Origin of the sequence: Enterobacter cloacae complex sp. 382A5 (assembly GCF_050031095.1) — a bacterium.
Lineage (GTDB): Bacteria > Pseudomonadota > Gammaproteobacteria > Enterobacterales > Enterobacteriaceae > Enterobacter > Enterobacter cloacae.
The window spans coordinates 4,472,340-4,530,010 of the sequence record NZ_JBLGVK010000001.1; the positions used below are offsets into that span (position 1 = coordinate 4,472,340).

General features: G+C 55.7%; 43 protein-coding genes, 2 tRNA genes and 3 rRNA genes (2 of these 48 cut by a window edge). 15 read left to right on the forward strand and 33 right to left on the reverse strand.

Features of this window, described 5'->3' with window-relative positions:
* On the reverse strand, nt 1-556 hold the beginning of the coding sequence (gene prlC, locus ACQG2G_RS21195) for an oligopeptidase A (protein ID WP_013099196.1). Its footprint begins 1,487 nt before the window's first position; 556 of the gene's 2,043 nt are visible here — the first part of the coding sequence; the start codon lies at nt 554-556; its stop codon lies off the left edge, out of view.
* A 213-nt stretch (nt 557-769) separates the two neighbouring features.
* Here prlC and ACQG2G_RS21200 point away from each other — a divergent pair, with 213 nt between their 5' ends.
* From ACQG2G_RS21200 to ACQG2G_RS21210, 3 genes are all read left to right on the forward strand, one after another.
* A complete protein-coding gene (locus tag ACQG2G_RS21200) occupies nt 770-1,612 on the forward strand; it encodes a 23S rRNA (adenine(2030)-N(6))-methyltransferase RlmJ (protein ID WP_029883697.1) in 843 nt (280 codons plus the stop codon).
* Nucleotides 1,613-1,683: 71 nt separating this feature from the next.
* Nucleotides 1,684-3,036 carry a glutathione-disulfide reductase gene (gorA, locus tag ACQG2G_RS21205; RefSeq protein WP_020687710.1) on the forward strand — a complete coding sequence of 451 codons (1,353 nt, stop codon included), beginning with the start codon at nt 1,684-1,686 and terminating at the stop codon, nt 3,034-3,036.
* Between the two features lie 183 nt (nt 3,037-3,219).
* A complete protein-coding gene (locus ACQG2G_RS21210) occupies nt 3,220-4,869 on the forward strand; it encodes an alpha,alpha-trehalase (RefSeq protein WP_248766673.1) in 1,650 nt (549 codons plus the stop codon).
* 492 nt (nt 4,870-5,361) lie between these two features.
* Here the strand turns inward: ACQG2G_RS21210 and ACQG2G_RS21215 are convergent, their stop codons facing one another.
* Nucleotides 5,362-6,951, reverse strand: coding sequence for an STY4199 family HEPN domain-containing protein (locus tag ACQG2G_RS21215; protein WP_013099200.1), 1,590 nt, complete (start codon nt 6,949-6,951; stop codon nt 5,362-5,364).
* Nucleotides 6,952-7,099: 148 nt separating this feature from the next.
* Between ACQG2G_RS21215 and ACQG2G_RS21220 the strand changes: the two genes are divergently transcribed.
* Both ACQG2G_RS21220 and ACQG2G_RS21225 read left to right on the forward strand, forming a co-directional pair.
* Complete coding sequence (locus ACQG2G_RS21220) at nt 7,100-7,639, forward strand: GNAT family N-acetyltransferase (protein WP_248766674.1); 540 nt, start codon at nt 7,100-7,102, stop codon at nt 7,637-7,639.
* 71 nt (nt 7,640-7,710) lie between these two features.
* Nucleotides 7,711-8,037, forward strand: a complete 327-nt coding sequence (locus ACQG2G_RS21225; RefSeq protein WP_248766675.1) for a lysozyme — start codon at nt 7,711-7,713, stop codon at nt 8,035-8,037.
* On the opposite strand, the gene ACQG2G_RS21230 is transcribed toward ACQG2G_RS21225, so the two are convergent.
* Together ACQG2G_RS21230 and ACQG2G_RS21235 are read right to left on the reverse strand one after the other, a co-directional pair.
* Nucleotides 8,016-8,618, reverse strand: a complete 603-nt coding sequence (locus ACQG2G_RS21230; RefSeq protein ID WP_248766676.1) for a helix-turn-helix transcriptional regulator — start codon at nt 8,616-8,618, stop codon at nt 8,016-8,018. The two genes, ACQG2G_RS21225 and ACQG2G_RS21230, sit on opposite strands and share 22 nt — an antisense overlap.
* Before the next feature lie 173 nt (nt 8,619-8,791).
* Entirely contained in the window at nt 8,792-9,550 is a 759-nt protein-coding gene (locus tag ACQG2G_RS21235) for an SDR family NAD(P)-dependent oxidoreductase (protein WP_348595956.1), read from the reverse strand.
* A 119-nt stretch (nt 9,551-9,669) separates the two neighbouring features.
* Between ACQG2G_RS21235 and ACQG2G_RS21240 the strand changes: the two genes are divergently transcribed.
* The 3 genes from ACQG2G_RS21240 to ACQG2G_RS21250 all read left to right on the forward strand — a co-directional run bounded on the left by ACQG2G_RS21240 (nt 9,670) and on the right by ACQG2G_RS21250 (nt 13,231).
* On the forward strand, nt 9,670-10,569 hold the full coding sequence (locus ACQG2G_RS21240) for a LysR family transcriptional regulator (RefSeq protein WP_230137042.1): 900 nt from the start codon (nt 9,670-9,672) through the stop codon (nt 10,567-10,569).
* Between the two features lie 50 nt (nt 10,570-10,619).
* Nucleotides 10,620-11,645, forward strand: a complete 1,026-nt coding sequence (gene yhjD / locus ACQG2G_RS21245) for an inner membrane protein YhjD (RefSeq protein WP_013099206.1) — start codon at nt 10,620-10,622, stop codon at nt 11,643-11,645.
* A 263-nt stretch (nt 11,646-11,908) separates the two neighbouring features.
* On the forward strand, nt 11,909-13,231 hold the full coding sequence (locus tag ACQG2G_RS21250) for an MFS transporter (protein WP_058650539.1): 1,323 nt from the start codon (nt 11,909-11,911) through the stop codon (nt 13,229-13,231).
* Between the two features lie 93 nt (nt 13,232-13,324).
* Here the strand turns inward: ACQG2G_RS21250 and ACQG2G_RS21255 are convergent, their stop codons facing one another.
* Nucleotides 13,325-15,367: an AsmA family protein gene (locus ACQG2G_RS21255; RefSeq protein ID WP_310816631.1), complete on the reverse strand. Its 2,043-nt coding sequence runs from the start codon at nt 15,365-15,367 to the stop codon at nt 13,325-13,327.
* 66 nt (nt 15,368-15,433) lie between these two features.
* Nucleotides 15,434-16,207: a cyclic-guanylate-specific phosphodiesterase gene (pdeH, locus tag ACQG2G_RS21260; protein ID WP_013099209.1), complete on the reverse strand. Its 774-nt coding sequence runs from the start codon at nt 16,205-16,207 to the stop codon at nt 15,434-15,436.
* Nucleotides 16,208-16,436: 229 nt separating this feature from the next.
* Here pdeH and ACQG2G_RS21265 point away from each other — a divergent pair, with 229 nt between their 5' ends.
* Entirely contained in the window at nt 16,437-17,366 is a 930-nt protein-coding gene (locus ACQG2G_RS21265) for a sugar kinase (RefSeq protein WP_013099211.1), read from the forward strand.
* Nucleotides 17,367-17,429: 63 nt separating this feature from the next.
* On the opposite strand, the gene ACQG2G_RS21270 is transcribed toward ACQG2G_RS21265, so the two are convergent.
* The 9 genes from ACQG2G_RS21270 to bcsR all read right to left on the reverse strand — a co-directional run bounded on the left by ACQG2G_RS21270 (nt 17,430) and on the right by bcsR (nt 33,294).
* Nucleotides 17,430-18,923: a M16 family metallopeptidase gene (locus ACQG2G_RS21270; protein WP_013099212.1), complete on the reverse strand. Its 1,494-nt coding sequence runs from the start codon at nt 18,921-18,923 to the stop codon at nt 17,430-17,432.
* A gap of 226 nt (nt 18,924-19,149) precedes the next feature.
* Nucleotides 19,150-20,436 (reverse strand): dicarboxylate/amino acid:cation symporter, encoded by a 1,287-nt coding sequence (locus ACQG2G_RS21275; protein ID WP_013099213.1) that lies wholly within the window; start codon nt 20,434-20,436, stop codon nt 19,150-19,152.
* A gap of 159 nt (nt 20,437-20,595) precedes the next feature.
* The gene (gene hmsP / locus ACQG2G_RS21280) at nt 20,596-22,602 is read right to left on the reverse strand and encodes a biofilm formation regulator HmsP (RefSeq protein ID WP_048972547.1); all 2,007 of its coding nucleotides are present in this window, start codon (nt 22,600-22,602) and stop codon (nt 20,596-20,598) included.
* Between the two features lie 119 nt (nt 22,603-22,721).
* The gene (gene bcsC, locus ACQG2G_RS21285) at nt 22,722-26,204 is read right to left on the reverse strand and encodes a cellulose synthase complex outer membrane protein BcsC (protein WP_094084236.1); all 3,483 of its coding nucleotides are present in this window, start codon (nt 26,202-26,204) and stop codon (nt 22,722-22,724) included.
* Nucleotides 26,186-27,289, reverse strand: a complete 1,104-nt coding sequence (gene bcsZ, locus ACQG2G_RS21290) for a cellulose synthase complex periplasmic endoglucanase BcsZ (protein ID WP_094084235.1) — start codon at nt 27,287-27,289, stop codon at nt 26,186-26,188. Before bcsZ ends, bcsC begins: the two co-directional genes overlap by 19 nt.
* A gap of 6 nt (nt 27,290-27,295) precedes the next feature.
* Nucleotides 27,296-29,719, reverse strand: a complete 2,424-nt coding sequence (gene bcsB, locus ACQG2G_RS21295) for a cellulose biosynthesis cyclic di-GMP-binding regulatory protein BcsB (protein WP_094084234.1) — start codon at nt 29,717-29,719, stop codon at nt 27,296-27,298.
* A gap of 10 nt (nt 29,720-29,729) precedes the next feature.
* Nucleotides 29,730-32,345: a UDP-forming cellulose synthase catalytic subunit gene (gene bcsA, locus ACQG2G_RS21300; RefSeq protein ID WP_029883686.1), complete on the reverse strand. Its 2,616-nt coding sequence runs from the start codon at nt 32,343-32,345 to the stop codon at nt 29,730-29,732.
* Nucleotides 32,342-33,094 (reverse strand): cellulose biosynthesis protein BcsQ, encoded by a 753-nt coding sequence (gene bcsQ, locus ACQG2G_RS21305; protein ID WP_013099219.1) that lies wholly within the window; start codon nt 33,092-33,094, stop codon nt 32,342-32,344. The genes bcsA and bcsQ overlap by 4 nt, the downstream gene beginning before the upstream one ends.
* An 11-nt stretch (nt 33,095-33,105) precedes the next feature.
* Nucleotides 33,106-33,294 (reverse strand): cellulose biosynthesis protein BcsR, encoded by a 189-nt coding sequence (bcsR, locus tag ACQG2G_RS21310; RefSeq protein WP_013099220.1) that lies wholly within the window; start codon nt 33,292-33,294, stop codon nt 33,106-33,108.
* 173 nt (nt 33,295-33,467) lie between these two features.
* Here bcsR and bcsE point away from each other — a divergent pair, with 173 nt between their 5' ends.
* Genes bcsE through bcsG form a run of 3 tightly spaced genes read left to right on the forward strand, consistent with a single transcriptional unit; the run spans nt 33,468 to nt 36,893 of the window.
* A complete protein-coding gene (gene bcsE, locus ACQG2G_RS21315; RefSeq protein ID WP_038983944.1) occupies nt 33,468-35,030 on the forward strand; it encodes a cellulose biosynthesis c-di-GMP-binding protein BcsE in 1,563 nt (520 codons plus the stop codon).
* Complete coding sequence (bcsF, locus tag ACQG2G_RS21320) at nt 35,024-35,221, forward strand: cellulose biosynthesis protein BcsF (RefSeq protein ID WP_028027931.1); 198 nt, start codon at nt 35,024-35,026, stop codon at nt 35,219-35,221. The genes bcsE and bcsF overlap by 7 nt, the downstream gene beginning before the upstream one ends.
* Entirely contained in the window at nt 35,214-36,893 is a 1,680-nt protein-coding gene (gene bcsG, locus ACQG2G_RS21325; protein ID WP_013099223.1) for a cellulose biosynthesis protein BcsG, read from the forward strand. The genes bcsF and bcsG overlap by 8 nt, the downstream gene beginning before the upstream one ends.
* 101 nt (nt 36,894-36,994) lie before the next feature.
* On the opposite strand, the gene birA is transcribed toward bcsG, so the two are convergent.
* The 11 genes from birA to pepQ form a co-directional block, all read right to left on the reverse strand.
* Nucleotides 36,995-37,957, reverse strand: coding sequence for a bifunctional biotin--[acetyl-CoA-carboxylase] ligase/biotin operon repressor BirA (gene birA / locus ACQG2G_RS21330; protein ID WP_013099224.1), 963 nt, complete (start codon nt 37,955-37,957; stop codon nt 36,995-36,997).
* Nucleotides 37,954-38,982 (reverse strand): UDP-N-acetylmuramate dehydrogenase, encoded by a 1,029-nt coding sequence (gene murB / locus ACQG2G_RS21335; RefSeq protein WP_348595955.1) that lies wholly within the window; start codon nt 38,980-38,982, stop codon nt 37,954-37,956. The genes birA and murB overlap by 4 nt, the downstream gene beginning before the upstream one ends.
* A 126-nt stretch (nt 38,983-39,108) precedes the next feature.
* A 5S ribosomal RNA gene (gene rrf, locus ACQG2G_RS21340) occupies nt 39,109-39,224 on the reverse strand.
* 63 nt (nt 39,225-39,287) lie between these two features.
* Nucleotides 39,288-42,191 (reverse strand): 23S ribosomal RNA (locus tag ACQG2G_RS21345).
* 170 nt (nt 42,192-42,361) lie between these two features.
* Nucleotides 42,362-42,437 (reverse strand) — tRNA-Ala (locus tag ACQG2G_RS21350).
* Between the two features lie 107 nt (nt 42,438-42,544).
* Nucleotides 42,545-42,621 (reverse strand) — tRNA-Ile (locus ACQG2G_RS21355).
* Nucleotides 42,622-42,690: 69 nt separating this feature from the next.
* Nucleotides 42,691-44,230: ribosomal RNA gene (locus ACQG2G_RS21360) — 16S ribosomal RNA — on the reverse strand.
* The 16S, 23S and 5S rRNA genes sit together here with 2 tRNA genes alongside, the layout of an rRNA operon.
* 355 nt (nt 44,231-44,585) lie before the next feature.
* Nucleotides 44,586-45,131, reverse strand: a complete 546-nt coding sequence (gene hemG, locus ACQG2G_RS21365) for a menaquinone-dependent protoporphyrinogen IX dehydrogenase (RefSeq protein WP_048972348.1) — start codon at nt 45,129-45,131, stop codon at nt 44,586-44,588.
* 10 nt (nt 45,132-45,141) lie between these two features.
* Entirely contained in the window at nt 45,142-46,593 is a 1,452-nt protein-coding gene (gene trkH / locus ACQG2G_RS21370) for a Trk system potassium transporter TrkH (RefSeq protein ID WP_348596042.1), read from the reverse strand.
* Between the two features lie 40 nt (nt 46,594-46,633).
* On the reverse strand, nt 46,634-47,248 hold the full coding sequence (locus ACQG2G_RS21375) for an IMPACT family protein (RefSeq protein WP_013099228.1): 615 nt from the start codon (nt 47,246-47,248) through the stop codon (nt 46,634-46,636).
* Nucleotides 47,248-48,579 carry a Xaa-Pro dipeptidase gene (pepQ, locus tag ACQG2G_RS21380; RefSeq protein WP_013099229.1) on the reverse strand — a complete coding sequence of 444 codons (1,332 nt, stop codon included), beginning with the start codon at nt 48,577-48,579 and terminating at the stop codon, nt 47,248-47,250. The genes ACQG2G_RS21375 and pepQ overlap by 1 nt, the downstream gene beginning before the upstream one ends.
* 190 nt (nt 48,580-48,769) lie before the next feature.
* Between pepQ and fadB the strand changes: the two genes are divergently transcribed.
* Both fadB and fadA read left to right on the forward strand, forming a co-directional pair.
* The gene (gene fadB, locus ACQG2G_RS21385; RefSeq protein ID WP_013099230.1) at nt 48,770-50,959 is read left to right on the forward strand and encodes a fatty acid oxidation complex subunit alpha FadB; all 2,190 of its coding nucleotides are present in this window, start codon (nt 48,770-48,772) and stop codon (nt 50,957-50,959) included.
* A gap of 9 nt (nt 50,960-50,968) precedes the next feature.
* The gene (fadA, locus tag ACQG2G_RS21390) at nt 50,969-52,132 is read left to right on the forward strand and encodes an acetyl-CoA C-acyltransferase FadA (protein ID WP_058683730.1); all 1,164 of its coding nucleotides are present in this window, start codon (nt 50,969-50,971) and stop codon (nt 52,130-52,132) included.
* Between the two features lie 161 nt (nt 52,133-52,293).
* Here fadA and fre read toward each other — a convergent pair whose 3' ends face one another.
* Nucleotides 52,294-52,995 carry an NAD(P)H-flavin reductase gene (gene fre / locus ACQG2G_RS21395; RefSeq protein WP_013099232.1) on the reverse strand — a complete coding sequence of 234 codons (702 nt, stop codon included), beginning with the start codon at nt 52,993-52,995 and terminating at the stop codon, nt 52,294-52,296.
* 30 nt (nt 52,996-53,025) lie between these two features.
* The gene (gene ubiD / locus ACQG2G_RS21400) at nt 53,026-54,528 is read right to left on the reverse strand and encodes a 4-hydroxy-3-polyprenylbenzoate decarboxylase (RefSeq protein ID WP_248766913.1); all 1,503 of its coding nucleotides are present in this window, start codon (nt 54,526-54,528) and stop codon (nt 53,026-53,028) included.
* Between the two features lie 173 nt (nt 54,529-54,701).
* On the opposite strand from ubiD, the gene rfaH reads away from it, so the two are divergent.
* The gene (rfaH, locus tag ACQG2G_RS21405) at nt 54,702-55,193 is read left to right on the forward strand and encodes a transcription/translation regulatory transformer protein RfaH (protein ID WP_013099234.1); all 492 of its coding nucleotides are present in this window, start codon (nt 54,702-54,704) and stop codon (nt 55,191-55,193) included.
* Here the strand turns inward: rfaH and tatD are convergent.
* The 5 genes from tatD to ubiB all read right to left on the reverse strand — a co-directional run.
* Nucleotides 55,190-55,972 (reverse strand): 3'-5' ssDNA/RNA exonuclease TatD, encoded by a 783-nt coding sequence (gene tatD, locus ACQG2G_RS21410; protein ID WP_248766680.1) that lies wholly within the window; start codon nt 55,970-55,972, stop codon nt 55,190-55,192. The genes rfaH and tatD overlap by 4 nt on opposite strands.
* A gap of 41 nt (nt 55,973-56,013) precedes the next feature.
* On the reverse strand, nt 56,014-56,784 hold the full coding sequence (gene tatC / locus ACQG2G_RS21415) for a Sec-independent protein translocase subunit TatC (RefSeq protein ID WP_013099236.1): 771 nt from the start codon (nt 56,782-56,784) through the stop codon (nt 56,014-56,016).
* A 2-nt stretch (nt 56,785-56,786) separates the two neighbouring features.
* A complete protein-coding gene (gene tatB, locus ACQG2G_RS21420) occupies nt 56,787-57,329 on the reverse strand; it encodes a Sec-independent protein translocase protein TatB (protein WP_248766681.1) in 543 nt (180 codons plus the stop codon).
* 3 nt (nt 57,330-57,332) lie between these two features.
* Entirely contained in the window at nt 57,333-57,587 is a 255-nt protein-coding gene (gene tatA / locus ACQG2G_RS21425) for a Sec-independent protein translocase subunit TatA (protein WP_013099238.1), read from the reverse strand.
* A gap of 76 nt (nt 57,588-57,663) precedes the next feature.
* Nucleotides 57,664-57,671 carry the final stretch of a ubiquinone biosynthesis regulatory protein kinase UbiB gene (gene ubiB / locus ACQG2G_RS21430; protein ID WP_020688734.1) on the reverse strand. Its footprint extends 1,633 nt past the window's final position, so the window shows 8 of its 1,641 coding nt (coding positions 1,634-1,641); its start codon lies beyond the right edge, outside the window; it ends in the stop codon at nt 57,664-57,666.

Here is a 57,671-nt window from a genome sequence, read left to right on the forward strand (position 1 = left end):
CTGCTTCGTCGGTAATCAGCTTCGTCCAGCCCATGGTGGCGTCGAGCACGTTGTTGCTGTACTGGTTACCCAGCTCAGACAGGCGCGCCGCGATTTCGCCGTAGCGAACCTGCTTCTCTTTTGGCAGGCCAATCCCGGAAAGCTCGAAATCACGCAGGGCGTTATCGACGGATTTTTTCTGCGCGGTGTTCAGTTCAGCATAGTGGTCGCCGTCGCGCAGATCGCGATACGCCTTGTAGAGCCCTTCGTGCTGGCCGACCCAGGTGCTGTACTCGGAGAGCAGCGGCAGGGTTTGTTCGTAGGCTTCACGCAGCTCCGGGCTGTTTTTTACCGAGTTAAGGTGGCTTACCGGGGAGAAGATACGCCCCAGCACGTCATCCACTTCGGCCAGCGGCTGACACAGATTTTCCCAGGTGTACGGCCCGCCCTGCGCGACCACGCTTTCTACCGCCGCGCGGCAGTTGTCCAGCGCTTGCGTAACGGCTGGAACCACATGCTCAGGGAGGATTTTAGAAAACGGTGGCAACGAAAAAGGCGTCAGTAATGGATTGGTCATAAACGCTGTCCTGTTGAATTTGATGAATGAAGCGCGCATCCGGCGCTGTGCATATCGTTCAGTAATGGGGTTAAGTGTAGAGGATTTCAATGCCGGGCGTTGCGCTTTCGCGGCCGTGGAAACTTTTCTGTATACTGTGGCGATACGCTCTATTTTTGCCCGATGGCGCTACGCTTATCGGGCCTACGTTGACTACCCGGAACACATTCATCCATGCTCAGTTATCGCCACAGCTTTCACGCAGGCAACCACGCCGACGTCCTCAAACACACCGTTCAGAGCCTGATCATCGAATCACTCAAAGAGAAAGAGAAGCCGTTTCTCTATCTGGACACCCACGCGGGCGCGGGCCGCTATCAGCTGAGCGGCGAACACGCCGAGCGTACCGGTGAATATCTGGAAGGGATCGCCCGTATCTGGCAGCAGGACGATCTGCCTGCCGAACTGGAACCGTACATTGGTGTGGTGAATCATTTCAACCGCAACGGCCAGTTGCGCTACTACCCGGGCTCGCCATTGATTGCCCGTCAGCTGCTGCGTGAGCAGGACAGCCTGCAGTTGACCGAGCTGCACCCAAGCGATTTCCCGCTGCTGCGTTCTGAGTTCCAGAAAGACAGCCGCGCCCGCGTGGACAAAGCCGATGGCTACCTGCAGCTGAAAGCCAAACTGCCGCCGGTCTCCCGTCGCGGCCTGGTGCTGATCGACCCGCCATACGAAATCAAAACCGACTATCAGGCGGTGGTCACCGGCATTAACGAAGGTTACAAACGTTTTGCGACCGGCACCTACGCCCTGTGGTACCCGGTGGTCCTGCGCGCGCAGATCAAGCGCATGATCAAAGATCTGGAAGCGACCGGCATCCGCAAAATCCTGCAGATTGAGCTGGCCGTCCGTCCGGACAGCGACCAGCGCGGCATGACCGCCTCCGGCATGATTGTCATTAACCCGCCATGGAAGCTCGAAGCGCAGATGAACAACGTTCTGCCATGGCTGCATAAAACGCTGGTACCTGCCGGGACAGGTCACGCCACCGTCAGCTGGATTGTGCCAGAGTAATCGCAGCCATCGGTGGAAACTATTGATTTCAGGTATACAATCGCGGCAATTCACGATTAAGGATAAAAGCTATGACTAAGCATTATGACTACATCGCAATCGGCGGCGGGAGCGGCGGCATCGCCTCCATCAACCGTGCGGCCATGTATGGCCAGAAGTGTGCGCTGATTGAAGCCAAAGCGCTGGGCGGCACCTGCGTCAACGTGGGTTGTGTACCGAAAAAGGTGATGTGGCATGCGGCGCAAATCCGTGAAGCCATCCATATGTATGGCCCGGATTACGGCTTTGACACCACGATCAACCACTTCGACTGGGAGAAGCTGATCGCCAGCCGTACGGCCTACATCGACCGCATTCACACCTCGTACGATAACGTGCTGGGTAAGAACAACGTAGATGTGATCCACGGCTTCGCCCGCTTTGTGGACGCGAAAACGATCGAAGTGAACGGGGAGACGATCACTGCCGATCATATCCTGATCGCTACCGGCGGCCGTCCGAGCCACCCGAACATCCCGGGTGCCGAATACGGCATCGACTCCGACGGTTTCTTCGAGCTGCCAGCTCTGCCAGAGCGCGTTGCGGTGGTGGGCGCGGGTTATATCGCGGTCGAGCTGGCCGGTGTGATTAACGGTCTGGGCGCTGAAGCGCACCTGTTCGTGCGTAAACATGCGCCGCTGCGCAGCTTTGATCCGCTGATCGTCGACACCTTAGTAGAAGTGATGAACACCGAAGGTCCAACCCTGCATACCAACGCCGTGCCAAAAGCGGTGATTAAAAATGCAGACGGCAGCCTGACCCTGGAGCTGGAAGATGGTCGCAGCCAGACCGTCGACTGCCTGATCTGGGCGATTGGCCGTGAACCGGCGAATGACAACTTCAACCTGGCCGTAACCGGCGTGAAAACCGATGAAAAAGGCTATATCGTCGTCGATAAATTCCAGAACACCAGCGTGCCAGGCATTTACGCGGTGGGCGATAACACCGGTGCCGTTGAACTGACCCCGGTGGCCGTTGCGGCGGGGCGTCGCCTTTCCGAGCGTCTGTTCAACAACAAGCCGGACGAGCACCTGGATTACAGCAACATCCCGACCGTGGTCTTCAGCCACCCGCCTATCGGCACCGTCGGTTTAACCGAGCCGCAGGCGCGCGAGCAGTATGGCGACGATCAGGTGAAAGTGTATAAATCTGCGTTTACCGCAATGTATACCGCCGTCACCTCGCACCGTCAGCCGTGCCGCATGAAGCTGGTCTGCGTGGGTCCGGAAGAGAAGATTGTCGGTATCCACGGCATTGGCTTTGGCATGGACGAGATCCTGCAGGGCTTTGCGGTGGCGCTGAAGATGGGCGCGACGAAGAAAGACTTCGATAATACCGTGGCGATCCACCCGACCGCGGCCGAAGAGTTTGTGACCATGCGCTAGTCCTGATGCCCCTCCACTGAGGGGCATTCTTTTTTACATTCACAAATCGTTGCAAAACGAATGCTCCGAAAAGAGTGATCTACCGCACATATTCCTCCCCATCTACCGAAGCGAATGTCTACGCTTATAAGACGCCCGGATAAACCTGTCTTCAAGAACACCTAACCGGAGGTCCTTATCATTATGTTCAACCAGAAACTACAGGCTAACGAGAACATCGCGTTCGAGATCGCAGAAGAGCTGCGCTACGAGACCGATCCCTGCGAGTTGAAACTGGATGAGATGATTGAGGCGGAGCCGGAGCCAGAAATGATCGAGGGGCTACCCGCCTCCGATGCCCTGACCCCCGCTGACCGTTACCTTGAGCTGTTCGAACATGTGCAGTCAACAAAGCTGTTTGCGGATAGCAAAACCTTTCCCGACTGCGCGCCGAAGATGGATCCGCTGGATATTTTGATCCGCTATCGTAAGGTGCGACGCCACCGGGATTTCGACCTGCGCCAGTTCGTGGAGAATCACTTCTGGCTGCCCGAGACCTATAGCACGGAGTATGTGTCCGACCCGGGGCTGTCGCTTAAAGAGCATATCGACAGCCTGTGGCCCGTGCTGACGCGCGAGCCGCAGGATCATATCCCCTGGTCTTCCCTGCTGGCCCTGCCGCAGGCCTATATCGTCCCCGGCGGACGATTCAGTGAGACCTACTACTGGGATTCCTACTTCTCGATGCTGGGGCTGGCCGAGAGCGGCCGTAACGATCTGCTGAAGTGCATGGCGGATAACTTCGCGTGGCTGATCGAGCGTTACGGCCATATCCCGAACGGCAACCGAACCTACTACCTCAGCCGCTCCCAGCCGCCGGTCTTTGCCCTGATGGTGGAGCTGTTTGAAGAGGACGGGGTGCGCGGTGCGAAGCGCTACCTTGAGCACCTCAAAATGGAGCACGCCTTCTGGATGGACGGCGCGGAGTCGCTGCTGCTGAATCAGGCCTATCGCAGCGCGGTGCGTATGCCGGATGGCTCATTGCTGAACCGCTACTGGGATGACCGTGACACTCCGCGCGACGAATCGTGGATTGAGGACGTGGAGACGGCCCGCCATTCCGGTCGACCACCCAATGAGGTGTATCGCGATCTGCGTGCAGGGGCGGCCTCCGGCTGGGATTACTCCTCCCGCTGGCTGCGCGAACCGGGCCGACTGGCCAGTATTCGCACCACGCAGTTTATCCCTATCGACCTGAATGCCTTCCTGTTCAAGCTGGAAAGCGCTATCGCCAATATCTCGGCGTCGAAAGGAGATAAGGAGACGGCTGACCTGTTCCGCCAGAAAGCCAGCGATCGCCGGGCAGCGGTGAACCGCTACCTGTGGGATGAAGAGAATGGCTGCTACCGCGATTACGACTGGCGTCGGGAAAATATGGCGCTGTTCTCTGCGGCGAGCATTGTGCCGCTGTATGTCGGAATGGCGACCCATGAGCAGGCAGAACGCTTGTCTGATGCGGTTAAATCACGTCTGCTCACCCCGGGCGGTATCCTGGCGACCGAGTACGAAACCGGCGAGCAGTGGGATAAACCCAATGGCTGGGCACCGCTGCAATGGATGGCCATTCAGGGCTTCAAGCAGTACGGCAACGACTCGCTGGGCGATGAGATCGCCTGGAGTTGGCTGCACACGGTGAATCATTTTTATAAGACTCACCATAAGCTGATTGAGAAGTATCACATCGCCAGCAGTACCCCACGCGAAGGGGGCGGCGGTGAGTATCCATTGCAGGATGGCTTTGGCTGGACGAATGGCGTGGTGCGGCGGTTGATTGGGTTGTATGGGGAGCCTTGAGTGGGGTGCGGTCTGGTGCCCTCACCCCGCCCCTCTCCCAAAGGGCTGAGGGATCCCCATAAAATAATGCCTGCACAGACGGCCCCCTCTCGCTTGGGGAGAGGGTTGGGGTGAGGGGGAACATACGGCTGTGGAGGTCATTCCGTTCACTTTATGTTCCTTGCTACTCTGTTACGACATAACCTGTGAACGTGCCAGGGTGGCTCAGTCGCCACCACCCTGGCGACCCGGGCTCCCGGCGGTAAATCGCCGCTTCGCGGTGCCTTCGGCTTATTCCTTCCGGCTTATCGGGGACGGGCGGATGTAACGTCCCTGTAAAGCCGCCCTCTCGGCGCATCCATGCGCCTCGCCCCGGCCTGCAGGAAACGCCTCAGCGATTTACAGCCGGACCAGGGCGTCGCTGTAAGTCCTTCATTTTCCTGAAGCAACATTCATCGCTTTCGGTAAAAAATTACTGGGGATTCCTCAGCCCACAGGGAGAGGGAGAAATGGTTAGCGGATCACCTCATAAATGGCAGACTGAATAGCCTGCCATTTTTTTGTGCTGGCATTCGGCTGTGACTCGGCGCGGCGCGTCGCCATATCCAAATCGTGCTGCTGGCGTTTCACCACGGCCGGGACGGTGCAAAACGCTTTAAGGTACTGTTTACGCAGGGATGTCAGCGATTCGCCATTCGCCATGGCATGGGTGAGCGTATTGATAAACCGGCGGCACGGCTTCTCTTCCACCATGTGCTGTCGGTAGCGCAACATCAGCTCCAGCACGTCGTCATGGTTGGATGACATCGCCTCTTCGGTCCATGACAGCTTCCAGTCCATTCCACCCTGCAAAAAGAGCTGCGCGATGCGGGTGTCGTTGCGGTTGATGGCCGAGCGGAAATTATTCTCGTCCCAGGTGATGCCCATGCGCGTCAACGTCTCACGCGAGGAGGGCGTTTCCCGCATCTCCTGCGGCGCAGGCGTTTCGGTGGCGGCCACCGCGGTCTCTGCTGGCGCGCTGCTGGTCACCAGCCAGAATCCTCCCACAACAATCGCAATGACCATCACGCCCACTGCGCCCCATAACACGCCGGAGATGAGCTGCTCGCGTTGTTCTGGCGTGCGCGGGGCGCGCTGGGTCGGTTTTTCGATGGTGTCACGTACTTCAAATAGATCCCCGCCGGTGACCCGATCCCTTTTCTGTGCTTTTTCCCAGAAAGCGTGCAGTTCGCTGGCATCCACCGCCATTATCCCGGCCGGGTTGACGCGGGTTCGCCCCTCTTCAAACGCACGCTGAACGGGCCGGGTGATTTGGGTGTAGTAGTTGTCGAGTAGCTGGATTTGCGCCGAGGTTAACGCTTTCTGAACGGTAAGGTTGTTGCGGATCTGGCGGATGTCATCAAGGAAGGTTTGCAGCGTTTTGCGCGGCTCCACCAGCAGCGTCAGCATGGACGGATCGCTGAACAGCGACGCGTAGTAGCGGCTGTACTCTTTTTTATCCACCAGCATCTGGGCCAGCTCGCTGAACATCATGCCGCTTAGCACATCGTTGATGTCGCCAAGCTTCAGCCAGCGCCGCACGCGGTCAGCGTTAAACAGGGTCTTCAGGTGGTTGTTCAGACGGACCTGATCGGGCCACGCCTGCTGGATAAGCCCTTTAATCATCAGTTCAATTGCACGCACCTGCTTGTGCGCCTGCTGCTGTTCAAGATCGCTGCCCGGCGCCAGCTCGGTACTGTAGGTGAGAAGAGGCTGTTGCAGACGAAGATGTTCCAGCGCGGTGACAAACCGCATCGCCGCAATAAGCTGATTTTCACTGACATCCTGCCCACTTTCATACTGCGGTACGCGCTGCTGCAACAGGCGCAGTTGCAGGGTAAATTCTGACATCTCGGCATCGTTCAGGTTGAGCTTTTTCGCCACGGCCCCCCATCCGCCCAGGCCTAAACGGGCGCTATCCAGCTGCTCCAGAAACCAGCGTGGATCTTTTCCCTCAGAAACATGTACATTCAGGAGAAGCAATATTTCCACAGAGGCCTGACGAATGACCGCCAGACAGTGTTCAAACTGTTCGCGGTTATGGTGTGATGTGCTGAGCGTCATTGTTTTCCTTAAAAGACCACGAAGACATCCAAAAGGGGCCCGGAACGGCCGTTTTTCTTTTTATTTATACGCGCTTAACCATACCTGACTTTCTGTTGAAATAAAGTGACAGTCCTAAAATCATTTATATTGTTTCAGGAGAATCTGAATGCCTCAGCTAACCACCTCGCGTCTTATCTGCTCGCCGTTACAGGAAGATGACTGGCCCTTTTTTCTGGCGCTACAGCAAGACCCGGATGTGATGCGCTTTGTCGCGCAGGATCGCACTGTGGCGGACATTCGTGAGGCCTTCGACTCCCGACTGACGCCATGGACGCCCGGCTGCATGCACTGGCTCTGCCTCGTGGCTCGCGATAACGCCAGCCAGACTCCGCTGGGGGTGACCGGCTACAAACACCACGAAGCGGATTGCGCCGAAGTCGGTTTCCTTTTCGCCCCCGCGGCCCAGGGAAAAGGCTACGGCTTTGAATCCCTGCAGGCACTCTGTGATTATGCCTTCCGCCAGGGGGGGATCCGCCGCCTCACCGCCACCGTCACGGCAGGGAATATCGCCTCCCGGCGTCTGCTGGAAAAAGCCCGCTTCCGGCTGGAGGGTGAGCTGCGTGAGAGCTATTACCTTGGCGGCCGCTGGCATAATGACTGGCTGTTCGGTTTATTACAGCGCGACTATCTGGAAAATATCAGCTGAGCAACGGCCATTTGGCGGATATGTCTCGTGCCGTATTTCCTCTACAGTAGTGTCTGAAAGAGGAAAATACCATGTTGAAGCTATCTTCTGCTGCCGTTGAATTAATTAAAAAACAGCAAGGGCTGTCTCTGGAAAAATACCGTGATGAGCACGGTATTGAGGTTATTGGATATGGTCACGTTATTCAGCAATGGGAGAAGTTCCATGGTCTAATTACCGTTGCTGAAGCAGAGCGCTTGTTAGATAACGATATTCAGATTTATGAGACGTTAATTCAGGAAAATATCGCCCAGCCATTAACGCAACACCAGCACGATGCGCTGGTGTTGTTAATGTTCAGTTTTAGTGACACACCGTGTCCGATAAACGCCATCGCTCAGGCGGTGAGCCGGGTATAGCACATTGCCGCCTGCGTGCGATTTTTTACATCCAGCCGCCGGAAAAGTGACTCCAGATGGGCCTTTACCGTTGCCGCACTGATATTGAGCGTGCGGCCAATCTCTTTATTCGACTCCCCGGCGGCCAGTAACTTGAGCACTTCACGCTGGCGCTCGCTTAAGGATAACAACGCCTGGTGTGACGCCTGCTGCGCAAGCCATTCGCCGGGAAAACAGACCATCCCCCGGGAGACCGAATCCAGCACTGCGGCAAACCGCTCGGGACTGGCATTACGGGGAATAATCGCCTTCACGTTGCGCTGAAACATCTGTTCAGCCCATCGGGTCTCTTTTTTCGTCAGCACCATCACGACACGTATCGCAGGGAAACGCGTGATAATGTCTTTCAGAAAGCTGATGCCCTCATTCTGAATTAATGCGCCGTCAATCATGACGATAGCGGATGGCGACGCGGACAACTGCGCCCATAATTCATCTGCCTGACGGGTTCCTGTCATATTTATTTCAGGAATTAACGTCTGAAAACTGTTTATCGCTCCATGAATAAATATCGACTGCCTGTCAAACATGATTACTCGCATCGTTTTTCTCCCTCTGAGAATAGCGAGGGAGGATTGTATAGAGGCGTTATTTGAGAAAAAACTCAATGAACGGAGAGGTTACAAATTCACCGCCGTTCTTTATATCTGCCCGTATCTGGACACATCTCTTTTAAGGATTATCTTAAGAGGTTCCGTCCCCTTAAGGAGGCGTATTACAGGAACATCCCTCCAGACACTTCAATACGTTGCGCATTCATCCAGCCCAGTTTGTCGCTGAGCAGCGCGGCGATGGCATCACCAATATCATCCGGCAGGCCAACACGCCCCAGCGCGGTTTGCGAAGCCAGCAACTGATTAAGCTGCGCGTCATCGCGTACGCGTCCGCCGCCAAAATCGGTTTCAATTGCCCCCGGCGCGATGATATTGACGGAGATCCCGCGTGCGCCCAGCTCTTTGGCCTGATAGCGGGTCAGTACTTCCATCGCCCCTTTCATGGCCGCATAGGTCGCGGAGCCTGGCTGTGTAAAACGCGCCAGCCCGCTGGAGACGTTGAGGATCCGTCCGCCATCTTTCAGCAACGGCAGCAGGCGCTGGGTCAGGAAAAACGGCCCTTTTAAATGTACATTCATTACCTCATCGAACTGTGCTTCTGTCGTCTCGGTATAGGGGGCGTATAAACCCGTTCCGGCATTGTTCAATAAATAATCAAAGGTATCACGCTGCCAGACGGTTAGGAGCGTTTCCTGCAACTGTTGAGCAAAATGTTCGAAACGGGTGATATCTCCGACGTTAAGCTGTAATGCCGCCGCGTTTACCCCTTTTCCCTGAATTTCTTGCACAACATCCAGCGCATCCTGCTGATTGTGATGATAAGTCAGGACAATACCTGTTCCCTCTGCTGCCAGCTTCAGGGCTGCGTTTTTACCCAAACCACGGCTACCACCGGTCACTAAAGCGATACGTTCAGTCATAAGAAACCTCATTTCGGTTGTCAGGGAGATTGAGAAAGAGCTTATTAGCTGATAGAAGATCAATAAAGATGTGAAAGAACGCTTCACTGTTTCATTTACAACAACAATGAGCGCTACCGATGGATAAAATTAACGCAATGCAGTTGTTTGTTCGGGTCGCGGAGCTGGAGAGTTTTTCCCGCGCAGCGGAGACGTTGACCCTGCCAAGAGGCAGCGTGTCGCGGCAGATTCAGGCGCTGGAAAACCGCCTGGGCACCCAGCTGCTGCACCGCACCACGCGCCGCGTCAGCCTCACGCAGGACGGCATGGTCTATTACGAACGGGCAAAAGATCTGCTGGCGAACCTTGATGAACTGGACGGTATGTTTCAGCACGATCCCTCCAGTATCAGCGGGCGGCTACGCGTCGATATGCCGGTGGGAGTTGCACGAAATTTAGTCATCCCCAAACTGCCTGCGTTTTTGCAGCAGTATCCGGGTATTGAACTGGAGCTCAGCAGCAGCGATCGTCTGGTGGATGTGATCCGCGAGGGGTTCGACTGCGTGGTGCGCGTCGGCACCCTGAAAGATTCCGGGCTTATCGCCCGCCCGCTGGGCAAGCTTACGGTTATCAACTGCGCCAGCCCGGATTATCTGACGCGGTTTGGTTATCCGGAAACGCTGGACGATTTGGCCTCACACGCGATAATCCATTACGCCGCGATGCTGGGCACGCGCCCGCAGGGCTTTGAGTTTTATAACGGCAGTGCGACCCAGTGGGTTAAAACGGGCGGCGTCTTAACGGTCAACAGTACCGAGACGTACCATGCCGCCTGCATCGCCGGGCTGGGTATTATCCAGGTTCCCCGCGTGGGCGTTCGTGATTCTCTGCGCACGAAAAAGCTGATTGAAGTGCTGCCGCAATACCGGGCTGAACCCATGCCGGTTTCCCTGATTTACCCCCACCGCCGTAACCTCTCCCGCCGGGTACACCTGTTTATGGAGTGGCTTACGGAAATCACAAAAGCTTACGTGGATTAGTCGCAAGCTATAATTCAATGACATCCAGCTCAACGAAAAGGAAAAAACGCGTGACGCCGGAAAATAACCCGCAACGACCGACTCAACAATTAGATTATGATCCCATCAAGAAGATGGAGACCGGGCCCGAAGAGCCCAGCACACCCGGCAAAGCCAGCAAAGCGCTGGGGACGGTCACTACGCTGGCAGAGAGAGTTCAGCAGATCCCCATGATTGCGCACCTGATACGCGCCGCGGAACGTTTCAACGACCGGATGGGGAATCAGTTTGGTGCAGCGATTACCTATTTTTCCTTTTTGTCGATGATCCCGATCCTGATGGTCTCGTTCGCGGCAGCCGGTTTTGTGCTCGCGTCTCACCCGACGCTGCTGCAGGATATTTTTAATAAGATCCTGAATAACGTCAGTGACCCGACCCTCGCCACCACGCTAAAAAGCACCATCAATACTGCCGTGCAGCAGCGCACCACGGTGGGTATTGTCGGTTTGCTGATTGCGCTCTATTCCGGTGTGAACTGGATGGGTAACCTGCGCGAGGCCATTCGCGCCCAGTCGCGCGAAGTATGGGAGCGTAAGCCTCAGGATCAGGAGAAAATTTGGGTTAAGTATTTCCGCGATTTTGTTTCGCTGATTGGTCTGCTGGTGGCGCTGGTCGTCACGCTCTCCATCACCTCGGTTGCCGGTTCCGCGCAGCAGATGATTATCTCCGCGCTCTATCTGGATTACATCGACTGGCTCAAGCCTGCGTGGCGCGGCATCGGGCTGGCGATTTCCATTTTCGCCAACTACCTGCTGTTCTTCTGGATCTTCTGGCGCTTGCCGCGTCATCGTCCGCGCAAAAAAGCGCTGATCCGCGGAACACTGCTCGCGGCAATAGGCTTTGAGGTGATTAAGATCGTGATGACTTATACCCTGCCGTCACTGGTGAAATCCCCTTCTGGCGCCGCGTTTGGCTCCGTTCTGGGGCTGATGGCGTTCTTCTACTTCTTCGCCCGCCTGACGCTGTTCTGCGCGGCGTGGATTGCCACCGCCGAATACAAAGGCGACACGCGCATGCCGGGGAAAACGCACCGCTAATTCCCCCTTTCGGGCTGAAAGTTTCAGCCCGATTTATCATTTCAGCATATATATCCAGTCCGTAACTTTTATTTAACTGAAAACTAGTTATATCCACTAATATTTAAAATCTGTGAAGCATTTCATGGAAGTGTTTTGGCTGGCCTGAACATTATCCGCTTTTTGTTGCTTTTATCACCGGTTCGCGGCTTTGTTACAGATTGAAATGTCGCTTTTGCTGTGCGTAATATGGCCTTTCGTCCGACATAAAATAAGAAAATATTATGCAAGCAACCGCCACAACACTCGATTCCGGGAGCGAAAACGTTCCGGTCAACTCACGCAATAAAGTTGTCGTCGCCTCGCTGATTGGCACCGCCATCGAGTTCTTCGACTTTTACATTTATGCCACCGCAGCGGTCATCGTCTTCCCGCATATTTTCTTCCCGCAGGGCGACCCGACGGCGGCCACGCTACAGTCTCTGGCAACCTTTGCTATCGCCTTCGTCGCGCGTCCGATTGGCTCTGCGCTGTTTGGTCATTTTGGCGATCGCATCGGGCGTAAAGTGACGCTTGTGGCCTCGTTGCTGACGATGGGTATTTCTACCGTCGCCATCGGCCTGCTGCCCACCTACGAGACCATTGGCATTCTGGCACCGGTGCTGCTGGCGCTGGCGCGTTTTGGTCAGGGTCTGGGTCTGGGCGGTGAATGGGGGGGCGCGGCACTGCTGGCGACCGAGAACGCCCCGGCGCGTAAACGGGCGCTGTATGGCTCCTTCCCGCAGCTTGGCGCACCGATTGGCTTCTTCTTTGCGAACGGCACCTTCCTGCTGCTCTCCTGGTTGCTGACCGATGAACAGTTCATGAGCTGGGGCTGGCGTATTCCGTTCGTCTTCTCGGCCGTGCTGGTGCTGATTGGTCTGTATGTTCGCGTTTCTCTGCACGAAACGCCGGTGTTCGCGAAAGTGGCGGCGGCAAAAAAACAGGTAAAAGTGCCGCTGGGCACGCTGCTGACCAAACATGTCCGCGTGACCGTGCTGGGCACCTTTATCATGCTGGCTACCTATACGCTGTTCTATATCATGACCGTCTACTCCATGACGTTCAGCACCGCTGCCGCGCCGGTTGGGCTGGGTCTGCCGCGTAACGAAGTGCTGTGGATGCTGATGATGGCGGTGATTGGGTTTGGTGTCATGGTGCCGATTGCCGGCCTGCTGGCGGATAAATTTGGCCGTCGCTCCAGCATGATCACCATCACGACGCTTATCATTCTGTTCGCCCTGTTTATCTTCCCGCCGCTGTTAGGCTCGGGCAGCCCGGCGCTGGTGATGGCGTATCTGCTGATTGGTCTGAGCCTGATGGGATTAACCTTCGGCCCGATGGGCGCGCTGCTGCCGGAGCTGTTCCCGACGGAAGTGCGTTATACCGGCGCGTCGTTCTCCTATAACGTCTCGTCTATTCTGGGAGCGTCCGTTGCGCCGTACATCGCCACCTGGCTGCAGGCAAATTATGGCCTGTTCTACGTGGGCGTGTATCTGGCGGCCATGGCGGCACTGACGCTGATTGCGCTGCTGCTGACGCACGAGACTAAGCATCAGGCGCTTTAAGCTAATGCCGGGTGGCGCTGCGCTTACCCGGCCTACATTTGAATCGTAGGCCGGGTAAGGCGTAGCCGCCACCCGGCAACAACAGACCGCACCTTACCTCTTCATCTGCGACAAAATCGTCCGGCACTGATTGGCTTCCCCTTCTGATGGCGAAATCAACGCCAGCAGCGCCGCGGCTGGCGTGACCAGCGTTGCGAGCGCTGCCGCCACCGCACCGCGTGCAATCAGCGGCCCGGGTTTAACCCCCGCCTGCGGATTTTTGAAAGTGCCGCGCACGTAGAGCGGCGAGCGCAGGGTGATGATACGGATCCCTTTGCTTTCCGGGTCGATGGTTAAATCAAGCTGCTCAGAGGCCATGCTGGCGGTCCCGGTCACGTTGATTACCGCGTTTTCCGTGTCGAAGGCAAAAATCTGCGGCCGCGCCACACCGTTAACCAGATCCAGATTCGCCGCCGCGCAGTTCACCCGCACCTCATCATCACCAAAGATCTGCCCGATGATGTAGTTCCCGACGTTCAGCCCCAGGATTTCCATCAGGTTGCGGCTCACCAGCCCGTCGTTCATCAGTAGCTTGAGGTTGCCGTTACTGCTCCCGAGCAGCGCCGCCACGGAGTTCCCCACCCCGCGAATGTCCGCGTCACCGTTCATTTCACCGAGGGTCTTCTGCATCAGCTCCACGTTGGGCATAAGCTCTTTCAGCTTAAGCCTGCGCGCCTGTATATCAGCCCGACCCTGCATCGGCTTTTTATCGCCTTCCAGATGAATGTTAGAGGAGATGGTTCCGCCCGCCATGCCAAACTTCAGCGGCTGCAGACGCAGGTCGGCATTTTTAAGCAGAATATGGGTTGAGAGGTTGCTGATCGGCAGCGTGCTGCCGTGCTCGATTTTTCGCCCTTTGAAGCGCACATCCGCATCCATTACATCCCACTTGTCGGTTTCAAAGCGATCGTAGGGCAGCACTTTCCCCGCGGGCTGAAGGTCTTTTTTGACCTCTTTCGACTTCGTGCCTTTGCCGGAATCAACGCCGATCAGAGGGCCCAAATCGGCAAGCCTCAGCTGGCGGGACTCCACATCCCCTTCCAGTTTCGGACGCGGTTTGCCGGTGGTGTAGGTCAACGTACCGTGGATATCGCTGTCGCCGATACGGCCGTTGAAATCCCGATAGTCAAAGACAGACGATTTTTCCGTATCGATTTTGGCCACCAGATGCCCGTCCGTCTCAAACGGCGGCGTATCCGGCAGCAGCACGCCGGTGAGTTCGTAGAGCTCCCCCAGCGAATCTCCGGCGAATTTCAGCCGCAGATCGACCCCGCCCATGTTCATGGGATCGTTGACCGTGCCGGTAAAGGCGACTCGCGTGTTGCCGGAACGGAAGTCTGCCTGCACCGGGAACGGGGTGCCTGCGCTTCGCAGCGCCAGCATGCCGCCAATTTTACCGGTGCCGGTCAGTGGCTGTCCGTTGTAGCGCCCGGTGGCCCGCAGGCCGAAAACGTAATCGCCCGCGCTGGCGTTATCCCCTTTCGCTTTGGTGCCGGTCACTTCACTGAACGGCAGCGGCTTACCCAGCGGATCGACCAGGATCTCCACGTCGGCCTTGCTGACTTTATCGTCGATGGCGATCCGCCCGCGATCGAACAGAATGTTATCGAGACGGAATGACCACGAAGAGGGCTGGGCATTGGGATCTTTCTCGCCGCTACTGGCGAGGTTAAAGGTCCAGTTATTGTTTTTTTCCGAGAGACGGATCAGACGTGCATCGGGCTGCTGAAGCTTGATCCACGGCAGGTAGACGGTTTTTGTCAGAAGCGCTAACGGCGCCAGCGTGGCTTCAACCCGCGGAAGATGCACCATGGTGACGGCAGGAATATCCGGCGGATTGCCCAGAACGATGTCGTCGGCGTGAACGTGCGGCCAGGGGATCCAGCTTCGCCAGCCGGTCTCTTCTTTCTGACGTTCCCAGACCACGCCCAAATCACCGCGTATCGCGAAGGGGCGGTTCAGTTCAGTTGAGACTTTCTGGTTGATGGTCGGCTTAAGACGGTTCCAGTCGAATGTCGCAATAATGATGATAGCGACCACGATCAACAACAAGAAAATCCCTGCTGTCCAGGAGATTACCCTGGTTGTTTTAGTCATTTTGATCCCCTTTTCCTGATGACCTGTCCTGTAAAACTATAGTCCAGACAAAGGGAAACGGGCGGTTCAGAGGTTGGTTATCACACCGTCGAGGGTATCCATGGGCACCGGACGTGAGAGGTAATAGCCTTGCGCGGCGGCGGCGGGTGAGTTTTGCACATCGCGCCACTCTTCCAGCGTTTCCACACCTTCCACAATGACGCCTTTGCAATAGCGGTTCATCAGCTGTAATAACAGCGTAAACAGATTCCGCCCTTCCGGGGTCTGGCGCAGCATAATGAACAGATCGCGGGCCACTTTGATGTAGTCGTAACGCACTTCGCTGAGGGCGGAGAAGTTCGCCATGCCGGTGCCAAAGTCATCCAGCCACAGGGGGCCAAATTCACACATCGAGGCAAAAGAGGATTCCTGCGGCAGGCGGACATGCTCCACCAGTTCAAAGCGCATCCACGGCAGGGTGGCGATAAGCTCCTGCAACTTCGCGTTCTGGCGCAGCGCCAGCAGGGTTGGGCCATCCACGTTGACCGAGGCCAGAATATCGTGCTGTTCGAAAAAGGCCTTTTTCGTTTCCAGCATGCGCAACTGCTCTTCCAGCACGTCCAGGCGCTGGCGCACGGCGACTTCGGCAAAATAGCGGTCCGGCGCGATACGCTGTGAAGGGTTAGAGGGGTGTGTAACGACCGTCAATATTTCAATCGCCATCAGTCGACCGTCGGTACGATAGATCGGCTGGTAGGTATACACACGCTCACATTGCAGCCAGTAGCGATGCTCCTGCAAGTTCTCAATACTTGCCTCAGGCGTAGTGCTCAGCCGCTGGATAACCTGCTCTGACTTCATTTCAGATGTCCTGTTGTTGGGATGGCCTTTCTGGACTCGTCACTGGGTTATCGGCGCGATAATTGAGAACTTTATGTTCAATTCACCGGGAAAATGAAATTAAGATGACAGAAATGAACAGGAACACGCGCTGGTTCAAAAAAAATAATGGAACGATGTTTTAATATAGTTGACCTGATAATTCACACAGCGCACACTGCTTTTAAATACTCTGTTCAGGTTCATGATTATGTCCAAAAAAATTGCCGTTATTGGCGAATGCATGATTGAGCTGTCACAAAAAGGCGCGGACGTTAGCCGCGGTTTTGGTGGCGATACCTTAAACACCTCCGTGTATATTGCCCGTCAGGTGCCGCCGGAGGCCCTCACCGTGAACTACGTCACCGCACTGGGTACGGACAGTTTCAGCCAGCAAATGCTGGACGCCTGGCAGAGCGAACACATTGATACCTCGCTGATTCAGCGCATGGAAAACCGCCTGCCGGGTTTGTATTACATTGAAACCGATGATACCGGCGAGCGCACCTTCTACTACTGGCGAAACGAAGCTGCGGCCAAATACTGGCTGGAAAGCGACGACGCAGCCGCCATTTGCGAAACGCTGGCGACGTTTGATTATCTCTATCTGAGCGGGATTAGCCTCGCCATCTTAAGCCCGACCAGCCGTGAAAAGCTGCTATCGCTGCTGCGCGAATGCCGCGCCAATGGCGGGAAGGTCATTTTTGATAACAACTACCGTCCGCGCCTGTGGGCCAGTCGTGAAGAGACGCAGCAGGTTTACCAGCAGATGCTGCAGTGCACCGACATCGCGTTCCTGACGCTCGACGACGAAGATGCCCTGTGGGGCGAGAAACCTGTTGATGAGGTTATTGCGCGCACCCAGGCTGCTGGCGTGAGCGAAGTGGTGATTAAGCGCGGCGCGGCATCGTGCCTGGTGGCCGTAGCAGGTGAGGCGGTGATTGACGTCCCGGCGGTGAAACTGGCGAAGGACAAAGTGGTGGATACTACAGCAGCGGGTGATTCCTTCAGCGCGGGCTATCTGGCGGTGCGCCTGACGGGCGGCACGCCTGAAGCGGCTGCACAGCGCGGGCACCTGACGGCCAGCACGGTGATCCAGTATCGCGGGGCGATTATTCCGCGTGAGGCGATGCCTGCTTAAATAAGGTGCGGGCTGATGCCCTCACCCTGACCCTCTCCCACCGGGAGAGGGAATTTTTTTGGATTACTGCCCCTGTGGAATATCCGTCGCGTCCTGATGCAGATCATCAGACGTTGCCGCCTGTGTAGGTTGCGGCGCGGCGGTCATGATTGAATCCCATGTCGCCTGCAGCTCCTTCATGTTGTATTCCGGCTCGCCTTTCGGCTGCAGAAGGACTAATCCCATATCCTGCGACAGCTGCTGACGTAAATCCTGATTTAACATATCGACGGTCAGCCCATTCAGGAAGTCCTGACGGAGCTTCTGGTACTGTTCCGGTGCGATGTCCACCACCTGATTCTGCAAGGAGCGAATACGCTGGCTGATCAGGATATCCGTATCGGCGCGGGCATAGGTGGCAAACAGCTTCTGCAGTTCCAGCTTTTTCTGCGCGACCAGCGCGTTGAACTCTTCTTCAGACAGGCCCTCTTTGCGCACTTTTGCCAGCTCTTTCGCCACCACGCCCAGATTGGCATTCAGCTTATCGCCAGGCGATTCGATATTAATGGCGCACTGGGCGCGCTGGAACAGCACCCGGCAGTCGAAGCCCAGCGCAATGTTCTTCACGCTGTTTTTACTGAGGCTCTGCTGAACGTGCCAGAACAACGCCTCACGCGTCAGATCCGCACGCCAGTAGCGCAGCAGCGCGGCGGATTCGCGGATAGGCTGCCAGGCGGTATCCCACATCATGGAGAGCCGGTCCTGACGCACGGCATCAGTGGAAATGCTGACTGGCTCCGTCCGCAGCGGGGAGAGCGTCGGGACAGGAGCAGGCGTTTCACGCTTGCCTTTCAGCTCGCCAAAAGCTTTGTTGATCTGCTCTACCACCGCGCGGCTATCCACATTCCCGACCACGATCAGCGTCATCGCATCCGGGGTGTACCATTTCTGATAGAACGATTTTACCTGTTCGGCATCGACCGGCTGTTTCAGCGGCTCTGCCGGATCGTGCCCAAGCAGCGCTGAGCCTTTCAGGCGATAACGCCACCAGCCCTCTTTGGTATCCGCAGGCCAGGTCGCCACCATATCGCTGTTGCTCAGCGCATAGTTAACGGTTTCCGGCGTGATCGCCAGATTGCCAGTGGCATCGGAGAGATACGTAAGAGCTTCTTTGAGCAGATCGTTACGGTTATTCGGCAGGCTCAGGTTAAACATGGTGTAGTCATACGAGACGACAGCCGGCGGCAATGGGCGCTTCGGGTCAATGCCCTGCTGCCAGAGCGAACGCACCTGAACAGCCTGTAAACTGCCGCTCTGGGTGAGCGCCAGTCGGGGAATAAAATGGCTAAAGCCGGTCTGCTGGGTGCTTTCGGTGAGGGAGCCGGTATTCACAGACAGACGGATCTCAATACGATCGCTGGGACGCTGCGGCGTGGCTAACACCTGCCACTGAAAACCATTCGCCAGGGTCCCTTGTTGCCATGCCGGGTCTGGCTGGAGCGCATCTGCCTGCACATAACTGGCTGCTGCCATCATCAGCAAACCGCCGGTTAAGAGTCGAATTTTTGTGCCCTGCATGTGAACCCCTGATCAACATTCCTGGTTAAAAAGAGTGTCTCGCGACGCGCTTCACTCTAAAAGATGACGATGAAAACACGTCGATTAGACCGCGCGTTCGGCAAAACGTCACGGTGAGAAGTGCAATATACCCAAAAAAAATCTTGTCGAATTATGACAGGTACGAACAGTCATTATGCGCAGGAGCCCGCATTCCGACAAGGGAATGCGGGAATTTAGCGGAAAATCAGGAGGATAAACCCGGGTTTTTGCTATCAGAAGAGCGATTATTCAGCGTATCGTCGAGCTTTTTGTGATCCAGCTCTTTAACCCATTTTGCCACCACAACCGTAGCCACGCCGTTACCCACCAGGTTGGTTAACGCACGCGCTTCAGACATAAAGCGGTCAATACCGAGAATCAACGCCAGACCGGCCACCGGCAGATGTCCCACAGCGGAAATGGTCGCCGCCAGCACGATAAAGCCACTGCCCGTTACGCCCGCAGCCCCTTTCGACGAGAGCAGCAGCACCACCAGCAGGGTGATCTGATGGAAGATATCCATATGGCTGTTGGTTGCCTGTGCAATAAACACTGCCGCCATGGTCAGGTATATCGAGGTACCGTCGAGGTTAAAGGAGTACCCTGTCGGGATCACCAGCCCCACCACCGATTTACGACAACCCAGCTTCTCCATCTTATCGAGCATGCGCGGCAGCGCCGACTCAGAGGAGGAGGTTCCCAGCACAATCAGCAGCTCTTCGCGGATATAGCGGATAAATTTGAAGATGCTGAAACCAGCCGCGCGGGCAATCGAACCCAGCACCACCACCACAAACAGAATACAGGTGATATAGAAGCAGATAATCAGCTGGCCGAGCTGTACCAGCGTGCCGACGCCGTATTTACCGATGGTGAACGCCATTGCCCCGAAGGCACCAATCGGCGCCAGGCGCATGATCATATTGATGATGCCAAAGATGACCTGCGAGAAGCTTTCAATGACGTTAAAGATCAGCTGGCCTTTGCTGCCCAGACGATGCAGGGCAAAACCAAACATGACGGCGAACAGCAGCACCTGCAGAATGTTTCCGCTGGCAAACGCCCCGATCACACTGCCGGGAATGACGTCCAGCAGGAAGGCGACCACGCCCTGATCTTTCGCCTGCTCAGCGTAAACCGCCACCGCTTTGGCATCCAGCGTCGACGGGTCGACGTTCATGCCAGCGCCAGGCTGCACCACGTTAACAATGATCAGACCGATAATCAGTGCCAGGGTGCTGACCACTTCGAAATAAAGCAGCGCCACTGCACCGGTACGCCCTACCGCCTTCATGCTTTCCATGCCAGCGATACCGGTCACCACCGTACAGAAGATCACCGGGGCGATGACCATTTTAATGAGCTTAACGAACGCGTCGCCAAGCGGTTTCATTTGCGCACCCAGTTCCGGGTAGTAGTGACCCAGTAAAATACCGATTGCGATGGCTGTCAGGACCTGGAAATAAAGACTTTTGAAGAGTGAGGTTTTCATAGAATGTCCTTGGGAAGAAAAACCACAGGCTTTGTAAGGTTATGGTTAACCTGCGGCTCTAAAATAACACCCGCATAACAGGACAGAAATAAACTCAGTTCAAATTTGAAACACAAATGTTAAGAACTTTGAGCTGGCTCGCACAAGCCAGCAACAAAATTACACTTTTGCGTTATTGCCAGCGCCGGAAAGGTACCGTTGTTCAAAGACATCCGACGGGACGGCACGGGCAAACAGGAAGCCCTGGCCTTTCCCGACACCCGCTTCAGCCAGCCAGCGGCGCTGCGCTTCCGTCTCGATACCCTCAGCAATCAGATTCAGGTTGAGGCTACGCGCCATATGAATAATGGCCTTCACCATGCTGCTGTCTTCCGGCAGCCCATCGACAAACGCTTTGTCGATTTTCAGGACATCCACCGGCAGCGTTTTCATGTGCTGAAGCTGACGCAGTCCGGCATAGCCCATGCCAAAATCATCCAGCGCGATGCGGATACCGGCGTTGCGCAGCGGTTTGAGGATCGCGACCGCCTCATTCGGGTCGTCAATACGACGGCTTTCCGTCACTTCCAGAATCAGCGTATCCGGCTGGATCCGGTAGCGATTGATGAGCTCCAGCATCTCCGAGACCATAGTGGGATGCATCAACTGCAGGGCAGAGAGATTGACCGACAGCGGCAGGTTGACACCACGCTCCTGCCAGGCGGCAAGCTGGCGGCATGACTCCTCAAGCACCCAGTAACCCACCGTGACCATCAGACCACAGGACTCAATACGTTCGATTAACCCTTCCGGCAGCTCCCAGCTGCCATCCGGCTGCTGCACGCGCAACAGCGCTTCCGCGCTTTCCACTTCACCCGTCAGCAAATTGACCTGCGGCTGGAGCCAGAGGGCAAACTGGTGGTTATCCAGCGCGGTGAGGATGTCGCTCTCTTCCGTCAGACGCTGCTGCGCCTTTTCCATCTGATCCGGGTCGAAGAACTGGATCTGGTTTTTCCCTTTGCGACGGGCGGTGAATGCCGCCGAGAAGGCGCGACGATAGAGCTGCTCTGCGGTCAGATCGCCATAGAACATGGCAATCCCGATACTGGCGCTGGGGCGAAGCTGAATACCCTGAATGGGCAGCCGCTCATTAATGACAGTGAGTACTTGCTGACCTAACGTGATCGCATGCCACGGCTCTTTCACGCCGTTCGCAATCACCACCAGGTCATAACCGCTGACCTGGGTCAGCACCATACGCGGGGCAAGCACCGATTTAACCTTTTCGACCAGCGTCAGCAACAGCATTTCACGCTGGCTCTCCTTGAGCACCCCAGCGGTATCCTGCAGGGTTTCACAGGCGATGACCATCAGCGCCGTGGTCTGCTGGCGCGCCACGGTCTGCTCCAGCATCGCCATCAGGAACGCTTTATTAGGCAGCTCCGACACCGGAAAACGGGTGGCGCTACTGTTCAGTTCATCCTGCTGACGCTGAATGCGCTGCTGGTTGAGGTTGTAGCTGCGCACCAGCATGCCGATCTCATCGTCATGATGCAGGCGGGGGAGCTCAAGCTGATGACCCATCTGCTCCTGGGGAGAAAGCGCGTTTAGCTCCCGGGCGATACGCCGCAGCGGGTGGACAATCAGCCGGTTAATGCACCAGGTCAGCGCCACGCTCAGTATCAGCGTCATAAGTAAGCAAGTGGTCACTAACGTGATAAACCAGCTCATGACGAACTTATACATGCGGTACGAGTCCGCCTGCAGAACAAGATAGGCCAGCGGCTGCGGATTTGCAGGGCGTTCAAGCGAGTAGATGGGAAGCGAAATTTGTACCGGCAGTTCAAACAGGCGCATCACCATCATCGGGACGGGACGTTCCGGGATAAAACTCATCCGCAGCGCCTGGAACTGGTTTGGCAGCACCACGTCTGCGCGGCTGACGACGCCCGCAGGCTGAATACGTTTTAAAATGGTTTCCGCTTCGGGAATATCGCCTTTCAGAATAGAAGCCGAAAGCGGGCCACGCACCGAGCGGGCAATACTTTCTAATTGCGAAGCCGTGTTATAGCGATTCTGCTGCACGGAATGAAACAGCAAAATGACGCAAAATAGCAGTACAAACAGCAAGGTGACAGCAGAAACCATCGCCATCTGTTTGATCGTTAAGGAACGGCTGACACGCAAAATGACTCTCCACAGAACTCGAAGCGCAGGGCGCACCAGGGTGTAAACCTGGCGCGCCTGAGTATACCCGATCGCCGCACTTTTAAGAGAGACTTACAAATGGATTAAGTAAAATCCGATTACCAGTCCGCGTAGGGAATGAGCGGCTGTGGCGGTAAGTCCATATCACCCTGCCAGCCTGCGGCGGAGTAGCGTACATAGAGCAGCGCATGGCTTGGGGTATAGTCTTTCGCTTCCTGAATATCCACGCCAAGACCCACAAACCAGTTGGACGTGACCCGGCGCTCGACAATGGCCCGCGCGGTATAACCGGTGCCTGAGGAGCTGCTGCCGGTTTCCATCGCCCCCCTGTCGGTGTAGCGGCCTGGCTCATCGACGGGAATGAGTCCCTGAAGGGGATAGCGCAGCACATCGTTGGTTTTGGAGTGAGACCATGAGACAGATCCGCCCAGCTCCCAGGACCAGTTCTCCGTGCGTTTACGCCAGGTGACCGGCAGTGCAAAGGAGACATATTCCTGCGGGCTATAATAGCCGCCCTGACCCAGGGTATAGCCGCTCAGATCTTTATCGTAGTGCCAGAGCATGTTAGAGACACCGACCGTCAGGCGCTCGTTGTTTTTATTAATCAGCTTGTAGTAGTAACCGGTCATCCAGCGGACGCGCCAGTTATCCTCTACATTTTTCCCGGTCAGCGATTCCGCATTCAGGCTTGACCAGATGCCGTTCGCCTCGCCTTTATCGTAGCTGATGCTCACGCCACCGCCGGTGGCGCGCACGCCGCCCCAGGTGGTGCCGGTATTGGTGTCTTTTTGCCCGGCAAAGGCCAGCAGAGAGCTGGAGATCGGGCGACGGTGGGCGTTAATGGTGTAGCCGATAGGACCGAGATCGTTGCTATAGCTCACCCCGCCGACCACATCCACCACGTCAAAGCCCATTGGCGTGGTGCCGATATCCCATGCCCAGGTTTTATTCTGCCAGCCCACGGCCACGCTTGCGCCGTTTGACGTCTGACTGGTGTTGCCGCGACATGGCGTTTCGGCACAGGTCCCCCATTTGGGATCGTAGGTGCCGTTGTTAGTGGCAAACGAACCGGCATCCATATTGACCAGATCGCTGCGGAAGAACATCCGTCCATCAGAGAGCGGCGCATCCACCTGCAGCATGGTGGTGTGGGCTTTCAGGTCGGAGTAGCCCCCGGTACCGCTGGAGCCCCAGTAGTCGTGCTGCAGCGTAACGTTAACATCCTGCTGGCGATACAAATCACCGGCATCGCTACGCACGCCGCGCTTCAGCCAGTCATCTTTTTCGTCGTTACGCGTCAGGCGTGTAAAGGTGTCATTGTCTGCCGGACGGGTGGTGGTGATGCCAGAGGAGACCATGGCATCTTTATAGGTCTCCAGCGCCTGCTGAGGCTGGCCATTTTGCGTCTGAAAACGTGCCGCATCACGCAGCACCAGCGCGTTTTCCATGGACGCAGGCTGTGATTTTGCCTGCGGAATGATGCTGTTGAACGTCTTTTCTGCGGCAGCAGAATCACCCAGCCCCGCCTGCGCCATCGCGATGCGGCGCTGCATGTTGAGCGACAACGGCTGGCCATTTTGCGTCGCAGGCAGTTTCGCCAGTTCGGCACGCGCAGCGTCTTTGTCGCCCTGCGCACTGTAGATTTCGGTCAGGCCGAGGATCGCATCTTCGTTTTGTGGCTCGCGCTGCAACACGCCGCTGTATGCCGTTTTTGCTGCACTGAGATCGCCCCGCTGCTGCGCCCAGTCCGCCAGGGTTAAATCGATACGGGTAGAAGCAGGTTGCTGACGAAGAAGATTTTCCGCCTCCTGCTCTTTGCCACTGTCGCGCAGGCGATTGGCGGTTTCGAGCACCTGATTACTTTGCAGGCGGTCGGCAAGCTCCTGAATATTGCCGTTCCACTGGCTGCGCGGCAGCGTCTCCAGATGGGCCAGCGCGGCACGATCCTGGTCGTTACCGGAAAGATAGAGCCCGTTGGCATACACCTGATCCGGGTCGGTCGGTTTCTGGCTGGCAAGCTGACGCATCAGAGTATCTGCCTGACTGCGCTGGCCTGCGCTGTAGAGATCGCGCGACAGGCGATAGGTGATCCACACGTCGCCTGGAGAGAGCGCCAGACGACGACGCTGAACCTCGGCGGCCTGGGCGTATTTGCCCTGGTTCTCCAGCTGCTCGGCCTGGGCGGAGAGCTGTTCGTTGGTCAGGCTACGTTCAATATCATCAATGCTGCGACGCTGACTGGCGGAGAGCGACTGGATAAACTGCGAGGCTTTCTCCGGTGACTGTGCGCGATAAATATTGGCCAGTCCGCGGACCGCGTTACTGTTGCCGCTGTCCATGCGTAATGCCTGGCGATAATAGCGCTCGGCGGCGTCGTTATCTTTACGTGCCGCTGCGGCATCACCCAGCCCCAGCACCGCATAACTGTCGCTATTGTCGATAGTGCGCGCCTGTTGATAATAGCGCTCCGCCTGTGCCGGGTTATTCGCTTTCAGCGCCGCATCCCCCTGCTGGATCAGCAGCCAGTAACGGTTCACCTTCAGCAAGCTGTCCCATTTGCCGCGGTTATCGCTCTGCGGATCGAGGGCGATCGCCTTTTCAAACTGTGCCACCGCGCGAGCACGGTCGCCTTTCTGGGAGTATGCCTGGCCCAGCGCGCCAATGGCTTCGCTGTCGGCATGGTTTGTGCTGACCGCCTTTTGCAGTTCCGCCACCGCCTTATCACCCTGTCCGGCATCCACTGCCGCCAGGCCTTGCGCTTTCGCACGGAAAGTTGGATCGGCGAGCTGTTTTTGCTGCGCTTCAAGCTGTGAACGCGCGGCGGTTACGTTCTCACCGTCACTGAATACGCTCAGGTACTTTTGCAGCGCGGAGACGCTGGCATTGCTGACAGGCTGGTCTTTGATCTGCGCATACCACATATCCGACGCCTGGCTGCGGCCATTGCTGGATTTGGCCATCTCCTGCAGCACCGCGAAGCCTTCATCACGGCGCCCGGTCTGGAACAGCAGCTGGGCCAGCGTCGACTGCAGCTGCGTATTGCCAGGGCTGCTGCTGTTAATCTTTTTCAACTGGTTAATGGCCGCATTGCGGCGGGAGGGATCTTTCGCCACCACATTCCAGTATTCCGTTGCCACGTCGCCGCCCGGCGGGTTGCCGTCGAACAGCTTGTCATAGGCGGCAATCGCTTCCTGGGTATGGCCTGTCGTGGCGAGTAAGCGAGCCTGCTGTAACTGCTGGCGGCCATCCGGCGTGGAAAGCAGCATCGTGTTGCGCGAGGACTGGTACGCGCTGGAACCGGGGGCGATCCCTTTCAGTCTATCCAGCTCTTTTTGCGCGCCGGCGTTGTCGCCCTGACGAAGCAGATAGCGAAAACGTGCCGCAATAACGTCAGGGTTGTTCGGGTCGATCAGCTCAAGACGATAGAGCGACTGACGCACCAAATCTTCACGCTGCGTCGATTCCCCCAGGCGCACCTGTTCCAGCAGCTGTTGCTGCTGCGGAGAGTTGACGGCCTGAGCCAGCGGCATCAGCGCCAGGCCAAGCGATAAACTGAGTAGATTTACTGTGAACTTGCGCATTCCTGGCCCCAATCCGGTATTAATTCACCTTTTGTGGTGAAACGAAAACGATGCTGATCCCATCCTTGTCCAAAGAGAGTCAGTACATAACTGTAGTAAGCATTATTATCAGGAAAGTGGTCAGCCACGCGCTGGCGCTGGACGGCCTGCGCATCACGCTGTTGTAAAAAAGGCAGCATGGCGGCAGAGAAGCCGACCGGGCCATTGCCCGTGCGTGCTCCACTCACCACATTCACTTTTTCCGGTGGTACACCCTGTTTTGTTGTGGTGGCGGCCATCGGCCTGAAGCGCGCCAGCAGCCGGGCTTTTTGAGGATCGTCATCGTTCATCATCCCCACCCAGAGATAGACGCGGATGGCGTCATATCCCCCCACCAGCGGCGGCTCCTGCTGTAACCGCCAGCCTTTGTTTTTCTGGTATTGCACCCAGTCCGGCGAAAAACCTTTCGGCGCACTCTCCAGCAGCAAGCGCAGATTGGTCTCACGCAGGGTGGTCCACGGGGTGCCAAAACGCGTGAAGTAGCTTGCGAGCTGTGGTGGAAGATAGCTGGGATTAAAACGCCAGGCGTTCTCATCGACAAAGCCAACTTTACCGGGCAGCAGCATCAGACCGAGGCCAGGTACTTTCACCACTTCTTCGCGGGCGATACGCTCGAGTAGCGCCTTGCCCGTACGGGTATAGTCAGCGTCTTTCCATAACCGCCCCGCTTCAAGCAGGGACCAGGCGATCCAGATATCGGCATCCGAGGCGGAATTGGTATCGATAACCGCCCAGGTGTCTTTGTCTTTTTGCCCCCATAACCAGGCGGGAAGCGTGTCGTCGAGATGCCCCCCGGCAAGGTTATCCCGCGTCCATGCCAGCACCTTGTCGAACGCTTTACGGTCATTCGCGGCGAGGGCAAAGAACAGCGCGTAGCTTTGCCCTTCCGAGGTAGTGATTTTACGCGTGTCGCTGGGATCAATGACCCGCCCGCCCTCGCTGATGTAATCCTGTTTAAATTTCTCCCAGGCAGGCCAGGTACAGGCGGCGCGCAGAGGCGCCGCCGCCAGCATCAACGCAATGACACACCAGCGAAAGGCTTTCATCACATCTTACTCATGATCCGGATTCAGGCGACGACGGCTGATGATACGCAGCAGACGCCACAGCACCCAGGCCAGCAGCACCACGCTGACGGCGGCCAGGATAGCGAGCAGAATCGGATGGTTAGAGAGCGCATACCACAGACGTTCGAACCATGGCAGATGCCCCACATAGTACACATCGCCTACGCGCAGGCTGTTCACGCCCGACTCACGGATCACCGACGCAGAGCCGAACATCGCGGCACGTTTACCGCTGTCGTTCATCGCACTGTTGAGCAGTTCGTAGCCACGCGGGCTGTCTGCGAGCAGGGCAATCACGCTACGCTGATCGTTATACGGTGACTGGAAGCCGACCACGGCCGCCATCGCCCCCTGAGACGTGACAGCCGTCTGCGCGCTGGCTTTACGATCGTTGATATCCGGCATGATGCTCGGGAACTCGGTCTGACGCAGCGGCGTGTTAACCCAGGACTGGGCTGCCTGAACCAGCAGATCGATACGCTTCTCATCCTTCAGCTTATCCGGGATGGAACCGATCACCATGATGTCCGCATCTTTGTTCTGAATTTGAGTGCCATCATCCGTCAGGGTAACGTTAATCGCCGGCAGGCCCGTTTGCGCGCCTACGGTCGCCATGGTGTCCAGCAGCGTCGTCACCTGCCCTTCATTTGGCGCTTTTGGCATCACAACAATGGATTCAGACAGATCCGCCATACGGCTGAACGGGAAGCCCGCGTTAGCAAATGCCCGCAGATCCGGCATGGCGAGGAAGTGATAGTACTTCGAGAAGTCGATGGTCGATTCATCGCCAATCACGACGTGGTTCTGCACCGGCTGGAAGGTGATGCAGTTGTCCACCGAACCGCCCGGCATTGGATTCATGTACTGGAAATCAAAGCGCAGCTGGTTTACCGCCCCGAGCTTCAGCGCCGGGATGGAGACATCGGTTTTACCATCCAGCAGCCCCTGCAGTACCGGCAAACGCAGCAGCAGACGGTTCGTTTCCTGATTATTCATCAGATTAAACGACTGAAGGAACTGGTTATTCAGGCTGATATCCATGCGCGAACTGTCTTTGGTTGACGGCGCGGTGTAACGATAGTTGAGGTTCATATCGATACCGGTGGTGCGCAGCAGATACAGGTCCGGCGGCAGGTTCAGCGACAGGCTGACAGGAGACGGCTCAATCCCTGTCGACTGCAGCTGCTCTTCATAGGTTTTCAGCTCGCCGAAGGTGACGGCGCGGTCGGTACGTACCCAGTTTGGCGCGTCATAAGGTTTACGTGCCAGCAGCGGCTTGACCTCATCGACAATTACGCTGCTGCCGCGGAACAGGATATTCCCCTGCGCAATCGCTTTTGCCGCCTGCACCAGGTCTTTCTCATCACGCCCGAAAACCACCAGCAGTTTCACATACGGGTTATCCGGGTGGCTTATCATCTCAATGGTCGGCGCTTTTACGTCCGGGTGCTCACGCAGGAAAGCAGGACGCTTCGCGTTGGTCGCAAAGATGATGGCATTTCTGTCAGGGATCTTGTCATACATAACCGGGAAGTTCTGCCCGCGCCAGCCGGAACGGGAGCCGAACCAGGAGGCCACGATGGTCGCTGCCAGTTGCTCCGTGACGTCCGGTGAGGACGCAAAGACCATCGGCAGGTTTAACGGGCGATTATCACGCGGATCGAAGAACGGCACCGGGAACGCGGAGAGATCGTTTTTCAGCGCCAGCGACTGGTAGGTCATCTGCAGCGATGAGTTACGCCCGACATCCATCCACAGCGTGTTGCTGGCCGGGTTTTCGCAGACGTCACGGTAGTGGCCCACGAATTCCAGACGGATACGGTTAAAGTCGGTGATAAACAGCGGGTTGATCGGCACCTGAGCCAGGGTTTTCTTACCCAACTGCTCTTTGGTGACCGGCAGCACGTCCATCAGTTCGTCATTCAGGTAGACCTTCAGCTGAGACTGGGTCGGCAGCAGCGAAGGAGAAGGGGTATATTCCAGGTTCAGCACCGCCTTCGACACGACCTCATCGCTGCGCATACCAAACTCAACACCGCCTTTAGGATTGACGCCGCGCAGCACCATGCTGCCCGGAGGCGGCGCAATTTGCGCAAAGGTGAGCTTCACGTCCCGCGACGGGGCATTCTCCATGACAACAGGCGCATTAGCCCCCGGAACGCCCGGCATCACCTGCCCCACAACCTGCGCGTCGGCCGGCAGGGTATTTCCCGCTGTCGGCTGGTTGGGAACGAGATTTTCTGTTTGACCGGGCGCCGCAGTGACTACCGGTTCGGTCGCTTGCGACACCACAGGCACCGTAGGAGCTGGCGTGGCCGCGGCGTTATCAGGCGCTGCGTTAGCCATTGTTGCGGGGAGCGTACTCATCCCCATTGCCACTGCACATAACCAGGAAAGTTTTGTTTTCATCGCGTTATCATCATTGTTGAGCCATAACCGGGTCCGCCTGCTTCGCCTCATCCCGCTCAGGACGACGAGGAATGAACGACACGACCCAGGAAACCAGCGAAGTAAGTGACCGGAAAATTATTTTCACCGACGACGGGGCAAATTCTGCAAGGTGACGATAGCCACGGAACCCCAGCTTCAGAATATCCAGCAGGCTTTCCAGAGGCTTATCTTCCGGGAAGCTGTCCTGCCAGAGAGCCCACGTATCCGCGCGGGCAAACGTACACTGCACAAAATCAATATGTTGCTTCCTGGTCAGCGGCATCAGTTGCAGACCCACTTCATTGCCTGCCACACGCACAACCTGTGTCGGGAAGACATACTCCTGCTGGCCACGCTTAAGCAACAGGTTAACCTTCTGCCCTTCCAGCACCTTCGCCTGTCCGTTGATTTTGATACCCAGACCACCGTCGGAGAAGTCATGAACGGTACAGGAGAAGAGATGACCATCTTCACGGGCTATCGCCGCAGGCATGCTGATTTCAACACGATGCGCGCGACGTACCTGCTTGCTTTCCACCGACACCGCCACCGCGCCGCCAAGGATAATCAGGTTGTAAAATACCCATGCCATACTGACGAACACCGTCAGGATTTCGTTTTCCGGACCGTAGAAGTAGCGCCAGATACCGGCAATCACCCCCACAATGTTCAGCAGCACCAGGAAGATGTACGGACGGGAGATCACCCAGTCGACATACTCCTCTTCCACCAGGCCACCCTTCGCGGTGACGTTAAACTTGCCTTTATGCGGGTTAATCAGCGCCACCATCGTTGGCGGCGCGATGTACCAGGCCAGCACCGTTTCGTAGATTTCACTCCAGAATGAGTGGCGATACTTGCCCTGAATCTTCGAGTTGGTCAGGCTCGCGTGGATCATGTGCGGCAGAACAAACAGCGCAATCATCAGCGCGGGCGCGTAGATGATATAGGCGTGAAGAAGCAGGAACGCCAGCGGCGCGGTCAGGAAGATCAGCCGCGGAATACCGGATAAGAAGTGGAACATGGCGTTGACGTAGCACAGACGTTGCGCCAGCTTGAGGCCTTTACCCAACAGCGGGTTATCAAGACGGAAAATCTGTACCATCCCGCGCGCCCAGCGAATACGCTGGCCGATATGCGCCGACAGGGATTCCGTCGCCAGACCGGCCGCCTGAGGGATACGCATATAGGCAGAGGTATAGCCGCGACGGTGCAGGCGTAGCGAGGTATGGGCATCTTCGGTAACCGTTTCAACCGCGATGCCGCCAATTTCATCCAGTGGTTTACGGCGGATAACCGCACAGGAACCGCAGAAGAAGGTCGCATCCCACATGTCGTTGCCGTCCTGCACCAGGCCATAGAACAGCGTGCCTTCGTTCGGGGTCTTACGGAAACGGCCGAGGTTACGTTCAAACGGATCCGGCGAGAAGAAATGGTGCGGCGTCTGCATCATCGCCAGCGCTTTCTCTTTCAGGAACCAGCCCATCGTCATCTGCAGGAACGAGCGCGTCGGCACGTGGTCGCAGTCAAAGATGGAGACAAACTCCCCTGTCGCATACTTCAGCGCGTTGTTGATGTTCCCGGCTTTGGCATGTTCGTGAGAGGTACGGGCGATATACTCAACGCCCACCTCCTGCGCGAACTCACGGAACGCGGCCCGACCGCCGTCATCCAGGATCCAGATTTTGAGCTTATCTTTGGGCCAGTCGATACCCAGCGCGGCGTAAATGGTATTTTTCACCACGCTCAGATCTTCGTTATAGGTCGGCACAAAGAGATCGACAGTCGGCCACTGCGACGTATCTTTTGGCAGCGGAACCGGCTGGCGGTTGAGCGGCCAGATCACCTGGAAATAGCCCAACACCAGCACGATCCAGGCGTACGTTTCAGCAAACAGCAGCACCAGACCGCATACCAGACTGACCGGGTCATCCCAGTTCAGCGTTGAGGTATAACGCCACCAGATATAGCGGCAGGAGACGGTCAGTGATAACACAATCAGCATCAGGGCGGAGAAGCGCCCCGGTATACGCCGCACCAGCAGCGCCACGCCCCACAGCAGGATCAGGAAAGTGAACTGCGCCAGCGGGTTAAAGGGTTGCGTGATACAGACCAGCGCCAGAATGAGCGAGAAGACAACAATCACGCCCAGAATAAAACGCCGTAAACCCGGGTGCAAATGCCCGAGTTCTTTATGGTTATCCAGATGGCTGGTCTTATCGCCCACGCGGTCAGGCAGCCTGTCCAGCCACTGATGATAGCGTTCGCGTAAAAGCTGGACCCGGCTGAAGCTGCGCCAGTGCGGCGTCTTTTTCTCCTGCCGCGGCGACGTGACCACCAGCCAGATGGCCTGAATGATGTACCGCGCCGGATCTAACGGCCGTGGACGGTCAGGATTAATGTGCGGATACAATTCACTGTGTCGCGCACGAATGCGCTGCCAGCGGGGGTGCTCGAGGGGGATGAACATCCAGGCCAGAATCATCCAGAAACAGCCGAACGCGGCGCTAAATGCCGAGGCACCATGCCGGCGATAATGCCGGTAATGGTCGCTTAAACGCGAACTGACCGGCGGGATGAGTAACCAGCTGGCGAGTCGACTCATACCGTACCCCTGGCAGGATCCGCCTCTTGGGCGAAGTGCAGAAGACACCAGTTCGCCAGCGTCAGGATCTCTTCTGCCGCCAGCGAATCGCTACGATACTCGCCAAGTGGCTGTTTGGAGGCGAGGCATTCCGCCATCCCCTCATCACGATGGATCACAATCGGCAGCAAACGACGCTGGCTTTGCAGCCAGACCTGATACAGATCGTCCTGGATCTGGCTGCCAATGCGTAAATCGTTAATCAGGATATGGCTGTTCTGGGGCAACCCCTGCTGATGTAAACGGATATGGCAATTGGCATCGACGTTCACAATGGAGAGCACGTGGTCGCACTGTGCAATCAGCTGTCGGGTCAGCGTGCCGGCACCGTGCGGCAGATCCAGCAGGATCCACTGATAATGGCCTTTTTCTTTGAGGCTCTGCAGCGCGAGTGTGAATTGCGAAAATAAACGCTGATAGGCGGCTTCATTCTCACGCTCTGTCGTGGTCAGTTGACCAAACGGCAGGAGATCGAGCTGGGAGGTGTAACGCAGACCCGCATCACGCCAGTCTTTATCATCAAGCAACGCGCGGGCCCAACCCTCTGTACGGGTAAAGTCGACGTTAAATGACATACGCAGCAAATTGTCGGCGCAGGCGTCAATCACCAGCACCGATTCACCTAAAAGCTGTAATGACCACGCCAGCGCCGCGGTAACGGATGTTGTACCCACTCCACCACGGACGCCCTGTAATCCGAGTATGGCCATCAATGGCTCCCTTATTGTTGTTGGGTAAATTCAGCTAATAACGGCCAACGTTTAATAGCCGCAGCCAACTGTTCCCGCTGGGAAATATCGGTGTAATCTATTTCAGGTAAAGAAAAGGCCTGCGTCAGCGCCAGAAAATCGTTTTGGAATGTGTAACCCAGGGTCGAATCGACTGGGGTTCCGGGTTCGTTATTATCCATTTTTTTCCATCCCTTTGAGTATCGTTTTACTCTCTGAAGTCGCGAGGCTTCCTGCCCTGTGAAATTTCATTTACATGCTAAATCTGATGCTCTTTAATTTCAATGTTAGGTTTATTTCTACGCTTTCGCTAGTAAACTGATATACAGATAAATTAGACGAAAAGAGGGACACCGTGGACTCCATATTTTCTATTGGCATCCAGTCATTATGGGACGAATTGCGCCACATGCCAGTCGGAGGAGTCTGGTGGGTTAATTCGGATCGTAATGAAGATGCTATCAGTCTGGTAAACCAGACAATTGCCGCGCAGGGTAAGGACTCCCGGGTCGCTGTTATTAGTATGGGCGAAGACCCGAAGCAAATTATTACGCTTGAGCGAGACCGCGGTCCACAGACGGTACGCTTGTTTTCCATGCCGTCGGAAGCAGATAGTCTATACTATTTGTCCCGCGACATTCAGTGTTCCATCAATCCAGACCGCTTTTTATTGATTCTTAAATGTTCACATAACGCCCTGCAAAATATCCCGACGGAGAAACTGCTGCAGTGGCTGGAAAAAATCAATAAATGGGCAAAATTTCAAAATTGTACGCTGTTGATAATCAATCCCGGCAGTAATAACGACAAGCTGTTCTCACTTTTAATGGCGGAGTATCGCTCGCTATTCGGCCTGGCGAGTCTGCGCGACCAGGCGGGCAGCTATCTCTACGATATTGCATTCTGGTGTAATGAAAAAGGCGTGAGCGCCAGACAGCAGCTTACGCTTAAACATATTGACGGCGAGTGGCACCTTGCCCAGCAAGAAGAAACCGTGGTGCAACCGCGCAGCGATGAAAAACGGATCCTGAGCCATATTGCGGTACTGGAGGGGGCGCCCGCGCTGTCTGAAAACTGGTCCCTGTTTGAGTCCAATGAAGCGCTTTTTCATGAAGCCCGCACGACGCAGGCGGCAACCCTTGTTTTCTCGCTGATGCAGAACAATCAGATTGAAACGCTGGCACGACAAATTCATACCTTACGTCGTCAACGCGGCAGCGCGTTAAAAATTGTGGTACGCGAAAACAATACCAGCCTGCGTGCCACGGATGAGCGTCTGCTTTTGGGCTGTGGCGCAAACATGGTTATCCCGTGGAATGCCCCTCTGTCACGCTGCCTGACGCTTATCGAAAGTGTCCAGGGGCAGCAGTTCAACCGCCACGTACCGGAAGATATTTCCACGCTGCTTTCCATGACGCAGCCGATGAAACTGCGTGGTTATCAGAAATGGGATACCTTCTGCGATGCCGTTGGCAACATGATGAACAACACGCTGCTTCCTGCAGACGGGAAAGGGGTAATGGTTGCCCTGCGACCTGTACCGGGGATCCGCGTGGAACAGGCGCTCACCTTATGCCGCCCGAACCGTACCGGGGACATCATGACGATTGGCGACAACCGCCTGGTTCTGTTTTTGTCTTTTTGTCGGGTAAACGATCTCGATACCGCGCTGAACCATATCTTCCCGCTGCCTACCGGGGATATTTTCTCAAACCGTATGATTTGGTTCGAAGACAATCTGATCAGCGCTGAGCTGGTGCAGATGCGTGCCCTCGCGCCTGAAAACTGGGTGAAACCGCTACCTGTCACGAGCGATGTCAAACCGATCCTCAATGCACGGCATGACGGCCATGTCTGGCGTCGGGTTCCGGAACCCCTTCGCTTATTAACTGAGAATGGGGAGAACGCACCATCATGAATATCAGCGATATCATTCAACTGGTTGTATTCTGTGCGCTGATCTTTTTCCCGCTTGGTTATTATGCACGCCATTCACTGCGCCGTATTCGCGATACGGCCAGAATGGCGTTTGGCAAACCTCGCTATGTCAAACCAGCCGGAACACTGACACGGGCAACACACGTCAAGGCAGACCGAAAACATGACTAACTCAACTTATACCGCTTCGTCACCATCGCCTCTGTGGCAATACTGGCGCGGCCTTTCCGGCTGGAACTTCTACTTTCTGGTGAAGTTTGGTCTGCTGTGGGCTGGCTATCTGAACTTCCATCCTCTGCTGAACCTGGTGTTTATGGCCTTCCTGCTGATGCCGCTGCCCAATATCAGGCTGCATCGCTTGCGTCACTGGGTTGCCATCCCGCTGGGTTTTGCGCTGTTCTGGCATGATACCTGGCTGCCGGGGCCGGACAGCATCATGAGCCAGGGGTCGCAGGTCGCCGGGTTTAGCGCCAGCTATATCCTCGACCTGACCGAGCGCTTTATTAACTGGCAGATGATTGGCGCGGTCTTTGTGCTGCTGGTTGCCTGGCTGTTTCTGTCACAGTGGATCCGCGTCACGGTGTTTGTCGTTGCCATTATGATTTGGCTGAACGTTCTGACGCTGGCTGGGCCAAGTTTTTCCCTGTGGCCTGCCGGTCAACCGACCAGCACGGTGACCACCACCGGAGGAAGCGCGGCAGCAACCGTTGCCACGGCTGGCGACACGCCGGTGGTGGGCGATATTCCAGCGCAGACCGCACCGCCGACCTCAACCAACCTGAATGCCTGGCTTTCCAGCTTCTACACCGCGGAAGATAAGCGTCAGACTAAATTCCCGGATGCACTCCCGGCGGATGCTCAGCCGTTTGAACTGCTGGTAATTAACATCTGCTCCCTCTCCTGGGCTGACGTTGATGCGGCTGGTTTAATGTCGCACCCGCTGTGGTCGCATTTCGATATCCAGTTTAAAGACTTTAACTCTGCCACCTCGTACAGCGGCCCGGCGGCCATCCGCCTGCTGCGAGCAAGCTGCGGCCAGCCATCGCACAAGAATTTGTATCAGCCCGCTGGCAACCAGTGTTATCTGTTCGATAACCTGGCGAAACTGGGCTTTACGCAGCATCTGATGCTGGGGCATAACGGTCAGTTCGGTAACTTCCTGAAAGAGGTACGTGAAGAAGGGGGTATGCAGGCACCGCTGATGGATCAAACCGGGCTGCCGGTCACGCTGCTGGGCTTCGACGGCTCGCCAGTCTATGACGATACCGCCGTGCTACAGCGCTGGCTGCAGACCATTGAAAAAGACAGCAATCCGCGCAGCGCCACGTTCTATAACACCCTGCCCCTTCACGACGGTAACCATTTCCCGGGCGTGAGCAAAACGGCGGATTACAAAGTGCGTGCGCAGAAGTTCTTTGATGAGCTGGATGCGTTCTTCACTGAGCTGGAAAAATCTGGCCGTAAAGTGATGGTGGTTGTCGTTCCGGAGCACGGTGGGGCGCTGAAAGGCGACAGAATGCAGGTGTCCGGCCTGCGCGATATCCCCAGCCCGTCCATTACCAACGTGCCTGCCGGGATTAAATTCTTTGGTATGAAGGCACCGCATCAGGGCGCACCGATTGAGATCACTCAACCAGTCAGCTATCTGGCCATCTCTGAGCTCGTGGCCCGCGCGGTCGATGGCAAGCTGTTTGTGGAAGATAGCGTGAACTGGGATCAGCTCACCAGCAATCTGCCGCAAACCGCGGAAGTGTCAGAGAATGCGAATGCGGTTGTCATTCAATACCAGAACAAACCGTACGTTCGCCTGAACGGCGGAGACTGGGTACCTTATCCGCAGTAAGTTCTCCAGACCCTCTTCCCCTCGGGGAGAGGGAATGATTGTTCCGCGAGCCAGACGAGCATTTTCAGGCTCGCGGAATATCCTGTAGTGCGCATACTCATTTATTCAGCGCTGCGCAGGGATATCTCACCGCCCACCCAGGGCTTGATGACGCCATCCTGCTCCAGGAGCAGGGCACCCTGTGCATCAATGCCGCGAGAGATACCGTAGATCTCCTTATCACCAATCAGCAGTTTCACCGGTCGGTTGATAAAGTTATCGAGTTTTTCCCAGCGAGACAGGAACGATGCCAGCCCTTCCTGTTCAAAGAGAGACAGGGAGGTACGCAGCTCTTTAATCATACGCACGGCAAGCGTGTTGCGATCGATGGTGATCCCCGCTTCCTGCAGGTTGGTCCACGCCTGATTCACCACATCGCTTTGCACATTTCTCATTACCATATTGAGACCGGCACCAATGACAATTTGCGCCGCATCGCCAGTTTTTCCCGTCAGTTCGACCAGAATACCGGCAAGCTTACGATCGTTCAGGTAAAGGTCATTTGGCCATTTTACCCGTACTTTATCCGCACCAAGTTCATGCAGAACTTCCGCCATAACGATACCAATCACCAGACTCAGACCCACTGCGGCGGCAGGCCCCTGCTCAAGACGCCAGTACATGGAAAGATAGAGGTTTGCGCCAAACGGCGAGAACCACTTACGCCCGCGACGGCCGCGCCCGGCCTGCTGGTACTCTGCAACGCAGGCATCCCCTGATTCCAGCTCGCCTATCCGCTCCAGCAGGTACTGGTTTGTCGAATCGATGACCGGCAATACGGCCACGTTACCCTGCCCTATCTGGCTGCGGATGAGTTCTTCGTTCAGGAGCTGAATGGGTTCCGGCAAGCTGTAGCCTTTTCCGGGCACGGTGAAGACATCAACCCCCCAGTCGCGGAGGGTCTGAATATGTTTATTAATGGCAGCACGGCTCATGCCCAGCTGCTCACCTAATTGCTCGCCAGAATGAAACTCACCGTCGGCCAGGATGCCAATCAGGGTTAACGGGATGGTATTGTCCTTCACGCGATAGTCTCCACAGCATTCACTTCACCCTTACGACCAATGAAGCGGACTTCCGGCTCCAGCCAGACGTTAAATTTCTCACCCACTTGCTGACGCACATGGTGCGCCAGTTGCACCACGTCGTCGCTGGTCGCATCGTGTTGATTGATCAGCACCAGTGCCTGCTGACGGTGAACCGCTGCGCCGCCCACGGTAGTACCTTTTAACTGGCACTGATCGATAAGCCAACCTGCAGCCAGCTTCACGCTGCCATCCGCCTGCGGGTAATGCGGGGCAGTAGGCCATTTAGCCAGCAATGCTTTCGCGTTTTCGCTGCTTATGACGGGGTTTTTGAAGAAACTGCCGGCATTTCCGTTTATTTTGGGATCGGGCAGTTTGGTCATGCGCATATGGCAAACCGAGTCAAACACATCGCGAGGGGAGACGGTTGCCGGATCGAGGCGCGTTAAATCACCATAGGTCAGCACCGGCTGCCAGGTTTTGGACAGACGCAGGCCCACAGCGACAATGACGTAGCGATCCTGATATTCATGTTTGAAGATGCTGTCACGGTAGCCAAAACGGCACTGCTCTGCCGTTAAACGCTGAGCCGTACCGGTCGCCAGCTCAATGCAGTCGACATAGTCGCACACGTGTTTGAGTTCGATGCCATACGCACCGATATTTTGAATGGGCGATGATCCCGCGCAGCCCGGGATGAGAGCCAGGTTTTCCAGTCCCGGCATCCCTTTTTCGAGGGTATATTGCACCAGTTGATGCCAGTTTTCGCCGGCACCTACGCGCAAACGCCAGCTATCGGCGCACTCTTCGACCTCAATTCCCATGATGCGGTTAATAATGACCGTCCCGGCAAAATCATCGAGAAACAGGACATTGCTGCCTTCGCCCAGAATCAGTACGGGTTCGTTGTTTTCTGTTGCGCGTTGCCATGCATCCAGCAGTTGCTGGGCCGTATCGGCGCGTACAATGTGATTAGCATTCCGTTGAATACCAAAGGTATTCCAGGGCTTAAGGGAGTGGTTCATAGGCGCTATCCTGATGCAAAAACGCAGGTAGTTTACCGTATAAGCAGTACGTTGTGGGGGATTAGTTTGTGCAACGCAGAAACGCAAAAAGGCCATCCTTTCGGATGGCCTCTTCACTTATTTGATGCCTGGCAGTTCCCTACTCTCACATGGGGAGACCCCACACTACCATCGGCGCTACGGCGTTTCACTTCTGAGTTCGGCATGGGGTCAGGTGGGACCACCGCGCTAAAGCCGCCAGGCAAATTCTGTTAATCTGTATCAGGCTGAAAATCGTCTCTTCGCCAAAACACCTTCGGCGTTGTAAGGTTAAGCCTCACGGTTCATTAGTATCGGTTAGCTCAACGCATCGCTGCGCTTACACACCCGACCTATCAACGTCGTCGTCTTCAACGTTCCTTCAGGAGACTTTAAGTCTCAGGGAGAACTCATCTCGGGGCAAGTTTCGTGCTTAGATGCTTTCAGCACTTATCTCTTCCGCATTTAGCTACCGGGCAGTGCCATTGGCATGACAACCCGAACACCAGTGATGCGTCCACTCCGGTCCTCTCGTACTAGGAGCAGCCCCCCTCAATTCTCCAGCGCCCACGGCAGATAGGGACCGAACTGTCTCACGACGTTCTAAACCCAGCTCGCGTACCACTTTAAATGGCGAACAGCCATACCCTTGGGACCTACTTCAGCCCCAGGATGTGATGAGCCGACATCGAGGTGCCAAACACCGCCGTCGATATGAACTCTTGGGCGGTATCAGCCTGTTATCCCCGGAGTACCTTTTATCCGTTGAGCGATGGCCCTTCCATTCAGAACCACCGGATCACTATGACCTGCTTTCGCACCTGCTCGAGCCGTCACTCTCGCAGTCAAGCTAGCTTATGCCATTGCACTAACCTCCTGATGTCCGACCAGGATTAGCTAACCTTCGTGCTCCTCCGTTACTCTTTGGGAGGAGACCGCCCCAGTCAAACTACCCACCAGACACTGTCCGCAACCCGGGTAACGGGTCTACGTTAGAACACCAGCCATTAAAGGGTGGTATTTCAAGGATGGCTCCACGCAGACTGGCGTCCACGCTTCAAAGCCTCCCACCTATCCTACACATCAAGGACCAGTGTTCAGTGTCAAGCTATAGTAAAGGTTCACGGGGTCTTTCCGTCTTGCCGCGGGTACACTGCATCTTCACAGCGAGTTCAATTTCACTGAGTCTCGGGTGGAGACAGCCTGGCCATCATTACGCCATTCGTGCAGGTCGGAACTTACCCGACAAGGAATTTCGCTACCTTAGGACCGTTATAGTTACGGCCGCCGTTTACCGGGGCTTCGATCAAGAGCTTCGCGTTGCCGCTAACCCCATCAATTAACCTTCCGGCACCGGGCAGGCGTCACACCGTATACGTCCACTTTCGTGTTTGCACAGTGCTGTGTTTTTAATAAACAGTTGCAGCCAGCTGGTATCTTCGACTGATTTCAGCTCCACCCGCAGGGGCTTCACCTACATATCAGCGTGCCTTCTCCCGAAGTTACGGCACCATTTTGCCTAGTTCCTTCACCCGAGTTCTCTCAAGCGCCTTGGTATTCTCTACCTGACCACCTGTGTCGGTTTGGGGTACGATTTCGTGTTACCTGATGCTTAGAGGCTTTTCCTGGAAGCAGGGCATTTGTTACTTCAGCACCGTAGTGCCTCGTCATCACACCTCAGCGTTAAAAGGTACCGGATTTACCTGGAACCTCCGCCTACATGCTTAAACCGGGACAACCGTCGCCCGGCTAACATAGCCTTCTCCGTCCCCCCTTCGCAGTAACACCAAGTACAGGAATATTAACCTGTTTCCCATCGACTACGCCTTTCGGCCTCGCCTTAGGGGTCGACTCACCCTGCCCCGATTAACGTTGGACAGGAACCCTTGGTCTTCCGGCGAGCGGGCTTTTCACCCGCTTTATCGTTACTTATGTCAGCATTCGCACTTCTGATACCTCCAGCAACCCTCACAGGCCACCTTCAACGGCTTACAGAACGCTCCCCTACCCAACAACGCATAAGCGTCGCTGCCGCAGCTTCGGTGCATGGTTTAGCCCCGTTACATCTTCCGCGCAGGCCGACTCGACCAGTGAGCTATTACGCTTTCTTTAAATGATGGCTGCTTCTAAGCCAACATCCTGGCTGTCTGTGCCTTCCCACATCGTTTCCCACTTAACCATGACTTTGGGACCTTAGCTGGCGGTCTGGGTTGTTTCCCTCTTCACGACGGACGTTAGCACCCGCCGTGTGTCTCCCGTGATAACATTCTTCGGTATTCGTAGTTTGCATCGGGTTGGTAAGCCGGGATGGCCCCCTAGCCGAAACAGTGCTCTACCCCCGAAGATGAGTTCACGAGGCGCTACCTAAATAGCTTTCGGGGAGAACCAGCTATCTCCCGGTTTGATTGGCCTTTCACCCCCAGCCACAGGTCATCCGCTAATTTTTCAACATTAGTCGGTTCGGTCCTCCAGTTAGTGTTACCCAACCTTCAACCTGCCCATGGCTAGATCACCGGGTTTCGGGTCTATACCCTGCAACTTAACGCCCAGTTAAGACTCGGTTTCCCTTCGGCTCCCCTATACGGTTAACCTTGCTACAGAATATAAGTCGCTGACCCATTATACAAAAGGTACGCAGTCACACCCGAAGGTGCTCCCACTGCTTGTACGTACACGGTTTCAGGTTCTTTTTCACTCCCCTCGCCGGGGTTCTTTTCGCCTTTCCCTCACGGTACTGGTTCACTATCGGTCAGTCAGGAGTATTTAGCCTTGGAGGATGGTCCCCCCATATTCAGACAGGATACCACGTGTCCCGCCCTACTCTTCGAGTTCACAGCCTGTGCATTTTCGTGTACGGGACTATCACCCTGTACCGTGCGACTTTCCAGACGCTTCCACTAACACACAAGCTGATTCAGACTCTGGGCTGCTCCCCGTTCGCTCGCCGCTACTGGGGGAATCTCGGTTGATTTCTTTTCCTCGGGGTACTTAGATGTTTCAGTTCCCCCGGTTCGCCTCGTTAACCTATGTATTCAGTTAACGATAGTGCAACGGATTGCACTGGGTTTCCCCATTCGGACATCGCCGGGTCAAGGGTTCATATCACCTCGCCGGCGCTTTTCGCAGATTAGCACGTCCTTCATCGCCTCTGACTGCCAGGGCATCCACCGTGTACGCTTAGTCGCTTAACCTCACAACCCGAAGATGTTTCACTTCTGATTGCGAAAATTTGAGAGACTCGAACACACATTAACTGTGTGTCGTTTCAATTTTCAGCTTGATCCAGATTTTTAAAGAGCAAAACTTCGCAGTGCACCTTTTCAGGTTCACTCTGAAGTTTTCTTGTGTTCGCAGTAAAAGATGGTGGAGCTATGCGGGATCGAACCGCAGACCTCCTGCGTGCAAAGCAGGCGCTCTCCCAGCTGAGCTATAGCCCCATCGTTTGCAAACCTCTGTACCGGTAATTTTTCCTGAGACAAGGCGTGGTAACGCGACGCATACATCAGTATGTGAGCGTTGCCGCAACGCAGTATCAGGGAAAATTTGGTAGGCCTGAGTGGACTTGAACCACCGACCTCACCCTTATCAGGGGTGCGCTCTAACCACCTGAGCTACAAGCCTGTAGAGGTTTTTACTGCTGTTTTTCATCAGACAATCTGTGTGAGCACTACAAAGGCAGGTTCTTTAAGGTAAGGAGGTGATCCAACCGCAGGTTCCCCTACGGTTACCTTGTTACGACTTCACCCCAGTCATGAATCACAAAGTGGTAAGCGCCCTCCCGAAGGTTAAGCTACCTACTTCTTTTGCAACCCACTCCCATGGTGTGACGGGCGGTGTGTACAAGGCCCGGGAACGTATTCACCGTAGCATTCTGATCTACGATTACTAGCGATTCCGACTTCATGGAGTCGAGTTGCAGACTCCAATCCGGACTACGACGCACTTTATGAGGTCCGCTTGCTCTCGCGAGGTCGCTTCTCTTTGTATGCGCCATTGTAGCACGTGTGTAGCCCTGGTCGTAAGGGCCATGATGACTTGACGTCATCCCCACCTTCCTCCAGTTTATCACTGGCAGTCTCCTTTGAGTTCCCGGCCTAACCGCTGGCAACAAAGGATAAGGGTTGCGCTCGTTGCGGGACTTAACCCAACATTTCACAACACGAGCTGACGACAGCCATGCAGCACCTGTCTCACAGTTCCCGAAGGCACCAATCCATCTCTGGAAAGTTCTGTGGATGTCAAGACCAGGTAAGGTTCTTCGCGTTGCATCGAATTAAACCACATGCTCCACCGCTTGTGCGGGCCCCCGTCAATTCATTTGAGTTTTAACCTTGCGGCCGTACTCCCCAGGCGGTCGATTTAACGCGTTAGCTCCGGAAGCCACGCCTCAAGGGCACAACCTCCAAATCGACATCGTTTACGGCGTGGACTACCAGGGTATCTAATCCTGTTTGCTCCCCACGCTTTCGCACCTGAGCGTCAGTCTTTGTCCAGGGGGCCGCCTTCGCCACCGGTATTCCTCCAGATCTCTACGCATTTCACCGCTACACCTGGAATTCTACCCCCCTCTACAAGACTCCAGCCTGCCAGTTTCGAATGCAGTTCCCAGGTTGAGCCCGGGGATTTCACATCCGACTTGACAGACCGCCTGCGTGCGCTTTACGCCCAGTAATTCCGATTAACGCTTGCACCCTCCGTATTACCGCGGCTGCTGGCACGGAGTTAGCCGGTGCTTCTTCTGCGGGTAACGTCAATTGCTGTGGTTATTAACCACAACACCTTCCTCCCCGCTGAAAGTACTTTACAACCCGAAGGCCTTCTTCATACACGCGGCATGGCTGCATCAGGCTTGCGCCCATTGTGCAATATTCCCCACTGCTGCCTCCCGTAGGAGTCTGGACCGTGTCTCAGTTCCAGTGTGGCTGGTCATCCTCTCAGACCAGCTAGGGATCGTCGCCTAGGTGAGCCGTTACCCCACCTACTAGCTAATCCCATCTGGGCACATCTGATGGCAAGAGGCCCGAAGGTCCCCCTCTTTGGTCTTGCGACGTTATGCGGTATTAGCTACCGTTTCCAGTAGTTATCCCCCTCCATCAGGCAGTTTCCCAGACATTACTCACCCGTCCGCCACTCGTCACCCGAGAGCAAGCTCTCTGTGCTACCGTTCGACTTGCATGTGTTAGGCCTGCCGCCAGCGTTCAATCTGAGCCATGATCAAACTCTTCAATTTAAAAGTTTGATGCTCAATGAATTAAACTTCGTAATGAATTACGTGTTCACTCGTTGAGACTTGGTATTCATTTTTCGTCTTGCGACGTTAAGAATCCATGTCACTTTGAGTGCCCACACAGATTGTCTGATAAATTGTTAAAGAGCAGTGCCGCTTCGTTTTCGCTGCGGCGCGGGGTGTGCATATTACGCTTTCCCGCTTCAGAGTCAAGCGTTTAATTTGCTTTTCTCTGCTGACCCGGCGGCGTGTGTGCCGTTGTTCCGTGTCAGTGGAGGCGCATTATAGGGAGTTATTCTGAAGTGACAAGCACAAAATACAAAAAACTTTTCGTTCGCTCACTTTTCAAACTCCACGCTTAAATACGCCGCGATTCGGGTGATAAATGCGCGATTTCCCGGGCAAAACTGCTCACCTGCGTCCAGTCGGTATAAACCACTTCTTTACGCGTATCGGTTTCACCGCCGGTCATTTTCATAATCAGCCGAATCATAAAGCGGTCATACCAGCGATAGCGGGGGTAACGCAGCGCCCCTGCAAAGACGGCACACACGTCTGGCTGCCACGGCGAATTCAGCAAAAACTTACGCGTGTAGCTGTTGGTCTGCGGTGTACGCTTTTCAGGTTTGCGGGCCACCAGATTGACCGAGTAGAACGCCCCGGGCAGCTTATTGAGCGCTGCCGTATGCTTTTTCACAAAGCGATCCAGCGCAGGATGGAAATGCCCGTAACGGATAGACGCCCCAATCACCACGCGGTCGTAATCCTGCCAGGCGATTTGCTCCGTACGGTTCAGGTTCACCACATCAGAGTAAATGCCCAGCTCTTGTAGTTCAGAAGCCAGATAAGAGGCAATCTCACGCGTTTGCCCGTCTCGCGTAGAGAATAGAATAAGTGTTTTCACCGACGACTCCTTACTCGCGCCAGAATGTTGGGGTGAACAGCACCAGCAGCGTAAAGACCTCAAGACGCCCAAACAGCATATTGGCGATTAGGATCCATTTCGCGACCGGGTTCATACTGGCAAAGTTATCCGCCACGACCCCCAGGCCAGGCCCGAGGTTATTAAGTGTTGCCACAACGGACGCAAAGGCAGAGAAATCATCCACCCCCGTCGCGATGATTGCCAGCATACTGACGATAAAGACCAGGGCATACGCCGAGAAGAATCCCCACACCGCTTCGAGAATACGTTCCGGCAGGGCACGGTTGCCCAGCTTGATGCTATAGACTGCATTTGGGTGAACCAGGCGTTTTAATTCACGGTTCCCCTGCTTGAAGAGCAGCAGAATACGAATCACCTTCAGGCCACCGCCCGTCGACCCGGCGCAACCACCAATAAATGCCGAGCACAGCAGCAGCACAGGCAGGAACAGCGGCCAGCGTGCAATGCTGTCCGTGGTAAAACCTGCGGTTGTCGCCATCGACACCACCTGGAAGAACGCCTGGTTTAGCGTGGTCAGCGCCGAGTTATAGACATCGTGGAACCAGAGCACCAGCGTACAGATGACCACCAGCGTGAGCTGGACGCCAATAAACATACGGAACTCCGGGTCGCGCCAGTACACCTTCAGGCTACGTCCGCTGAGTAATGAGAAGTGTAGACCGTAGTTACAGCCGGAGATCAGCAGGAAAACAGCAATAATGGTGTTGATCGTTGGACTATCAAAGTAGCCCACACTGGCATCGTGGGTAGAGAACCCGCCGATGGCGATTGTCGCGAAGCTGTGCCCGATGGCATCGAACGCGGGCATACCGGCAAACCACAGCGCCAGCGCACAGGCAACGGTCAGTAAAACATAAATCAGCCACAGGGTCTTCGCCGTCTCGGCAATACGCGGGCGCATCTTGTTATCTTTCAGTGGCCCCGGCATTTCTGCCCTGTACAACTGCATGCCCCCGACGCCCAGGATAGGAAGGATGGCCACCGCCAGAACAATGATCCCCATACCACCGAACCATTGCAGCATCTGGCGATAAAAGAGAATGGCGTGGGGTAATGAATCCAGCCCAACCAACGTAGTCGCGCCGGTAGTCGTTAAGCCGGAGAAGGATTCAAAAAAGGCATCCGTGATGCTCAGATTGGGCTGTTCAGAGAAGATAAAGGGCAGCGAACCGACGCTTCCCAGCACCGTCCAGAACAGCACCACAATCAGAAACCCTTCACGTGATTTCAGCTCACCTTTCTGACGACGGTTTGGCCACCACAGCAGCGAGCCAATCGCCAGCGCAACAAAGAAGGTCTGGGTAAATGCCCGCCCCGCGCCGTCCCGGTAGATAAGCGCCACCAGTCCTGGGAGAATCATTGTCCCGGAAAAAAGTATGACCAGCAGTCCAACGATTCGGGTTATGGCACGAAAATGCATCTCTGCCGCTTCCTTTGGTATTCAAAAAGTGAGGTGGGGATTATTCTTCAATCGGCAGCAATTGCAACGAACCGCGACTAAAATCCGCCAGTTTTGCCGAAAAAGCAGCCTGTTCAGCCTGAGGAAGCGCCACGCGCAATTGCACCATTGCCTGGTAATCACTGTGTGCAATCACACCGTTAAACTGTTTAAGCAGCGCTTCGACACCCGATAGCTGGGCGTAGTCGCACAACAAAGTATATTCGGTGAGTGGCGTTTTGCGGGTGGTGACCAACATATTAAGCGCCTGCTGTACGCCCCCGCCATACGCTTTCACCAGCCCACCGGTACCTAATAAAATGCCGCCGTAGTAGCGAACAACCACGGCGGTGATTTCACCCACGCCACTGCCCATGAGCTGGGAAAGCATAGGTTTACCGGCAGTACCCGCCGGTTCACCGTCATCAGAAAAACCCAGCTGCTGCGAATCGTCTGGCGGCCCGGCGACCCACGCCACGCAGTGGTGACGGGCGTCGGGATGCGCAGCGCGGACAGACTCAACAAACGCCTTTGCCGCCTCTACGCCATCGGTGTGTGCCAGCAGCGTAATAAAGCGGCTTTTCTTGATTTCTTCAACAAAGGTGACCGGCTCAGCCGGTATCAGCCAGCTTTCCATCAGGCCAGCTTCAGGTCTCGCGTCATATTCTCGATACCGTTCTCATGAATCACGACGTTATCTTCGATACGAATACCGCCAAACGGCTTCAGCGCGTCAATTTTTTCCCAGTTGAAGTGCTTGCTGAACTGACCTTCGCGCCATGGCGCTAACAGCGATTCGATAAAGTAGATCCCCGGCTCGATGGTCAGCACCATGCGCGGCTCAAGGATACGCGTGCAGCGCAGGTAAGGATATTTAGACGGCGCGGCGAGGTGCGTGCCGGTATCATCCTGCATAAAGCCCGCAACATCATGAACCTGCAGACCCAGCGGGTGGCCGATACCGTGCGGCATAAAGGGTCCGGTCAGATCGTTTTCGACCATCGCCTCTTCGCTCATGTCTTTCACGATCTGGTGTTTACGCAGCAGTTTAGCGATGCGCTGATGGAACTGGATATGGTAATCCACATAGCTGGTTCCGGCTTTCATGGTGCTGATAAGCGCCAGTTGCTCATCGTTAACGTCTTTAATCAGATGCGCAAAATCGGTATCAGCATTGGCCGCCCAGGTACGGGTCAGGTCAGCCGCGTAGCCGTTGTACTCTGCGCCTGCGTCCAGCAGGAAGCTGCGCATCTCAGACGGCACATGGTGATCCAGTTTGGTGTAATGCAGAACAGAGGCATGCTCATTCAGGGCGACGATGTTGCTGTACGGCACATCGGTGTCACGGTGACCGGTCGCGGTGAGGTACGCCTGATTGATATCGAACTCGCTCATACCGGACTGGAAGGCTTCATGCGCTGCACGGTGACCATTCACCGCCGTTTTTTGCGCTTCACGCATGCAGTAAAGTTCGTAGTCGGTTTTATACGCGCGGTAATAGTGCAGGAAATCCAGCACCCCTTTCGGGTTGAGTTTGTCTGCCGGGATATCCAGACCCAGCGCACGCTCCGGGACCGGGCCAATGTAGGCAATATTGCCACGCGCGGCAGGCAACTGGCTGCCAATACCGTCGGCTTTTGGTAAAGCCATGACGTCCACTTCTTCTGTCCAGAAGCTGGTCGGCAGCGGCTCAACGTTGTGCCAGTAATCCACAGGCAGATAGAACCACAGTTTCGGCTTGTTCACGCCATCCACCAGCAACCAGCAATTTGGCACCTGTGTTACCGGCACCCAGGCTTTAAACTGCGGGTTAACCTTAAACGGATACGCATGGTCATCCAGGAAGGTATTCATCAGCTCGCCCGAGTGGATTAACAGCGCATCCAGCTTAAAGCGGGCAAGTACATCACGGGTACGTTCCTGTAGGGTAACGATATGATTTTTATAAAGCGAAGCCAGTGAGTCCATCATTCTTCCTTTCGTTTTTTTGACCTCAAGTCCTCGCATCTTAGCACACCTGTCTCCGGCTGCGTGATTTCCACCGACCGTGATCAATGCAGCAATTTCTTAATGAGTAATTTGCATTTTATTAACATAAATCCCACACTCCGACTCATCTGGTATGACCAGATCCACTTGCTGGATTCAGGAGACTGACATGCTCTACAAAGGCGACACCCTGTACCTCAACTGGCTGGAAGATGGCATTGCCGAACTGGTGTTCGATGCCCCCGGCTCAGTCAACAAGCTCGATACCGCGACGGTGGCCAGTCTTGGCCAGGCGCTGGATGTACTTGAAAAACAAACTGATTTAAAGGGTCTGCTGCTGCGCTCGAACAAAGCGGCCTTTATTGTTGGTGCCGATATCACCGAATTTCTTTCACTGTTCCTGGTGCCTGAAGAACAGCTGAGCCAGTGGCTGCACTTTGCCAACAGCGTCTTTAATCGTCTGGAAGATCTGCCTGTCCCGACCCTTTCCGCCGTTAACGGCTACGCGCTGGGCGGCGGCTGCGAATGCGTGCTGGCCACCGACTACCGCCTCGCCACGCCGGATCTGCGCATCGGCCTGCCGGAAACCAAACTGGGCATTATGCCGGGCTTTGGCGGCTCCGTACGTATGCCGCGCATGCTGGGTGCCGACAGCGCGCTGGAAATTATTGCCGCAGGTAAAGATGTTGGCGCAGAGCAGGCGCAAAAAATCGGCCTGGTTGATGGCGTCGTGAAGCCAGAAAAACTGATTGAAGGCTCCCTCGCCATTCTGCGTCAGGCCATTAACGGCGATCTCGACTGGAAGGCCAAACGCCAGCCGAAACTGGAGCCGTTAAAGCTCAGCAAGATTGAAGCAGCCATGAGTTTCACCATCGCCAAGGGCATGGTGATGCAGACGGCGGGTAAACACTACCCGGCGCCGATCACGGCGGTGAAAACCATCGAAGCCGCAGCCCGCTTTGGCCGTGACGAAGCCCTGAAACTCGAAAACCAGAGCTTTGTCCCGTTGGCACATACCAATGAAGCCCGCGCGCTGGTGGGTATCTTCCTCAACGATCAGTTCGTGAAAGGCAAAGCAAAACAGCTGACGAAAAACGTTGAGACGCCAAAACATGCGGCGGTACTTGGCGCTGGCATTATGGGCGGTGGCATCGCTTACCAGTCCGCCTGGAAGGGCGTGCCGGTGGTGATGAAAGACATCAGCGAGAAATCCCTGACGCTGGGGATGACCGAAGCGGCCAAGCTGCTCAATAAACAGCTGGAACGCGGCAAAATTGACGGTCTGAAACTCTCAGGCGTGATCTCTACTATCCAGCCCGTACTGGAATACACCGGTTTTGACCGCGTCGATGTGGTGGTTGAGGCCGTGGTAGAGAACCCGAAAGTGAAGAAAGCGGTGCTGGCCGAAACGGAAGAGAAAGTGCGTCCGGAGACCGTACTGGCCTCTAACACCTCGACGATTCCGATTAGCGAGCTGGCAAGCGTCCTGAAGCGCCCGGAAAACTTCTGCGGAATGCATTTCTTCAATCCGGTGCATCGCATGCCACTGGTCGAAGTGATCCGCGGCGAAAAAACCTCTGACGACACCATCGCAAAAGTGGTGGCGTGGGCCAGTAAGATGGGCAAAACCCCGATTGTGGTCAACGACTGCCCGGGCTTCTTCGTCAACCGCGTACTGTTCCCTTACTTCGCTGGTTTCAGCCAGCTGCTGCGCGACGGCGCGGACTTCCGGAAAGTCGACAAAGTGATGGAAAAACAGTTCGGCTGGCCGATGGGGCCGGCGTATCTGCTGGATGTGGTTGGCATTGATACCGCGCATCACGCGCAAGCGGTTATGGCGGCGGGCTTCCCACAGCGCATGCAGAAAGATTATCGCGATGCGATTGACGCCCTGTTTGACGCCAACCGCTTTGGTCAGAAAAACGGTCTGGGCTTCTGGCGCTATAAAGAAGACAGCAAAGGCAAACCGAAGAAAGAAGAAGATCCGGCGGTGGATAGCCTGCTGGCCGGGGTTAGCCAGCCAAAACGTGACTTCACGGACGATGAAATCATCGCCCGGATGATGATTCCGATGATCAACGAAGTGGTGCGTTGCCTGGAAGAAGGCATTATCGCCAGTCCGGCAGAAGCCGATATGGCGCTGGTCTATGGCCTGGGCTTCCCTCCGTTCCACGGCGGCGCGTTCCGCTGGCTGGATACACTCGGCAGCGCCCGCTATCTCGATATGGTGCAGCAGTATCAGCACCTCGGCCCGCTGTATGACGTGCCGGAAGGGCTGCGTAATAAAGCGCGCCATAACGAATCCTATTACCCAGCAGTTGAGCCAGCCCGTCCGGTTGGCGAGCTGAAAACGGCTTAAGGAGTCACAATGGAAAAGGTTGTCATTGTTGATGCGATTCGCACCCCGATGGGCCGTTCAAAAGGCGGCGCATTCCGTAACGTGCGTGCAGAGGATCTCTCAGCGCACCTGATGCGTAGCCTGCTGGCGCGTAATCCGGTGCTGGACCCGGCTGCGCTCGACGATATCTACTGGGGCTGTGTGCAACAGACGCTTGAGCAGGGCTTCAACATCGCCCGCAATGCTTCGCTGCTGGCGGAGATCCCACATTCGGTGCCGGCAGTTACCGTCAACCGTCTGTGCGGCTCCTCAATGCAGGCACTGCATGATGCGGCGCGTATGATCATGACCGGTGACGCGCAGGCCTGCCTGGTCGGCGGCGTGGAGCACATGGGCCATGTGCCAATGAGCCACGGGGTCGATTTCCACCCGGGCATGAGCCGTAACGTGGCGAAAGCCGCAGGAATGATGGGCCTGACCGCTGAAATGCTGTCCCGCCTGCACGGAATTAGCCGTGAAATGCAGGATACCTTCGCCGCGCGTTCTCATGCTCGTGCATGGGCCGCCACGCAATCCGGCGCGTTTAAGAATGAGATCATCCCGACCGGCGGCCATGATGCTGATGGCGTTCTGAAGCAGTTCAGCTACGACGAAGTGATCCGCCCGGAAACCACTGTTGAAGCGCTATCCACCCTGCGCCCGGCGTTTGACCCGGTCACCGGTACGGTCACGGCAGGTACCTCGTCGGCGCTGTCTGACGGAGCGGCCGCGATGCTGGTAATGAGCGAAAGCCGCGCCCGCGAGCTGGGGTTAACGCCTCGCGCCCGGGTGCGCTCAATGGCGGTGGTAGGCTGCGATCCTTCTATCATGGGTTACGGCCCGGTTCCGGCCTCGAAGCTGGCGCTGAAGAAAGCGGGATTGACCACCAGTGATATCGACGTGTTCGAGATGAACGAAGCCTTCGCCGCGCAGATCCTGCCGTGCATTAAAGATCTGGGGCTGATGGAGCAGATCGACGAGAAAATTAACCTCAACGGCGGCGCGATCGCCCTCGGTCACCCGCTGGGCTGCTCCGGGGCGCGTATCAGCACAACGCTGATTAACCTGATGGAACGCAAAGACGCGCAGTTTGGTCTGGCAACGATGTGTATTGGGTTGGGTCAGGGTATCGCAACGGTGTTTGAGAGAGTGTAAGACTATAACGTAGGCCCGATAAGCATCGCGCCATCGGGCTTTTGCCGGGAGGTGTTGCGCTTTCCCGGCCTACGAGAGGTACCTCGCCGCAAGTGACGCCATTTGCGAAGAGAGACAGTTTAGTTGCCGTTCTTCCCGCCTGTCAGGGGCGGGTTTTTTATTTAGATAAACGCAAAAGCATCGCCAAACAGACGATCTTCACGCGCATCACGTTCGTTACAGAACAGGTCACGGGCAATTTTCGCCATCTCAAAGCGGCCAGCGATATAGATATCGTGCCCTGCCAGCGTGCCATGATCCTGCAGTACCGCCGTTAGCACTGTGCCGCTACGCCCACGCCAGCCCTCTTCCGGCTGCTCAACCACCGGTTCAACACGCAGGTTGGGATGGTTAACGCTCAGCGCTTCAAGCTCAGAGAGATCGTAGAGATGTTTCTCTTCGCGGCCACCCCAGTAGATAGTGATATCACGGTTCGGGTTACGCGCCAGGGCCGTCAACAGAATAGAGCGCACGTAGGAGAAGCCTGTTCCACCGGCAATCAGGATCAGCGGACGGTCTTCATCGTCACGCAGCCATGCATCACCGTGGGGAATATCCACCACGATCTCGCGCTCTTTAAGAATGCGGTCCATGACGGCCATTGCATACAGGTTAAGCTCTGACGCACCAATATGAAGCTCAATAAATTCCTGCTCCGCTGGCGTTGAGGCCATAGAGAAAGGACGCTTATCACGTTCATCCATCACGACCATCAGGTACTGACCAGCACGGAAAGAGAATGCCGCTTCAGGCACTAAACGGACGCGATATACGGTGTCGGTGATAGCATCTACCGAGGTCACTTTACAGCTTAAGGTTGTCATTCGCTCTCTCTGTCGGGAAGTCTATAGGGCTTAACGGTCAGCCTGCGGTTTACCGTTATTCATTATGGCCAGTTCGTCCCAGATCGCGTCAATTCGCGCGGTCACAGCAGGATCTTTCTTGATCGGGCGACCCCATTCACGGTCGGTTTCGCCAGGCCATTTATTTGTGGCATCCAGTCCCATTTTTGAGCCAAGACCGGAGACCGGCGAGGCAAAATCCAGATAATCTATCGGCGTGTTTTCCACTAACACCGTATCGCGCGCCGGATCCATTCGCGTGGTAATGGCCCAGATAACATCATTCCAGTCGCGGGCGTTAACGTCATCATCGCAGACAATCACAAATTTGGTATACATAAACTGGCGCAGGAAAGACCATACGCCCATCATCACGCGTTTAGCGTGACCAGGATACTGCTTCTTCATTGTGACCACCGCCAGGCGATACGAGCATCCTTCCGGCGGCAGATAGAAATCAACAATTTCCGGGAACTGCTTTTGCAGGATCGGCACAAACACTTCATTCAGCGCCACACCCAGTACTGCAGGTTCATCCGGTGGACGTCCGGTATAGGTGGAGTGATAAATCGCATCTTCACGCTGGGTAATGTGCGTGACGGTAAACACCGGGAAGTTATCCACTTCGTTATAATAGCCCGTATGGTCACCGTACGGGCCTTCGGGTGCCAGCTCGCCCTGTTCAATGTAACCTTCCAGGACAATCTCTGCACTCGCGGGCACTTCGAGGTCGTTAGAGATACACTTCACGACTTCCGTTTTGGTGCCACGCAGCAGTCCTGCAAAGGCATATTCAGAGAGTGTATCCGGCACTGGCGTTACCGCGCCCAGAATGGTGGCGGGGTCGGCCCCTAACGCAACTGAGACCGGAAAACGCTCGCCCGGGTGTGCAGCGCACCACTCCTGGAAATCCAGCGCGCCGCCGCGATGCGACAGCCAGCGCATGATGAGCTTATTCTTGCCAATCAGCTGCTGGCGGTAAATACCCAGATTTTGACGCTCTTTATGCGGCCCGCGTGTGACGGTGAGCCCCCAGGTAATGAGTGGCGCGGCATCTTCAGGCCAGCACTGCATGATCGGGATTTTGGTCAGATCTACCGCATCCCCTTCCAGCACATTCTGCTGGCACGGCGCGCCGCGCAGACGTTTGGTTGGCATGTTCAGCACCTGCTTAAACTGCGGCAGCTTGTCGAACAGATCGCGGAAGCCTTTCGGTGGCTCCGGCTCTTTCAGAAACGCCAGCAGTTTACCCACTTCACGTAACGCTGTGACGTCCTCCTGGCCCATGCCCAACGCCACACGGCGAGGGGTTCCAAACAGGTTGCACAGCACCGGCATTGAATAACCCTTCGGGTTTTCAAACAGAAGCGCCGGGCCACCGGCACGCAGGGTGCGGTCAGCAATTTCTGTCATTTCCAGATAAGGATCGACAGGAAGCGTAATGCGTTTGAGTTCGCCCTGCTTTTCCAGCAGCGTCAGGAAGTCGCGGAGATCGTGGTATTTCATGCAGTTAATCATGGCCTCTCTGTAAGCGCTTCATTATACGGCGTAAGCCTGCGTGATGCTGTAATTTTGTTAAATTAGCGTGAACTTCTGCATCCTGTTCCCTTTTCGGCCATTATAATCAACTTAGCGATCCCGCCAGGGTTTTGATATGCTTGCGCCCGAAACTAAGGGAAAGAGTGATTATGCAGGCCTGGTATTTACTGTATTGCAAACGCGGGCAACTTCAGCGCGCGCAGGAACATTTAGAACGTCAGTCTGTAAATTGCCTGACACCCGTGATCACGCTTGAAAAAATGCAGCGCGGGAAGCGCACAACAGTCAGTGAGCCGCTATTTCCGAACTATTTGTTCGTGGAATTCGACCCGGAAGTGATCCACACCACCACCATCAGCGCCACGCGCGGCGTCAGCCATTTTGTTCGTTTTGGTGCGCACCCGGCAACGGTGCCGTCGACGGTGATCCATCAGCTTTCGGTTTATCAACAACCTGAAGATATTACCGACCCGGAAACCCCGTACGCGGGAGACAGTGTCGTCATCACCGAAGGTGCCTTCGAAGGCCTGCAGGCGATTTTCGCCGAGCCGGACGGTGAAGCACGCTCCATGTTATTGCTCAATCTGCTTAATAAGCAGGTGCTACAAAGCGTGAAAAACACCGACTTCCGCAAAGTTTAAAAATCAATGCCAAACAGGCGACGCACGTTGTCATCCGTCTGCGTAGATAACCCGTGCGGATCCTCTCCGCGCCACTGCGCCACGCTCGTGACAATATGCCCCAGCCATGCCGGTTCGTTACGTCGCGATGCCGGTTTTGGTTTGATATCACGCGGCAATAAATAAGGCGCGTCGGTTTCGAGGAGCAACCGGTCGGCCGGGATCACCGGCAATAGTTCGCGAAGCTCCAGCCCGCGGCGCTCATCGCACACCCAGCCGGTAATACCCAAATAAAGCCCACGATCCAGACAGTCCAGCGCCTCCTGACGTGAACCGGTAAAACAGTGCAGCACCGCGCCTGGCAGTTTATCCAGCCAGGGATCCAGCAGCGCGAGGAAGCGCTCATGCGCATCGCGACAGTGCATAAACACCGGCATTTCAAGCTCGGCCGCCAGGGCAAGTTGCGCCGTAAACGCTTTTTCCTGCTCGGCAGGGGTGGAAAAATTGCGGTTGAAATCGAGCCCACATTCCCCGATAGCCACCACTTCGGGTTTTTTCGCCAGCCTGTGAATGATTTGAGCGCTCTCCGACGTCCACTGGCTGCTGTCATGAGGATGCACGCCCGCGGTAGACCAGCAACGGTCGTAGCGTTGGGCCAGCTGTTGCGCCTGCTCGCTTTCATGCAGGTTGGTGCCTGTCAGCAACAATCCTTTTACGCCAGCGGCAAACGCGCGCGCCACGACGTCGTCGCGATCTTTCGCAAACTGTGAACTGGTCAGGTTAAGTCCAATATCAAACATGCAATTCCCCATATGACAACCGCCCTGACGGGCGGCTGGTTTTACTCTTCAGTGCTCTTTTCAGAGACGTCGTCTTCGTCCTCTGATCGACGCCCTTTCCCCACATAGAAACGTGAGAAGAAGACGCCTACCTCAAACAGACAGTACATCGGTATGGCCAGCAGCGTTTGCGAGAAGACATCGGGCGGCGTCAGCAGCATGCCGACCACAAATGCGCCGACCAGAATATACGGACGCTTTTTACGCAGGTCTTCTGGTGTGGTTACACCCACCCAGCAAAGCAGCACAATCGCAACCGGCACTTCGAACGCCACGCCGAATGCCATAAACAGCGCCATCACAAAGCTGAGGTAGCTGGCAATATCGGTCGACACCTGTACCCCTTCCGGCGCGGTATGCGTCAGGAAGCCAAAGGCCAGCGGGAAGACAACGAAATAGGCAAACGCCATGCCGATATAGAACAGCAGCGAGCTGGAAACCAGCAGCGGGATCACCAGTTTGCGTTCATGCTTATACAGAGCGGGCGCCACAAACGCCCAGATCTGATACAGCAGGATGGGTGCAGAAGCGATCAACGATACCCAGAACGTGAGCTTAATGGGCGTAAAGAACGGCGAAGCAACGTCCGTCGCGATCATCGTTGCGCCCAGCGGCATCTGCTTTATCAGCGGCGCGGAGACAACCTGGTAGATGTCATTGGCGAAATAAACCAGGCATAAGAAAATAACGAAAACCGCAATAATGCAGTTTAACAGACGCTTACGCAGCTCAATGAGGTGCGTAATGAGCGGTTGAGTATCATCTACTGCCATGTTTACGCTTTATCACTCGACGAGGGGGATGATTCGGTAACAGGCGCGGCGGGCTTTGCTTCAGCCGCGTTGACCATAGGGTCTTCCGGCTGCGCCTGTTTTTTCAGTTCAGGTTCCTGCGGCGTATGTTCAGGCGCGGTGGCCTGATGCTCCGCGCTGGCAGGCGTTACGCCCTCGCGCTGCGCTTCACTATTTTTCACCACCGGGTTATGGATGGTGTTCGCTTCATCGCTCGCTTTTTCAGGATCGTTAACGCTGTACGAGCGCTTCATGGATTCTGCCGCTTCGCGCAGTTCATCCATGGAGGCTTTCAGTTCCGGCGTCAGGTTATCCATGCTCGCCTTCTCAACCTTTTTCAGGCTTTCCTGAAACTCCTGCAGCTTAAGTTCCTGCGCCAGCTCGTTCTGTACGGTGGATGCCAGCGAACGAAGCGCACGCACCCACCCCATAACCGTTTTTACTGCAACGGGTAAACGCTGTGGCCCCAGCACGATGAGGCCAATCACAAAGACCAGCAGCAGCTCACTAAAACCAATGTCGAACACGACTTACACCTGCTCTTTATCGTGGCGTTTAGCGTCTTCCTTTTTGGCATCTTCTTGCTTGTCGGAGATGGATTTAGCAGTAAAGTCAGCGTCCTGGCTGGTTTTATCCTGCTTGCTCTCATCATCGCTCATTGCTTTCTTGAAGCCTTTGATAGACGCGCCCAGATCGGAACCGATAGAACCGAGCTTTTTGGTGCCAAACAGCAGCACGACGATGACGGCAATAATGACTAATTGCCAGATACTGATACCACCCATACATATTCCTCAGAGATAGATGATTAATTAGTCAGACCGCATTATACGTATGCGACCTGGTGATAGCGATGCCTGTTCAGCGCG

Bases quoted from the DNA above. Each gene is read 5' to 3' on its own strand.
- pepQ (WP_013099229.1), bottom strand. From the start codon at position 48,579: ATGGACTCACTGGCTTCGCTTTATAAAAATCATATCGTTACCCTACAG.
- ACQG2G_RS21375 (WP_013099228.1), bottom strand. From the start codon at position 47,248: ATGGAAAGCTGGCTGATACCGGCTGAGCCGGTCACCTTTGTTGAAGAA.
- ACQG2G_RS21230 (WP_248766676.1), bottom strand. From the start codon at position 8,618: ATGCGAGTAATCATGTTTGACAGGCAGTCGATATTTATTCATGGAGCG.
- pdeH (WP_013099209.1), bottom strand. From the start codon at position 16,207: ATGAAGTCAGAGCAGGTTATCCAGCGGCTGAGCACTACGCCTGAGGCA.
- ACQG2G_RS21255 (WP_310816631.1), bottom strand. From the start codon at position 15,367: ATGACTAAAACAACCAGGGTAATCTCCTGGACAGCAGGGATTTTCTTG.
- tatC (WP_013099236.1), bottom strand. From the start codon at position 56,784: ATGGCAGTAGATGATACTCAACCGCTCATTACGCACCTCATTGAGCTG.
- ACQG2G_RS21215 (WP_013099200.1), bottom strand. From the start codon at position 6,951: ATGACGCTCAGCACATCACACCATAACCGCGAACAGTTTGAACACTGT.
- bcsA (WP_029883686.1), bottom strand. From the start codon at position 32,345: ATGAGTCGACTCGCCAGCTGGTTACTCATCCCGCCGGTCAGTTCGCGT.
- bcsZ (WP_094084235.1), bottom strand. From the start codon at position 27,289: ATGAAAGCCTTTCGCTGGTGTGTCATTGCGTTGATGCTGGCGGCGGCG.
- murB (WP_348595955.1), bottom strand. From the start codon at position 38,982: ATGAACCACTCCCTTAAGCCCTGGAATACCTTTGGTATTCAACGGAAT.
- ACQG2G_RS21225 (WP_248766675.1), top strand. From the start codon at position 7,711: ATGTTGAAGCTATCTTCTGCTGCCGTTGAATTAATTAAAAAACAGCAA.
- fre (WP_013099232.1), bottom strand. From the start codon at position 52,995: ATGACAACCTTAAGCTGTAAAGTGACCTCGGTAGATGCTATCACCGAC.
- ACQG2G_RS21265 (WP_013099211.1), top strand. From the start codon at position 16,437: ATGTCCAAAAAAATTGCCGTTATTGGCGAATGCATGATTGAGCTGTCA.
- gorA (WP_020687710.1), top strand. From the start codon at position 1,684: ATGACTAAGCATTATGACTACATCGCAATCGGCGGCGGGAGCGGCGGC.
- ACQG2G_RS21220 (WP_248766674.1), top strand. From the start codon at position 7,100: ATGCCTCAGCTAACCACCTCGCGTCTTATCTGCTCGCCGTTACAGGAA.
- bcsQ (WP_013099219.1), bottom strand. From the start codon at position 33,094: ATGGCCATACTCGGATTACAGGGCGTCCGTGGTGGAGTGGGTACAACA.
- bcsB (WP_094084234.1), bottom strand. From the start codon at position 29,719: ATGAAAACAAAACTTTCCTGGTTATGTGCAGTGGCAATGGGGATGAGT.
- bcsG (WP_013099223.1), top strand. From the start codon at position 35,214: ATGACTAACTCAACTTATACCGCTTCGTCACCATCGCCTCTGTGGCAA.
- trkH (WP_348596042.1), bottom strand. From the start codon at position 46,593: ATGCATTTTCGTGCCATAACCCGAATCGTTGGACTGCTGGTCATACTT.
- ACQG2G_RS21210 (WP_248766673.1), top strand. From the start codon at position 3,220: ATGTTCAACCAGAAACTACAGGCTAACGAGAACATCGCGTTCGAGATC.
- rfaH (WP_013099234.1), top strand. From the start codon at position 54,702: ATGCAGGCCTGGTATTTACTGTATTGCAAACGCGGGCAACTTCAGCGC.
- ACQG2G_RS21275 (WP_013099213.1), bottom strand. From the start codon at position 20,436: ATGAAAACCTCACTCTTCAAAAGTCTTTATTTCCAGGTCCTGACAGCC.
- tatA (WP_013099238.1), bottom strand. From the start codon at position 57,587: ATGGGTGGTATCAGTATCTGGCAATTAGTCATTATTGCCGTCATCGTC.
- ACQG2G_RS21200 (WP_029883697.1), top strand. From the start codon at position 770: ATGCTCAGTTATCGCCACAGCTTTCACGCAGGCAACCACGCCGACGTC.
- ACQG2G_RS21270 (WP_013099212.1), bottom strand. From the start codon at position 18,923: ATGCAGGGCACAAAAATTCGACTCTTAACCGGCGGTTTGCTGATGATG.
- fadA (WP_058683730.1), top strand. From the start codon at position 50,969: ATGGAAAAGGTTGTCATTGTTGATGCGATTCGCACCCCGATGGGCCGT.
- bcsR (WP_013099220.1), bottom strand. From the start codon at position 33,294: ATGGATAATAACGAACCCGGAACCCCAGTCGATTCGACCCTGGGTTAC.
- ACQG2G_RS21235 (WP_348595956.1), bottom strand. From the start codon at position 9,550: ATGACTGAACGTATCGCTTTAGTGACCGGTGGTAGCCGTGGTTTGGGT.
- bcsC (WP_094084236.1), bottom strand. From the start codon at position 26,204: ATGCGCAAGTTCACAGTAAATCTACTCAGTTTATCGCTTGGCCTGGCG.
- tatD (WP_248766680.1), bottom strand. From the start codon at position 55,972: ATGTTTGATATTGGACTTAACCTGACCAGTTCACAGTTTGCGAAAGAT.
- ACQG2G_RS21240 (WP_230137042.1), top strand. From the start codon at position 9,670: ATGGATAAAATTAACGCAATGCAGTTGTTTGTTCGGGTCGCGGAGCTG.
- ACQG2G_RS21250 (WP_058650539.1), top strand. From the start codon at position 11,909: ATGCAAGCAACCGCCACAACACTCGATTCCGGGAGCGAAAACGTTCCG.
- fadB (WP_013099230.1), top strand. From the start codon at position 48,770: ATGCTCTACAAAGGCGACACCCTGTACCTCAACTGGCTGGAAGATGGC.